Origin of the sequence: Shewanella sp. A32 (assembly GCF_029167175.1) — a bacterium.
Lineage (GTDB): Bacteria > Pseudomonadota > Gammaproteobacteria > Enterobacterales > Shewanellaceae > Shewanella > Shewanella yunxiaonensis.
Map to the genome: position 1 here is coordinate 1 of NZ_JARFTS010000010.1, position 57,671 is coordinate 57,671.

At 46.7% G+C, this 57,671-nt stretch carries 53 protein-coding genes (1 of these 53 running past the window's edge); 35 read left to right on the forward strand and 18 right to left on the reverse strand.

The window, feature by feature from the left end:
• Positions 1-132 precede the first annotated feature (132 nt).
• The gene (gene slyD, locus PY479_RS09235) at positions 133-759 is read right to left on the reverse strand and encodes a peptidylprolyl isomerase (RefSeq protein WP_275483576.1); all 627 of its coding nucleotides are present in this window, start codon (positions 757-759) and stop codon (positions 133-135) included.
• A 529-nt stretch (positions 760-1,288) separates the two neighbouring features.
• Here slyD and thrA point away from each other — a divergent pair.
• The 3 genes from thrA to thrC are packed head-to-tail and all read left to right on the forward strand — an operon-like array spanning position 1,289 to position 6,019.
• Positions 1,289-3,757 carry a bifunctional aspartate kinase/homoserine dehydrogenase I gene (gene thrA / locus PY479_RS09240; RefSeq protein ID WP_212593971.1) on the forward strand — a complete coding sequence of 823 codons (2,469 nt, stop codon included), beginning with the start codon at positions 1,289-1,291 and terminating at the stop codon, positions 3,755-3,757.
• Positions 3,754-4,701 (forward strand): homoserine kinase, encoded by a 948-nt coding sequence (gene thrB, locus PY479_RS09245; RefSeq protein WP_275483577.1) that lies wholly within the window; start codon positions 3,754-3,756, stop codon positions 4,699-4,701. Before thrA ends, thrB begins: the two co-directional genes overlap by 4 nt.
• Positions 4,702-4,735: 34 nt before the next feature.
• The gene (gene thrC / locus PY479_RS09250; protein WP_275483578.1) at positions 4,736-6,019 is read left to right on the forward strand and encodes a threonine synthase; all 1,284 of its coding nucleotides are present in this window, start codon (positions 4,736-4,738) and stop codon (positions 6,017-6,019) included.
• A 54-nt stretch (positions 6,020-6,073) separates the two neighbouring features.
• Here thrC and nfo read toward each other — a convergent pair whose 3' ends face one another.
• Positions 6,074-6,925: a deoxyribonuclease IV gene (gene nfo, locus PY479_RS09255; protein WP_275483579.1), complete on the reverse strand. Its 852-nt coding sequence runs from the start codon at positions 6,923-6,925 to the stop codon at positions 6,074-6,076.
• Positions 6,926-7,197: 272 nt separating this feature from the next.
• Between nfo and PY479_RS09260 the strand changes: the two genes are divergently transcribed.
• The 7 genes from PY479_RS09260 (at position 7,198) to PY479_RS09290 (ending at position 14,297) form a co-directional block, all read left to right on the forward strand.
• Complete coding sequence (locus PY479_RS09260; protein WP_212593967.1) at positions 7,198-7,761, forward strand: hemerythrin domain-containing protein; 564 nt, start codon at positions 7,198-7,200, stop codon at positions 7,759-7,761.
• 322 nt (positions 7,762-8,083) lie between these two features.
• Complete coding sequence (gene pilV, locus PY479_RS09265) at positions 8,084-8,626, forward strand: type IV pilus modification protein PilV (RefSeq protein WP_275483580.1); 543 nt, start codon at positions 8,084-8,086, stop codon at positions 8,624-8,626.
• Positions 8,627-8,633: 7 nt separating this feature from the next.
• On the forward strand, positions 8,634-9,611 hold the full coding sequence (locus PY479_RS09270) for a PilW family protein (RefSeq protein ID WP_275483581.1): 978 nt from the start codon (positions 8,634-8,636) through the stop codon (positions 9,609-9,611).
• 1 nt (position 9,612) lies between these two features.
• Complete coding sequence (locus PY479_RS09275; RefSeq protein ID WP_275483582.1) at positions 9,613-10,071, forward strand: pilus assembly PilX N-terminal domain-containing protein; 459 nt, start codon at positions 9,613-9,615, stop codon at positions 10,069-10,071.
• Positions 10,068-13,616, forward strand: coding sequence for a PilC/PilY family type IV pilus protein (locus tag PY479_RS09280; RefSeq protein ID WP_275483583.1), 3,549 nt, complete (start codon positions 10,068-10,070; stop codon positions 13,614-13,616). The genes PY479_RS09275 and PY479_RS09280 overlap by 4 nt, the downstream gene beginning before the upstream one ends.
• Positions 13,600-14,010 (forward strand): type IV pilin protein, encoded by a 411-nt coding sequence (locus PY479_RS09285; protein ID WP_275483584.1) that lies wholly within the window; start codon positions 13,600-13,602, stop codon positions 14,008-14,010. The genes PY479_RS09280 and PY479_RS09285 overlap by 17 nt, the downstream gene beginning before the upstream one ends.
• Positions 14,007-14,297, forward strand: a complete 291-nt coding sequence (locus tag PY479_RS09290; RefSeq protein ID WP_212593961.1) for a TapY2 family type IVa secretion system protein — start codon at positions 14,007-14,009, stop codon at positions 14,295-14,297. Before PY479_RS09285 ends, PY479_RS09290 begins: the two co-directional genes overlap by 4 nt.
• Before the next feature lie 76 nt (positions 14,298-14,373).
• Here PY479_RS09290 and PY479_RS09295 read toward each other — a convergent pair whose 3' ends face one another.
• Together PY479_RS09295 and PY479_RS09300 are read right to left on the reverse strand one after the other, a co-directional pair.
• Positions 14,374-16,077 carry a lysophospholipid acyltransferase family protein gene (locus tag PY479_RS09295; protein WP_275483585.1) on the reverse strand — a complete coding sequence of 568 codons (1,704 nt, stop codon included), beginning with the start codon at positions 16,075-16,077 and terminating at the stop codon, positions 14,374-14,376.
• 166 nt (positions 16,078-16,243) lie between these two features.
• Positions 16,244-17,614, reverse strand: coding sequence for a YjiH family protein (locus PY479_RS09300; RefSeq protein ID WP_275483586.1), 1,371 nt, complete (start codon positions 17,612-17,614; stop codon positions 16,244-16,246).
• A gap of 442 nt (positions 17,615-18,056) precedes the next feature.
• On the opposite strand from PY479_RS09300, the gene PY479_RS09305 reads away from it, so the two are divergent.
• Positions 18,057-18,761 carry a DUF998 domain-containing protein gene (locus PY479_RS09305; protein WP_275483587.1) on the forward strand — a complete coding sequence of 235 codons (705 nt, stop codon included), beginning with the start codon at positions 18,057-18,059 and terminating at the stop codon, positions 18,759-18,761.
• Here the strand turns inward: PY479_RS09305 and PY479_RS09310 are convergent.
• Complete coding sequence (locus PY479_RS09310) at positions 18,758-19,609, reverse strand: U32 family peptidase (RefSeq protein WP_275483588.1); 852 nt, start codon at positions 19,607-19,609, stop codon at positions 18,758-18,760. The two genes, PY479_RS09305 and PY479_RS09310, sit on opposite strands and share 4 nt — an antisense overlap.
• A gap of 10 nt (positions 19,610-19,619) precedes the next feature.
• Positions 19,620-20,621, reverse strand: coding sequence for a peptidase U32 family protein (locus PY479_RS09315; protein WP_275483589.1), 1,002 nt, complete (start codon positions 20,619-20,621; stop codon positions 19,620-19,622).
• Positions 20,622-20,759: 138 nt separating this feature from the next.
• Here PY479_RS09315 and PY479_RS09320 point away from each other — a divergent pair, with 138 nt between their 5' ends.
• Complete coding sequence (locus PY479_RS09320; protein WP_212596631.1) at positions 20,760-21,278, forward strand: SCP2 sterol-binding domain-containing protein; 519 nt, start codon at positions 20,760-20,762, stop codon at positions 21,276-21,278.
• A 1,194-nt stretch (positions 21,279-22,472) separates the two neighbouring features.
• Here PY479_RS09320 and PY479_RS09325 read toward each other — a convergent pair.
• Together PY479_RS09325 and PY479_RS09330 are read right to left on the reverse strand one after the other, a co-directional pair.
• Complete coding sequence (locus tag PY479_RS09325; RefSeq protein WP_275483590.1) at positions 22,473-22,961, reverse strand: glutathione peroxidase; 489 nt, start codon at positions 22,959-22,961, stop codon at positions 22,473-22,475.
• Positions 22,962-23,193: 232 nt separating this feature from the next.
• Positions 23,194-24,180: a DUF4382 domain-containing protein gene (locus PY479_RS09330; protein WP_275483591.1), complete on the reverse strand. Its 987-nt coding sequence runs from the start codon at positions 24,178-24,180 to the stop codon at positions 23,194-23,196.
• Between the two features lie 326 nt (positions 24,181-24,506).
• Between PY479_RS09330 and PY479_RS09335 the strand changes: the two genes are divergently transcribed.
• A complete protein-coding gene (locus tag PY479_RS09335) occupies positions 24,507-25,301 on the forward strand; it encodes a 4'-phosphopantetheinyl transferase superfamily protein (RefSeq protein ID WP_275483592.1) in 795 nt (264 codons plus the stop codon).
• Here the strand turns inward: PY479_RS09335 and queF are convergent.
• Positions 25,240-26,097, reverse strand: a complete 858-nt coding sequence (queF, locus tag PY479_RS09340; protein WP_212593952.1) for an NADPH-dependent 7-cyano-7-deazaguanine reductase QueF — start codon at positions 26,095-26,097, stop codon at positions 25,240-25,242. The two genes, PY479_RS09335 and queF, sit on opposite strands and share 62 nt — an antisense overlap.
• Before the next feature lie 59 nt (positions 26,098-26,156).
• On the opposite strand from queF, the gene syd reads away from it, so the two are divergent.
• On the forward strand, positions 26,157-26,804 hold the full coding sequence (gene syd, locus PY479_RS09345; RefSeq protein ID WP_275483593.1) for a SecY-interacting protein: 648 nt from the start codon (positions 26,157-26,159) through the stop codon (positions 26,802-26,804).
• An 8-nt stretch (positions 26,805-26,812) separates the two neighbouring features.
• On the opposite strand, the gene PY479_RS09350 is transcribed toward syd, so the two are convergent.
• The 5 genes from PY479_RS09350 to PY479_RS09370 all read right to left on the reverse strand — a co-directional run bounded on the left by PY479_RS09350 (position 26,813) and on the right by PY479_RS09370 (position 30,824).
• Positions 26,813-27,586 (reverse strand): Zn-ribbon-containing protein, encoded by a 774-nt coding sequence (locus PY479_RS09350; protein WP_212593950.1) that lies wholly within the window; start codon positions 27,584-27,586, stop codon positions 26,813-26,815.
• On the reverse strand, positions 27,586-27,927 hold the full coding sequence (locus PY479_RS09355; RefSeq protein WP_275483594.1) for a hypothetical protein: 342 nt from the start codon (positions 27,925-27,927) through the stop codon (positions 27,586-27,588). Before PY479_RS09355 ends, PY479_RS09350 begins: the two co-directional genes overlap by 1 nt.
• A 478-nt stretch (positions 27,928-28,405) precedes the next feature.
• Positions 28,406-28,636: a DUF2789 domain-containing protein gene (locus PY479_RS09360; protein WP_275483595.1), complete on the reverse strand. Its 231-nt coding sequence runs from the start codon at positions 28,634-28,636 to the stop codon at positions 28,406-28,408.
• Between the two features lie 797 nt (positions 28,637-29,433).
• On the reverse strand, positions 29,434-29,811 hold the full coding sequence (locus PY479_RS09365; RefSeq protein ID WP_212593947.1) for a DUF3301 domain-containing protein: 378 nt from the start codon (positions 29,809-29,811) through the stop codon (positions 29,434-29,436).
• Positions 29,808-30,824 (reverse strand): DUF3549 family protein, encoded by a 1,017-nt coding sequence (locus PY479_RS09370; RefSeq protein WP_275483596.1) that lies wholly within the window; start codon positions 30,822-30,824, stop codon positions 29,808-29,810. Before PY479_RS09370 ends, PY479_RS09365 begins: the two co-directional genes overlap by 4 nt.
• Positions 30,825-30,928: 104 nt before the next feature.
• Between PY479_RS09370 and PY479_RS09375 the strand changes: the two genes are divergently transcribed.
• Positions 30,929-31,246 carry a YqcC family protein gene (locus PY479_RS09375; RefSeq protein WP_212593945.1) on the forward strand — a complete coding sequence of 106 codons (318 nt, stop codon included), beginning with the start codon at positions 30,929-30,931 and terminating at the stop codon, positions 31,244-31,246.
• The gene (truC, locus tag PY479_RS09380; protein WP_275483597.1) at positions 31,224-32,030 is read left to right on the forward strand and encodes a tRNA pseudouridine(65) synthase TruC; all 807 of its coding nucleotides are present in this window, start codon (positions 31,224-31,226) and stop codon (positions 32,028-32,030) included. Before PY479_RS09375 ends, truC begins: the two co-directional genes overlap by 23 nt.
• A gap of 29 nt (positions 32,031-32,059) precedes the next feature.
• On the opposite strand, the gene PY479_RS09385 is transcribed toward truC, so the two are convergent.
• Positions 32,060-32,227, reverse strand: a complete 168-nt coding sequence (locus PY479_RS09385) for a hypothetical protein (protein WP_212593943.1) — start codon at positions 32,225-32,227, stop codon at positions 32,060-32,062.
• A 115-nt stretch (positions 32,228-32,342) separates the two neighbouring features.
• On the opposite strand from PY479_RS09385, the gene PY479_RS09390 reads away from it, so the two are divergent.
• From PY479_RS09390 to purU, 3 genes are all read left to right on the forward strand, one after another.
• Positions 32,343-32,813 carry a flavodoxin gene (locus PY479_RS09390; RefSeq protein ID WP_212593942.1) on the forward strand — a complete coding sequence of 157 codons (471 nt, stop codon included), beginning with the start codon at positions 32,343-32,345 and terminating at the stop codon, positions 32,811-32,813.
• The gene (locus tag PY479_RS09395; RefSeq protein ID WP_275483598.1) at positions 32,759-34,261 is read left to right on the forward strand and encodes a PTS transporter subunit EIIC; all 1,503 of its coding nucleotides are present in this window, start codon (positions 32,759-32,761) and stop codon (positions 34,259-34,261) included. Before PY479_RS09390 ends, PY479_RS09395 begins: the two co-directional genes overlap by 55 nt.
• Positions 34,262-34,359: 98 nt before the next feature.
• Positions 34,360-35,196 (forward strand): formyltetrahydrofolate deformylase, encoded by an 837-nt coding sequence (purU, locus tag PY479_RS09400; RefSeq protein ID WP_212593940.1) that lies wholly within the window; start codon positions 34,360-34,362, stop codon positions 35,194-35,196.
• A 70-nt stretch (positions 35,197-35,266) separates the two neighbouring features.
• Here the strand turns inward: purU and dapD are convergent, their stop codons facing one another.
• Genes dapD through map form a run of 3 tightly spaced genes read right to left on the reverse strand, consistent with a single transcriptional unit; the run spans position 35,267 to position 39,502 of the window.
• A complete protein-coding gene (gene dapD / locus PY479_RS09405; RefSeq protein ID WP_212593939.1) occupies positions 35,267-36,091 on the reverse strand; it encodes a 2,3,4,5-tetrahydropyridine-2,6-dicarboxylate N-succinyltransferase in 825 nt (274 codons plus the stop codon).
• A gap of 15 nt (positions 36,092-36,106) precedes the next feature.
• Positions 36,107-38,680 carry a bifunctional uridylyltransferase/uridylyl-removing protein GlnD gene (gene glnD / locus PY479_RS09410; protein WP_275483599.1) on the reverse strand — a complete coding sequence of 858 codons (2,574 nt, stop codon included), beginning with the start codon at positions 38,678-38,680 and terminating at the stop codon, positions 36,107-36,109.
• A 21-nt stretch (positions 38,681-38,701) separates the two neighbouring features.
• Positions 38,702-39,502, reverse strand: coding sequence for a type I methionyl aminopeptidase (gene map, locus PY479_RS09415; RefSeq protein ID WP_212593937.1), 801 nt, complete (start codon positions 39,500-39,502; stop codon positions 38,702-38,704).
• A 369-nt stretch (positions 39,503-39,871) separates the two neighbouring features.
• On the opposite strand from map, the gene rpsB reads away from it, so the two are divergent.
• From rpsB to dnaE, 16 genes are all read left to right on the forward strand, one after another.
• Positions 39,872-40,600, forward strand: a complete 729-nt coding sequence (gene rpsB, locus PY479_RS09420; protein WP_212593936.1) for a 30S ribosomal protein S2 — start codon at positions 39,872-39,874, stop codon at positions 40,598-40,600.
• Between the two features lie 128 nt (positions 40,601-40,728).
• Complete coding sequence (tsf, locus tag PY479_RS09425) at positions 40,729-41,604, forward strand: translation elongation factor Ts (protein WP_212593935.1); 876 nt, start codon at positions 40,729-40,731, stop codon at positions 41,602-41,604.
• A 69-nt stretch (positions 41,605-41,673) separates the two neighbouring features.
• On the forward strand, positions 41,674-42,402 hold the full coding sequence (pyrH, locus tag PY479_RS09430; RefSeq protein WP_275483600.1) for a UMP kinase: 729 nt from the start codon (positions 41,674-41,676) through the stop codon (positions 42,400-42,402).
• Positions 42,403-42,431: 29 nt separating this feature from the next.
• The gene (gene frr / locus PY479_RS09435) at positions 42,432-42,989 is read left to right on the forward strand and encodes a ribosome recycling factor (protein WP_212593933.1); all 558 of its coding nucleotides are present in this window, start codon (positions 42,432-42,434) and stop codon (positions 42,987-42,989) included.
• An 82-nt stretch (positions 42,990-43,071) separates the two neighbouring features.
• Positions 43,072-43,896, forward strand: a complete 825-nt coding sequence (uppS, locus tag PY479_RS09440) for a polyprenyl diphosphate synthase (protein ID WP_212593932.1) — start codon at positions 43,072-43,074, stop codon at positions 43,894-43,896.
• 23 nt (positions 43,897-43,919) lie between these two features.
• Positions 43,920-44,777, forward strand: coding sequence for a phosphatidate cytidylyltransferase (locus PY479_RS09445; protein ID WP_275483601.1), 858 nt, complete (start codon positions 43,920-43,922; stop codon positions 44,775-44,777).
• A 5-nt stretch (positions 44,778-44,782) separates the two neighbouring features.
• A complete protein-coding gene (ispC, locus tag PY479_RS09450) occupies positions 44,783-45,970 on the forward strand; it encodes a 1-deoxy-D-xylulose-5-phosphate reductoisomerase (RefSeq protein WP_212593930.1) in 1,188 nt (395 codons plus the stop codon).
• 16 nt (positions 45,971-45,986) lie between these two features.
• Positions 45,987-47,360 carry a sigma E protease regulator RseP gene (gene rseP, locus PY479_RS09455; protein ID WP_275483602.1) on the forward strand — a complete coding sequence of 458 codons (1,374 nt, stop codon included), beginning with the start codon at positions 45,987-45,989 and terminating at the stop codon, positions 47,358-47,360.
• A gap of 31 nt (positions 47,361-47,391) precedes the next feature.
• Positions 47,392-49,872 carry an outer membrane protein assembly factor BamA gene (gene bamA, locus PY479_RS09460; protein WP_212593928.1) on the forward strand — a complete coding sequence of 827 codons (2,481 nt, stop codon included), beginning with the start codon at positions 47,392-47,394 and terminating at the stop codon, positions 49,870-49,872.
• A gap of 76 nt (positions 49,873-49,948) precedes the next feature.
• Entirely contained in the window at positions 49,949-50,455 is a 507-nt protein-coding gene (locus PY479_RS09465) for an OmpH family outer membrane protein (protein ID WP_228730325.1), read from the forward strand.
• Between the two features lie 3 nt (positions 50,456-50,458).
• Positions 50,459-51,484 (forward strand): UDP-3-O-(3-hydroxymyristoyl)glucosamine N-acyltransferase, encoded by a 1,026-nt coding sequence (lpxD, locus tag PY479_RS09470; protein ID WP_212593927.1) that lies wholly within the window; start codon positions 50,459-50,461, stop codon positions 51,482-51,484.
• A gap of 32 nt (positions 51,485-51,516) precedes the next feature.
• Positions 51,517-51,978 carry a 3-hydroxyacyl-ACP dehydratase FabZ gene (gene fabZ / locus PY479_RS09475; RefSeq protein ID WP_212593926.1) on the forward strand — a complete coding sequence of 154 codons (462 nt, stop codon included), beginning with the start codon at positions 51,517-51,519 and terminating at the stop codon, positions 51,976-51,978.
• Complete coding sequence (gene lpxA / locus PY479_RS09480) at positions 51,975-52,745, forward strand: acyl-ACP--UDP-N-acetylglucosamine O-acyltransferase (RefSeq protein WP_212593925.1); 771 nt, start codon at positions 51,975-51,977, stop codon at positions 52,743-52,745. Before fabZ ends, lpxA begins: the two co-directional genes overlap by 4 nt.
• A gap of 13 nt (positions 52,746-52,758) precedes the next feature.
• Complete coding sequence (lpxB, locus tag PY479_RS09485; protein WP_212593924.1) at positions 52,759-53,910, forward strand: lipid-A-disaccharide synthase; 1,152 nt, start codon at positions 52,759-52,761, stop codon at positions 53,908-53,910.
• On the forward strand, positions 53,910-54,527 hold the full coding sequence (gene rnhB / locus PY479_RS09490; protein ID WP_212593923.1) for a ribonuclease HII: 618 nt from the start codon (positions 53,910-53,912) through the stop codon (positions 54,525-54,527). Before lpxB ends, rnhB begins: the two co-directional genes overlap by 1 nt.
• An 85-nt stretch (positions 54,528-54,612) precedes the next feature.
• Positions 54,613-57,671: the 5' portion of a DNA polymerase III subunit alpha gene (dnaE, locus tag PY479_RS09495; RefSeq protein ID WP_275483603.1), read on the forward strand. The gene runs 415 nt beyond the window's last position; the window shows 3,059 of its 3,474 coding nt (coding positions 1-3,059); its start codon is at positions 54,613-54,615; its stop codon lies off the right edge, out of view.

Consider the following 57,671-nt stretch of genomic DNA (forward strand, 5'->3'; position numbering starts at 1 on the left):
GTGCGCTTACGGCTTGAGTTAGTTGATGTCGCCATAAAGAAGTCCTCTTTATGTCAACGTATTTCAGGACGGGACACCTGGTAATAAAAAAGAGCCACTGGTGGGCTCTTTTTTAAAGAAAACGTGATGTGGCTAGCCGTGACAACCACAACCGCCTTTGCCACTGCCACCGCAGCAGCCTTCCTCTTCATGATGACCGCCGCCGCAGCAACCGTCTTCATGGTGGTGCTCACCACCACAACATCCGCCTTCGTGGTCGTGACCACCACAGCAGCCACCTTCATGGTCATGACCGCCACCATGAATATGACCATGAGCTAACTCTTCCGCAGTTGCTTCACGCACTTCCAGTACCTCAACAGCAAATGTCAGGGACTGGCCTGCCAATGGATGATTACCATCGACAACCACTGAGCTTTCCAGGACTTCAGTTACTTGTACTGGACGCTGCCCCATTTCTGTTTCAGCAATAAAGCGCATTCCGGGAACGATATCCTGAATATCACCAAACGCTTCCAAAGGTACTTCCTGACGCAGACCATCATGGTATGGACCGTAAGCATCTTCGCAATCAATTGTGACTTCAAGCTGTTCGCCCTGAGTCTTGCCTTCAAGTGCTTTTTCAAGACCTGGGATCAGGTTACCCATTCCATGAAGATAAACTAGTGGATCGGCGTCAAAGGAGCTTTCGATCAGTTGGCCTTTGGCGTCAGTCAAACGGTAATGAATCGTTACCGCGCTGTTTTGGGTGATTTGCATATCGCCTCCCGTTAATCGTGTCGGCGCATAATAGCGTGGAAATGCAAGACTGGCGACCATTGTTGTTGGCGAATGCTATCTGCTGCACATAGTTTAAGCTTTGCTGGGGTCATGACCGGCTTAACTAATGTCAAAGTAATATGAAAATCGATTTCCCAGGTCACAATACTGGCTGTAAACGACGGCATTTGGTTGGTATATATTTAGCAAAGGGCATTATTTGTTGAGATATATGCAGCCAATAAGCAGAATTGTTGGTATAGCTTCCAAAAAAGCGCTTGACAATACACTAAGAAAAAAGCAATTCTGTGCGACATACTTGTTTACACATTCAACAACTTTACACTACACCTAAAGGCTTAATTAAGATGATGTTCGCCAGCGTTGTGATTACCACCATTATTACAACCACCACCATTACCGGTGTGGAGGCGGGCTGACGCATCCTTTAGGAAGTGTAAAAACAAGCCCGCTCCCACCCAGGAGTGGGCTTTTTCGTTTCTGGGCAGTGGGTTACAGGAGAGACTCAATGAAGGTGATGAAGTTTGGCGGTACATCTTTAGCAAATTGGCAGCGATTTGATATGGCTGCATGCATTATTGCCGACGCTGCGAAAGAGGAAAGCGTGGCTACGGTGTTATCCGCTCCAGCAACTGTAACAAACGGCTTATTAGCGATGGTGGATACTGCCTTGGAAAAGGGAGATGTCGCCGCGGCACTGGGTAAGGTTGAAGCCGTATTTCGCACGTTATATGGCGCTGCATTTGATGTGTTAGCCAACCCTGAAACGCAACAAGCTTTGGAACAGCTGTTGGACGCTCAGCTACAACAATGGTCAAAAAAACTGCAAGGGATCATGTTGTTAGGCGAGTGTCCTGATAGCGTCAGAGCGGAGATTGTCGTCGCTGGTGAGAAAATGTCGGCAGCGCTGATGGTCAGAGTTATGGAAGCTAAAGGGTTAAGCGCGGGTTTACTTGATCCTCAGGCGCTCTTTCTGGCACATGGCACCCCAATGGAATCCACGGTCGATATCGGGGTAAGCAAACCACGTTTTCGTTTGTTGGGGTTGGACGAAAAGCGCGTCTGGGTGATGCCGGGGTTTACTGCCGCTGACGAGCAAGGGCGAGTGGTGACGTTGGGACGTAACGGCTCTGATTATTCAGCTGCGGTACTGGCAGCGTGTTTGGATGCCTCCAGTTGTGAGATCTGGACGGATGTAGACGGTATCTACAATACAGATCCACGAGTCGTACCTGATGCGAAGTTACTGTCTCAGCTCAGTTACCAAGAGGCCATGGAACTTTCCTATTTTGGCGCAAAAGTGCTGCATCCTCGCACGATCTCTCCTATCGCACAGTTCCAAATTCCTTGTTATATCAAAAACAGTTTCAATCCTTCTGCTCCAGGGACTTTAGTCTCCAGTCATCCTGATCAGACTGGCTTACAAGTGAAAGCGATTTCCAACCTTGATAATCAGACCATGGTGGATGTATCTGGTCCTGGGATGAAAGGCATGGTGGGCATGGCCTCCCGCATTCTGGCTTCTATCGCACGTAGTGGTGTGTCAGTCACACTAATTACTCAGAGTTCCAGTGAATACAGCATCAGTTTCTGTGTCCCGACCGTGGAAGCCAAACGTGTCAAAAAAGCACTGGAACAAGAATTTGAATTAGAGCTTAAAAGTGAGTTGCTTGAGCCGCTGGTGATGCGGCATCAGTTAGCCATTGTTTCCCTTATCGGTGATGGCATGCGCACCCATAAAGGGGTCGCAGCTAAATTCTTCCAGGCGTTAGCTCAGGCAAGTGTCAATATCATCGCTATCGCACAGGGCTCATCAGAACGGTCGATCTCGGCTGTTATCGAGCAGCGGAAAACGCCACATGCCATAAAGGCCTGTCATCAGGGATTTTTCGATGTACAGCAATATCTGGATGTGTTTTTAGTCGGTTCAGGCAATATCGGTGCAGGCTTGTTAGCGCAGATAGCCCATCAGGAACAGATGTTACGCAGTCAGAATATCAGCATCAGGGTCTGCGGCATTGCTAACTCCAACCAAATGCTGCTAAAAGCGGGCGGCATTGAATTAGCACAGTGGCAATCACAATTAAACGAACAGGGTGAGCCATTCGATTTGCCTAAAATGTTGTCATGGGCGAAAGAGCAGCAACTATTAACTCCGGTGTTGGTTGATTGCACCTCTTCCGATGAAATTGCTTCCCAATATCCCGAAGTGATGTCTTCCGGTTTCCATGTGGTAACTCCTAATAAAAAGGCAAATACCCGTGATATGGCGTTTTATAAGAAACTACGGCAGACCGCACTGGCTCAGCGTCGTCAGTTTTTATATGAAACCAACGTCGGTGCGGGATTGCCGGTCATCGATAATCTCAAAAAGTTGATGTTTGCCGGTGATAAGTTACTGCATTTCAAGGGGATTCTATCTGGTTCACTGTCTTATATTTTCGGTAAGCTCGAAGAAGGCATGACTTTGTCAGAAGCGACCACCCATGCCCGTGAAAAATGCTTTACTGAGCCAGATCCCCGTGATGATTTAAACGGCATGGATGTGGCGCGCAAGGTGTTAATTCTGGCGCGTGAAGCCGGAATGCCACTGGAAATGAAAGATATTGTGGTAGAGCCAGTGTTGCCACCGGAGTTCGACAGCAGTGGTAATGTACAGGATTTTATGCAAAGACTTTCCAGTGCTGATGCCTGGATGGCGGCTAAAGTTGCCAGCGCCAAAGCTGAATCGAAAGTGCTGCGTTATGTCGGCGAAATTACTGCAGAAGGTTGCCGGGTAGGCATCCAGGCGGTTGGCGAGCACGATCCATTATTTAGAGTAAAAGAGGGGGAAAACGCCTTGGCGTTTTACAGTCGTTATTATCAACCGATCCCGTTTGTGTTAAGAGGATACGGTGCAGGCACAGAAGTTACTGCTGCCGGGGTGTTTGCCGATTTGCTGCGCACCTTAAACTGGACTCGTGAGGTGGATTTATGAGTCAGTCTTTAACAGTTTACGCTCCAGCTTCAATGGGTAACGTGGGCGTTGGCTTTGATTTACTGGGGGCGGCATTAGCGCCGGTGGATGGCAGCCTGCTCGGAGATACCGTTACTATTGCTGCTGCTGATAGTGGTATTTCCTTAACGCAAATTGGCGAATGGGCTCATAAACTTCCTGACACGCCACAACAGAATATTGTGTATCAATGTGCCGAATTTTTTCTGCAAAAATTTGCTATTCAAGGGGGTGTTTCATTAACCCTAAGCAAAAATTTGCCGGTGGGAAGTGGCTTAGGTTCGAGCGCAAGTTCAGTTGTGGCCGCACTATTTGCGCTTAACGAATTCTTTGGTAAACCCTGCAATCAGCAGCAATTGCTGGCGCTGATGGGGGAATTTGAAGGCCGCATTAGCGGTGCTGTCCATTACGATAACGTAGCGCCATGTTACCTGGGCGGGATGCAACTGATGTTGGATCTGCCCCAGCGTATCTGTGAATCTATTCCCGCTTTTGACGATTGGTTCTGGGTTGTGGCGTATCCAGGGATCTCTTTGTCGACCGCAAAGATGAGAGCCTTGATGCCGAATGAGTACGCGCGTAGTGTTGTCATTGATTTTGGTCGTAATCTGAGTGCCTTTGTGCATGCCAGTTATCGGCAAGATGAGGCGCTAGCAATTGCCGTGCTCAAAGATGTTTTGGCTGAACCTTATCGTGCTCCGGCAATCCCCGGCTATTTGCAGGCGCGTGAGGCATTGGCCGAAGTTGGTATGTTGACTACCGGAATATCCGGTAGTGGTCCGACATTATTTTCCGTATGTCGGGACCTGGAGACTGCACAAAAGGCAAAAGCGTGGTTGGAACAGCACTACTTAACAGAAACCGGCGGCTTTAGTCATATCTGCCGATTGGATAATGTGGGTGCAAGGGTATTACCACAAGGTTAATACTGAGAATAAAGAGCAAGGGCAAAAGAGTAATATGGAACTGTATAACCTTAAACATCCTGAACAACGGGTGACGTTTACCGAGGCATTAAAACTAGGGTTGGGCATTGATAGGGGGCTTTTTTTCCCCACCCGTATCCCACAGCTGCAGAATGTCGATGCCTTGCTAGCACTGCCGTTTATTGAGCGCAGTAAGCTAGTGTTGGGGGCCTGGTTGGCGGATGAGTTGGGCCAATCTGTTGTAGATGAATTAGTCGACAAAGCCTTTAATTTCCAACTGCCGTTGGTTCAGGTCGATGAGCGCCGCAGTAGCCTTGAATTATTTCATGGACCAACCTTGGCCTTTAAAGATTTTGGTGCCCGGTTTATGGCACAGTGTTTGGGCGCGTTGGGGGGACAAGCTCCTCTTACAATTCTGACCGCTACTTCCGGTGATACTGGTGCCGCCGTGGCGGATGCGTTCTATGGTCTTGATAACGTCAGAGTGATGGTGTTGTATCCAAAAGGAAAAATTAGTGAACTACAGGAAAAAATGTTCACTACTCTTGGCGGAAATATTCATACCGTCGCGGTTGAATCAGATTTTGATGATTGCCAAACGTTGGTAAAACAAGCATTTGAAGATGCAGATATCCGCGATGGTTTGCGCCTGAACTCTGCAAACTCGATTAATATCAGCCGCTTGTTAGCTCAAATTTGTTACTACTTTGAAGCGGTCACTCGCTACCGTCAGCAGTATCATGATGCACCGGTCATTGCTGTTCCAAGTGGTAACTTTGGTAATCTCACCGCGGGTTTATTGGCGAAAGCGATGGGACTACCGGTTAAGCGCTTTATTGCAGCAACAAACAGCAACGACACCGTCCCACGTTATCTGACTTTTGGTGATTGGGCTCCTCGGCAAACGATGGCAACCATGTCTAACGCCATGGATGTGTCTGAACCGAGTAACTGGCCTCGCGTTGAAGCTATTTTCAGTGAAATGAAATGGCCGTTGAGTGAACTCACCGGGGTAGCAATATCTGAGCAGCAAACACATGACTCAATGGTGGCACTTAAAGATTTGGGGTATCAGGCAGAGCCCCATGCTGCAGTGGCTGCAGAAGCACTCAATTTGTGCATGAAAGAAGATGAGCGCGGTATTTTCCTGGCTACCGCTCATCCGGCGAAATTCAAAGATGTAGTCGACAGAGAACTTGGTACAGATTTAGCCTTGCCGCCAGAGCTGCAAAGGGTAAAAGTAAAACCAGTTTTGTCGGCAACTTTACCGGCAGATTTTGCTGCGTTAAAGACGCACATGTTATCGGTGCTCGGATAACATTGGTGGCTGGTTTTGAACCCCGCGTAAGCGGGGTTTTTTCTTAGAAACGGTTTAACGGCTTTGAGTCTGAAGCCAGCTTATCTCTTCTGGCCAGATTTCAGGGCGAATGGTCTCTAGGATCAGCGGTATTTTCGTCGTGGCAGGATGCGCCATGATGGCACTAAAAGCCGCCTTGCCTATAGTGCCATAACCGAGTGAGTCGTGCCGATCGACTCTGCTGCCAAAGCTACTTTTACAATCATTAAGGTGCATACCTTTTAAGTACTTTAGGCCAACAACGTCATCAAATTCTGCAAACATTTTGCTGACGGCATCCGTTGTGCGTAACTCATAACCCGCAGCGAAGAGATGACAGGTATCTAGGCAGACCCCTACTCGTGATTTATCTTCTATTTGCTCAATGATCTCTGCCAGCTGCTCGAATCGATGACCAAGGTTAGAGCCTTGCCCGGCAGTATTCTCTAATACTGCAGTAACACCTGTCGTTTGTTCCAACACCAGGTTAATGGAATCAGCAATATTGCGAAGACATAATGATTCGCTTATCTCGCGCAAATGACTCCCTGGATGAAAGTTGAGAAGTGTTAACCCTAACTGTTCACAACGCTGCATTTCGTCTAAAAATGCATCTCGGGATTTTTGCAGCATATTCGGGTCTGGATGACCAAGATTAATCAGGTAGCTGTCGTGAGGTAGTATCTGTGATGCGCTAAAATGATGTTCTGCGCAATGCTGTTTAAATTTTGCAATTTCTGGCTCATCTAAGGTCGCCGCAGTCCAGCGTCGTTGATTCTTTGTAAAAAGAGCAAACGCAGTGGCGCCTATGGCTGCGGCGTTCAGGGGGGCATTAGCTACCCCGCCTTGAGCACTGACATGCGCACCAACCCATCTCTGCTGTGTCATCTTTTCCTCAAGTCTTTTGCTTGTGTGTCTTTTTAGTCTACATCGTAGCGATGTTTTGACGTAATCCGTTACTTCTAGCCCTGTAGCAAACCGTATGAACGGGGCAGATACCTGTCAAATCTGTGAATTCGAACAGCTCTTTAAGCAATTTGTGACGGGTTTTCCTTGATCTTTGTCATGTATTAAATAAAGAACACTGGTTAACATTAAAATTCGCCGGGTTGTTTGCTGCTATTATTGAGTAAACGGCCCCTAAATGAAGGAGAGCCTCTATGCTGCAAAGATTAATGAATGATCATAAGCATATAGCTGTATTGCTCAATTTGCTTAAAGGAAAATACCAGAAGCTCGCTGAAGGTGAACAGGTGAATTTTTGCCTGGTACGTGATGTTGTTGAGTATATGCAGGAGTATGCCGACCACAGCCATCATCCAGTAGAAGACATAGTGTATGAGTACTACGTGGGAAAATTTGCCAAAGAGGAATCTACTAAGCGTTTGACGGAAGAACATGGCAAAGTGGTCGCTGCTTCTGCCGCACTGGCGTCAACGCTAAACCTCATCCTCAACGATATCGTCGTTGCCAAAGAAAAGCTGGTTCAGGAATTACGAGATTATGTCACGTTGCAGGAGCAACACATGATCTATGAAGAAGAATATATTTTTCCAAAATTGCAACGAAAACTGACTGAAAGTGATTGGGAACAGATCGAACGAAACTGTGCCTTGAAACTTATCGATGATCCCCTGTTCAGTAGTGATGATCAGATGTTTGATGAATTGCGACAGTATATTCAGACAGTTGAACCTACATCCGGCATGTCGCTCGGACATTAAATTTTCCTTCTGGTTTTTGGGTGCCGGGCTTGTACCGGCATGCCCATTAGTTTTCATTATAATGAAATTTAATTATTTAAATCATGTTGTTATATAAAATTCTAGATTGATAATGTTGAAGTAAACCGCGTTGACTATTTTTCATATTTCTAATTTTTCTAAACTGTCCCTCTAACCCCTTATCTTTATTACTAGCCAATCACAAATTCATTAACTATCATTAACTGGTATTTTTGCGCCATGACGATAACTGACAGAAAAATAAAGAATATTTAACAATTTTCTCGTCATTGGATTGGCAGTAGCCGGAGATTTGACGTTAATGAAAAGTAAGAGGGCGGGATTCTCTCTCATCGAAGTCATGGTGGCGTTGGTCATTTTGGTGATCGGCTTGATAGGGATTTTTAATCTTCATATCGTGGCAAAGCGCGCGAGCTTTGAATCTTTTGAGCAGACTCAAGCGGCTTATCTGGCAAACGATATTCTTAATCGCATGAAGCTGAATAAAACCGAGTTAACTAGTTATGCTAATAAGGATTATCCACAACTTGATACCGTTCCCACTTCATGCGATGAAGCAGGGGCGATCTGTTCTACTGCTGACATGGCAAAATGGGATATTTACCAGTGGAGTTGGCTAATATCCGGTGGTGCCGAAACTAATACATCCGGTGCCAACGTCGGCGGATTGGATTCAGCAACCGCCTGTATCACCGTTGACACCGACAATACTGTGACAATCGCAATCGCTTGGAAAGGCATTCAGGGAACAGCCGGAACGACAAACACTGCATCTGATTGTGGGAGTGCTTTGGGTAAAAAGCGCCGTCTGTACGTGTTAACTACTGTTATTGAACAGGGATAGTTACGAGATGAAAAAACAAAAATACATCTCTGGTTTTTCTCTAGTAGAACTGATGGTCGCGATGGTCATCAGTCTATTTCTTACCATGGGCGTATTTGCCATGTTTAGCATGTCTGCGACCAACGTGACAACGACTGGGCAATACAATCAGTTGCAGGAAAATGGCCGTATAGCATTGGCGATCATGGCGCCGGATATTGAGCAAGTGGCGTTCTTTGGTGATGTTACTGGAACGGATTTCATTAAGGGCATCAATACAACGGTGACGGACGACGTCACTCAGGATTGTATTGGTGGTGGACTCAATAATGCCACACTTCCCAATGATCAACCTTCACATTTTCGTCGAATATGGGGCTATGAGGCCGGAATCGGGTTGTCGGTCAGTTGTGTTAATGATGCGATAAGCGGAACTGATGTCATCCAGATTAAACGCTTAGTAGGGCCTGCTGGCGCAACTAGCGGTTTCAGAGTCGCAACTACTTCAAGTCAAATAGTATTTTTGGGTAAAAACACCGCCCCAGTATTGGTGAATGAGCGAATCTGGGAGTACCAGCACCACGTTTATTTTATTCAGTGTTTAGGTGGGGATGCGGATAGCGAATGCAATGAAAAAGGTGAAGTGCCCGTACTTAGTCGAAAAGCATTGTCTGAGAATGGAATGAACAACGAAGAGCAGTTAGTGGAGGGTATAGAAAATATGCGAATCCTCTATGGCTATGATGACGATGGGGATGACACTGCTGACAGTTTCCTTCCCGTTGAAGATGTGACAGATTTGATGTGGGATAACCAATCTTTTCAACGTATTGTAGCGGTCAAAATTTTTCTATTGGTGCGAACTATCGACCAAGATAACAGTTATACCAACGACATCACCTATGAGCTAGGTGATAAGCAACTTGGTCCATTTAACGATCATTACCGCCGTAAAGTGTTGTCTACCACTGTGGTATTGGAAAATCCGGTGTTGATTAGGAATTGATATGAAAGGCTTAAAGAGACAATCGGGTGTTGTACTTTTTTTTGCTTTAATACTGTTAATTGTCATGACAGTTATCGGCGTAGCGTTGGCATTAAACTCGGGGCAATCGCTACGTATGGCGGGGGCCGGTTCTGAACGTATTGAAGCTAAAGCTATTGCAGATGGTGGATTAGCGGCTGTAATTAGTAATACCAGTGCGGCAACATTTGCCACAATCTCTGGTAGTGAAGACCCAACGCATTATTTGGGAGGAAGTCAAACATTAACACCGTTACCTGTCAGTTCTGCAACATCGCAAAATGTCTCCTGTCAAAGAACTGCTGCAGCAAGTGGTACAAATTTAATTTCGTGTCGACGAATTGAAATTAGCAACAGTGTTCAGTATGGCCGGGATAATATGGGTACAATTGAAGTACGGCAAGGTATAGAACAGGAAGTACTTAATGGGAGTGGTTCATGAAACTCAAGCAAATGATTTGTACTTTTTTTATTGCCTTGGTAGTGATTTCCGGAGTTAGTTTGGCAGATGATACCGATTTATATTTGATCGCACCGATAAATAATGGCAAATCAAAGGTGTTAATTATCTTCGATAATTCTGCATCAATGGGAACATTAGAAACAGAGATCAAAGGAAGCTATAATCCAGATGAGACTTACCCTCCATTAGGTAGTTCCAATTCTTATCAAAGTAATATGATATATGCGACTGTTGGCACAGGAACTGACAATATGCCACTTCCTAATCCTGATAGTCCCTCCGATTCAACACGTTTTAATGCGCTACTAAACGGTTGTGCTGCCGCTAAGGATGCATTGGCAACTTATGGCCGTTTTACTGGATATATAAGAGAATACTATAGTAGTGGAAAATATAGAGGTACTTGGCAACCATTAGCTAATAATAGTGGTGCTAATACCAATAATCCCGTCGAATGTTTTGAAGATATTGAATCTGTAAATGCTAGCAATAATGAATCTGTTACAGGTTACGGTGATGGATTCCCGCAAAATAATGTCTCTACTGGTGGGAAAAATAGCACTTATTTGCCTTGGGGAAATCCATTAACTCAAGACTTAAGTGGCCTGTTTTCAAGCGGGCCGCTGGTAACATTATACACTGACAATTATTTACGCTGGTACCATGGAACAAACACCGGGGCGGTTAATGTGACACGGCTAAGCTTAGCTAAAGAAGCTATTTCCGGTGTTATTAACAGTATGTCAGCTGTGGATTTTGGCTTGGCTGTGTTCAATCTTGATTATCCCAATGAAGGTGATAGAGATGGTGGTCGTATTATTGCAGGGATCCGTTCTAGGAATACTTCAGAAAAACAAACCCTAATTGATACCATCGAAGGATTACCTGCAGAAACAAATACCCCATTGTGTGAAACATTATTCGAGGCTTACAGTTATTTTAGTGGTAATCCTGTGACATTCGCTCACAATGACAGTAATTACAGTGATCTTAATTATAAAGGTAATAAACCGCCATATGATACCAGCATAGAATCTAATGGCCGTTATGTATCGCCAATGAATAATTGTAGTGATATAGCATACATTATTTATATCACTGATGGTGAACCTACGCTTGACGCTTCTGCCGATCAGGAAATTATAAATTTGGTAGGTAGTCGAAGCTTAAATACAACACAGGATAAAAAGACCGATAATGGTGTTTATTCACCATATACATATGGTTATGATAAATATGATCATGCGTTAAAAAGCTATATGCCTGCCTTGGCGAGTTATATGTATTGGCATGATCAAGTCTTGTCCACAGATACATTTCAGCAAGTTAAAACATTCACAATAGGTTTTGCTTTAGATGAGGATTCTGTTGCAGAGCCGTTATTAATTGAAACAGCTAAAAGAGGTGGCGGTAAATATTACGCAGCGAATAACGTTACCTCTTTACAAAGTGCAATTAGTAATGCCCTGGATCAAATTACTTATGAAGGTCAGAGATTTTCTGCACCAGGTGTAGCCTATAGTAATGCCGATCCAACACGCACACTGGACTCTGCTTATTATGCGTTGTTTGAGCCTAATCATGGTCCGCGATGGGCAGGAAATTTGAAGAAATTTAAAGTCAATTCGACAGGTACATTGGTTGATGCAAACGGAAACAATGCAATTTCCATCACTGGCGGTATCAAGGAAACTGCATGTAGCTTTTGGAGCAGTTGCAGTCCTGACCCCGATGGTTTTTATGTCGAAGAGGGGGGAGCCGCTCGTCAGATAGATCCAGAACATAGGAATCTGCTAAGTAATATTGGGACATCAGGGGCATTGTCTTCGTTAAACAAATCAAGTGCGTCAAGTTATATCGGTGGCGATACAAATTTGTTCTCATTCATGAATATGGTTGAAGATACCTCAAGTACTGTGAGTGCCCAGCTAGATAAGGCCTTTGAATGGATTAAAGGGTTTAACGTTGATGTTGATAGCGATGGGTCTCCAATGTCTACCGACTATGACGGTATTCGCGGTGATATTATGGGCGACCCAATGCATTCCCAGCCACTGGCTATTGATTACGGTGATACTAAAGGCGTGTATATTTTTGTTGGCACTAATGAGGGAATGTTCCATGCCTTTAAAGATGCTGGCGATTCCGTGAGTGAGAGGTGGGCCTTTATGCCCTTTGATATGTTGGCGAATATCCAAACTCTCCGGGATAATAATTATTCAAATGGCCATGGCGTATATGGTATTGATGGATCTCCGGTCTCATATATAAAAAGAGCCAGTGATGGTTCCATAGAGAAAGCGTGGCTATTCGTTGGATTGCGTAGAGGTGGGAATTCCTATTACGCTTTGGATGTGACAGTGCCAGATACCCCTCGCTTAATGTGGCATATCGACAGTACTTCAACCGGTTTTTCAGAACTTGGGCAAACATGGTCAACTCCAGTTGTGACAAAAGTTCCCGGTATTGACAGTCCTGTCATTATCTTCGGCGGGGGATATAACATAGGTTATGACGCAGGGAGCGGCAGTAACTCTCTTGGTCGAGATGTCTATATAGTCGATGCAGAGACAGGGGAGTTGAAATACACCTTTGGTGTTGGCGGACAAACTGCGCTACCTGGCATTTCTGACAGCATAGCTGGTTCAATTGCGTTATTGGATAGCAATAGTGATGGTATTACCGATAGAATGTATGCCGCAGACTTAGGCGGAAATGTCTGGCGAATAGATATGCCATCAACTGACACCGCTTCATGGAGTGGATTTAAATTTGCTTCTTTAGGCGGCACACTTTCTAACAATAGGCGCTTCTTCTACGAGCCCGTCGTTGCTCAGACAGAGTTTACTAACGTTACAACAGTTACTTACACAGATTCATCTGGTAATACAACCTCAACAGTTGCTTCCCAAAATGTGCCATATGATGCAGTAACTTTGGGAAGTGGTGACAGAGCATCGCCGTTAGGTACTACTACCGAAGACATGTTCTTTGTTTTGCAAGATCGTAATGTGGTGACTAAAAGTTTCGGAACCGGAGGCGCAACAATTCCAGATGCGATTGAGTTGACAAACTTATATGATGTAACTTCTTCTGCACCTACAACAGATTCAGATAATTTGGCATTTGGTGCTAAATTGGGGTGGTACTTTAATTTCAGTGGTGTGGGAGAAAAGAGTTTGTCACCTTCGACAATTCTTAAAGGAAAAGTATATTTCACCTCTTTCACGCCATCACTGGACGATCCCCAGAATACTTGTCAGATATCTTCTGAAGGTCGTCTTTATATATTTGATCTAAATAATGGTGGACGCTCTTCTCAGGAGTACATAGATGTTTGTGAGGATTGCATTCCTCAGCCTCCTAAGTTGATAACGCCACCTCTTTCAGATGACTCTGACAACCCTCCATTGTCCCTTATTATAGGTAAAGGAAATTGCGTTGATGGTCAGTGTTCAGGCACGGTGAATTTGGATCTCGGATTAACTACAAACAAGATTTATTACCATGTTAACGAGCATTAATTATAGAAAACTGTTTGGCGGATTTACGCTTATTGAAGTAATGATTGTGGTGGTTATTGTTGGTATCCTAGCCTCGATAGCCTACCCTTCATATATTCAATACATTACACGCAGTAATCGCTCAGAAGGCCAGGCCGCTTTGTTGCGGGTTGCAAATTTGCAGGAGCAGTATTACCTGGATAATCGGACATATACTACTGATATGACTGAACTCGGTCTGGCAGATCCTTATGTAACTGAAAATGGACTCTATAGTGTCAGTTCTACTGGAACTAGCAGCTATACATTAACAGCCGCCCCGAAAGGTTCACAGGCAACTCGTGATACTCAATGTGGCAGTCTTACCTTGAAAGATACTGGCGAAAAAGGGCCCTCGGCGGAGTGTTGGAAATGAATAAATATCTGGTATGTGGTTTGTTTCTGACCTTTATGACTGCACCATCGATGGCAGCAAAAGTGAGTTATAAATGCTATTTGCTTACGACCAAAGGTCAGGAGATTGCTTTCTACCGGTGGAACGAAGATGACTTTGCAGCTAAACAGGCGACTATAGTGGCATCAAAACGTACCGATGCCAAAGGGAAGACTTATTACGTCAAAGCCGTTGAAGAATGCGTGAAAATGTCCGATGAATTCAGTTCTGAAGTAGCGAAGAAACTGGATAAACAAACTCTGCGATGAAGTATTAAAGCGCTGTTGTAGTAGAAAGGCATGGCAGTTACTTACCATGCCTTTTGGCTTTTCGGCATTACACTTACTACGAACCAATGTAACGTAAGCGTTTTTTCTCTTTTAATTTTTCTATATCGACCAGCACCAGCCCATTGATACAGTCTGCAAAATCAGCATCAATACCAAAAGCCAGGAATTTCACCCCCTGTGGCTGACACAGTTCACCGTATTGTTTGTAGAGTGTTGGTACTGCAGTGCCCATACTGGCAAGCGTCTGTTTGAGATGTTTAAACGCCTGTTCGTACCCCAGCCCTTGGTAACAAGCATCCAGTTCCTGTTGTCGTATGGTGGATATTGAGTAAGGATGGAGTGATTCTGCTAGTAGTGTTGATGGGAACTGGGACAGGTAAAAGTGGACCAGCATTTCTTTAGCCGGTGCCGGTAACTGATTACTGATAGTGACTGGGCCAAACAGATAACGATATTGCGGGTTCTTGGCCAGAAACGCGCCAATACCGTACCAGAGATAATCCAGGCTGCGTTTGCCCCAGTATTTCGGCTGGACAAAACTACGCCCTAATTCCAGACCGTGCTGGAAATACTGAGTGAACGCTGGTTGATAATGAAATAACGATTCACTATATAGTGTTTGACCTGCCTCATGTAATGTCTGTGCGCTGGCAAAACGATAAGCACCAACCACCTCCATCTCCGCTTGGTCCCATAACACCAAATGTAAGTAATGTGGGTCATATTGATCAGTGTCACGACGCTCGCCAGTGCCTTCTCCTACAGCTCTGAAAGCCATTTCTCTGAGCCGACCAATTTCTCGCATGATGGGATTACTGCTTTGGTGGCGGTAAAGATAGATCTGCTTATTATCTTGCGTTTCCCCTAGAAGTTCGCATTCCGCTAGCGCTTTATAAAGCGCTAAACGGTTTTCTGGGTGAGCAATCGCTCTCTGGGTTCTGAATAAACCAACACGATTTTTACCAATGCGGTATAAATGATTTTTCAGCAGGCTGACTTTAGTTTTAATCGGGAAATCATTTCCGTTTACCGCGTCAGCCGGGATGAGCTCGCCGATCCGTACCGGCAGATTGTTGTTGGCCTGTTTAAACATCTCTTTGACTAACAGTAAGGTAGCCAAAGGTTTGTACAACATCGACGCCCCATAAAAAGTTGGAGAGTTGCGCGCATCAACAAACATGGGTAACAACGGCGCATCACAACTAATAGCCATCCGTAAAAAGCCACTATGCCAGCGTGTATCTCTTACACCATTAGGCCGTAAACGAGAGACCTCACCTGAAGGAAAGATTAAAACTGCGCCATCATTGCGTAAATGCTCTTGGATCTTTTCCAGATATTGGCGCGGCGTGCCACCCGTCATATTTTTTACTGGTAACAACAGATTGTGTAAGGGTTCCAAGGTCATCAGCATTTCATTGGCAACCACTTTCAAATCGCTTCTGATTTCATTTAACAGTTTTATTAAAACCAGCGCATCCAACGAGCCAATAGGATGATTAGCAAAGATAACTACACGCCCTTGTGGTGGCACATTTTCGAGCTGATTATCTGGTACTGTGTAGCTGATATTAAAGGTTTGAAGGACCCGCTCAACAAAGTCTATCCCTTTTAAGTGACTAAACTGAGACGCTATTTCATTGCACTGTTGTTCATTTAACAGGTAGCGCAGCATTGCTTTGGTGGGTTTGACGAGCCATGGCTTATTGTTGAGTTGTGGCAGGTTATCTTCGATGACTTTGTCGACGGTAAAAATCATGATGGAGTCCTGAACTGTTAATTATGTCTCGCCAAAGCGATACAGATGTAGGGCAGATCCAGGCAGAAGATAAGTTAGAAAATTGACCGGTAGATGAAGGCTGGATGGCAGTCTTATGACAGTGACTAAGGGCGATGATAAAACATCACCCTTCGCGCACTAAAAATTAGAAGAACAAGTGAGACATTCCAGCAATAACCGGAAGGGTAACGAGTGTACGTAGTAAAAAGATAACGAATAACTCCCAGGCGTTAACAGGTATCTTGCTGCCGATAAGCAGTGCCCCGACTTCGCTCATATAGATAAGCTGAGTGACTGATAGTGCCGCAATGATAAAGCGGGTAATCTCCGCGTGAATTCCATTACTGGCAAGAATTGAAGGAATAAACATGTCGGCAAAACCCACAACAATGGTTTTAGACGCTTCAGCGGCTTCTGGAATGTGCAACAATTCGAGTAATGGAATAAATGGCATCCCAAGATAATCAAAAACGGGGGTGTATTCGGCAATCATCAGCGCAATCGTGCCAATGGCCATCACCACGGGGATAATGCCAAAAATCATGTCGATAACGTTTTTGCTGCCTTCTTCCAGGATCTTGCCTATGCCACCGGTGTGTGCCGCTTTATTTAACGCTAAATGAATCCCCCAAGACAATGCATGATGACCTTCTGGTACGGCTTCATCGTCTTTTTTGCGCGGAGTGCCATTGAGATAGTTATCTTTTTTCCAACATAGTGGTGGTAATCGAGGAACCACAATTGCTGCTACCACCCCAGCGAGGCATACCGTTAGATAAAAGGGAATAAACTTTGCTTCCAAGCCAACCTGCGTAATTACCACCAAGCTGAAGGTGATGGAGACCGCTGAGAAGGTTGTCCCAATAATGGCGGCTTCCCGTTGGGTATAAAAATTGTCTTCATACTGTTTGCTTGTCAGCAGAATGCCGACGCTGCCATCCCCCAACCATGATGCCATACAGTCGATGGCACTTCTTCCTGGCAGATTAAATACTGGCCGCATGACAGTGGTCAACAAGGTGCCAAACAACTCCAATAAGCCAAAGTTCAGTAGCAGCGGTAATAACAAACCTGCAAAGAAAAACACGCAGAACAATACGGGAAGTAAATCGTTCATGACTAAACCGCCCGTATCCGCAGAACGGATTGCCTCCGGACCGATCCCAAAATAAGTCAGGGTGACGAATGTTGCACCAGTTACCCTTACTAGAAGCCAGAATGGACTGATATTGAACAATGCATTGAGAAAGTGATGTGTCCTAACAGCCTTGGGGCGAAAAATTTTGACCAGCAATGTTGCCGATGCCATAAACAGGGCAACAACTAAAATGATGGTGGTGAGATAATCATTCAGTAAATGTTGTAAGCCTTTGGCGAGAATGGCAACGGGAATGGTGATGGCATCGTTAAAACTGACGGGTGTCATAAACAATAAAACACCGATCAGGGAAGGAATAATAAAAGTGAGGATGGTTTTTATATTATGGTTACGAGGTTCGGTCACGTTTAGGCCCATTGTTATTATTTGAGTGTTGGCCTATCGGCCGCGCATTACTATGCAAAAATCCTTGCATGAAAGTCACAAGATTACCGCCTCGGGCGAACCTTGTAAATTTGTCTGTACCGGGGCGAGTACTTATGTGGTCAACCGTGAGAATATATTCAAGTGGCTAAGCGTTTTTGCAAGAATTCCCACATGACACCATGATGCTTGGACATTAACGGTTACATTATTCCAGTGCGGAAGTAGCTATATGTAATTAAAAAAGTTTTCAACCATTTCTGTCGTAAATGCGGGGCGTCCATCATCTGCGCAACTATCGAGGCGAATTGTTACTTTGCCAAGTGGCGCATCAACTTGTAACAATGTACCTTTGTTAGATGCTATCCGGTAAAATTATGCGTGATTGGTGGTAAGTCACTGTAACATTTGTGGTGCACACCAGAGCGTCTTGGGGATGACAGTAATGATCGGAAAAAAGCAGCGATTGAATAGATTGGCGCTGGGGTTCGGGATTCTCGGACTCCTCGGATTATTGCTGGGCGTGATCCTGTCGGTTGCCGGGTACAGTGCACTGGCAGATGACAGTTTTAGACTTACCAACCACACCATGAGTGAATTGGGTAATTATGGCCATTCTCCGTTTGCTGTGGCGTTAAATGGTGGCCTGTTTTTTGGCAGCTTAAGCTTAGTGCTGTTTAGCCTCTATTCTTTGCAGTTATCACAAACCATCACTGGTGTATTGAGTTATTTGGGGTTAGCCGTTACCTGTATGGCCTTAGCGGGCATTGGGTTGTTTCCGGTCAATGTCTATCACCTTCATGTGTTCATGTTGAAGTGGTTTTTTATTTTTGGGTGTGCTACCACATTGATGTTTATGGTGAATCAGGCGGTTTCATTGGCTGGAAATCATCTGCGTTGGGGATGGGTAACGGCATTACTTAGCTGTATCAGTTTCGCCGTATTCCTATTTTTACCATTATTTGAATTGGATTTTACCGATGGCAATCGACCCTTCTATCAAGAAATGGTGTTAGAAATCACTCGCCCACATTTGTGGTGGCCAGCTGTTTTGCAATGGTTGAGTTTGGGTTGCTTTATATTATGGCTTGCTACGTTACTGCTTGAATGCTTCCACAATTTAAAGCAACCCTCTGATTAAATAACCCTTTCCATTCCCGCGTTGTTGTGCCAATACCCATTGCAAGCATTTGCAGCAATAGTATCTGGGAACTCGCCGCGGGTTAATTCTGTCGCCATGGTAATAGATTGCTGATTTACCGGTGACACTCGGAACCACGAAACGCCTATAGCCTCCATCACCGGTATTTGCTGACGTAAGTCACAACAGGCGGCAGACTGCGTCTGTATCCCGTTTAGTCGCAGTAACGGCTGATGTTCTTGGGTTTGCGCCAGCACACCTTGTGGGTATTGTTCACAGGCAATACCACATCCATCCTTTGCCAGTCCTTTCAGCCGCGCGGTGAAACAACGTGCAGAGTGCGCCAAAGGCAAATGACCATAGCCAATCACTTCCGCTTCAAAATTTGCTAAAGGTGTTAACACCGCCTTTAACCAGTCACAGGAAAGATCGACTGGCATGACAAATCGTTGCATCCCCCATTCAGCCATTTTATCTAGTGTTGCTCGGTTGTAGTTGTTGATGGTGGGTCCGCAGATAAAAGGTATTCCTAATTCATTGGCCATCGCGACCGCCGCCATATCGTTTGCTTCTATGGCGAAATCACCGTTTTCTAGTTGCTTCCTGAGTTCCGTTTGTTCAGATGCGGTTTCGATAAGTGCCAGTGTGGATAGCACAACTTGCTTACCGGTGGACTGGAGCATTTTTGCCAGTGCAACATAGTCAGCCCATTTGACCTGGCGCCGCCGACTGCACACTGTTTCACCAAGATAGACCAGTGGGATAGGGCTATTGGCCACATCATCGTAAAAAGTAAAAACATCAGATTTGGACCAGCAGTACATCAATGGTCCCAAAGATATATTCATCTGTTGATTCCTATTGCCAGCTTCGTTCGTATGCACCGAGCGTAGTGGTTTGTCCTTCAGACACCTTGGCCAGTGCGGACAACCATTCTTTTTTGCTTTGGAATTGTGCAGGTGCTGCCAAATAGCTATCGATAGCATCGCGCCATACCCGCGTCACTTGTTCGACATAGGCCGGACTGCGTTGCCGTCCTTCTATTTTTAACGACACTATTCCGGCAGCAGCTAATTCAGGGATCAATTCCAAAGTACTTAAGCTGGTGGGGGATTCCAGTAAAAATTGTGCGGTTCCAGCATCTTCTGCCAAATACCGACCTTTGCAGACCACTGGATAGCCCATCTGTTCATCAATGCCTGAACGGTCGATTAACACCTCATTAAGACGGGTCAAGCGATTATCACCTTGTTCCTGCCATCGGACATAGCGAGCTGGCGAACATGAACCGCCGCTATTGGGTGATTCGCCTGTGACATATGACGACAGTTGGCAGCGCCCTTCGGCCATGATACAGAGACTGCCGAAAGCAAACACTTCGAGATCAACCGGACTGACTTTGGCGAGGTCTTTGACTTGTTTAATAGATAACACTCTGGGTAACACGGCACGTTGGATATTGAATTGCTTTTGATAGAAATCCAACCCTGCCAGATTGGTAACACTGGCCTGCACAGACAGGTGCAAGGGTATTTCTGGGTAGTGGCTGTGGGCATAGTCTAATAACGAAATATCGGCCATGATCAGGCCATCAGCACCGCTATTCACAGCCAAGTCTACGGCTTGATGCCAACGTTGTTCTTGCCCCGGTTGCGGGAATGTATTTATGGTCAGATAAAACTTACGTTTGCTGCGTTTAACTAATGTTGCTGCTTCCTGCAGTCTTTGCGGCGTAAAGTTTAATCCAGCAAAGGAACGGGCGTTGGTGTCATCTTTCAATCCCAAGTACACCGCATCAGCGCCAGCATTCAGTGCCGCCTTCAGTGAGGCCAGGTTCCCAGCGGGACACAGAAGTTCCATGTCGAAAAGTGCTCCCTATGGATACAAAGGGGCAAGTTTATCGAGGTTTGATCTGTTAAGAATTGATGTAAAACAGGTTTGAGATCATAAATAGTGGCTAAAATGCCAAGCCGGTAGCCTTTAATGGAGAATAAAACAATGCCTAACGAGTTGATGTCTCGCATGGCCAAGGAGTTGTTGGTTGTAGTGCCTAAAATCGCCGCAAAACCACTGGTGATGATCCCTTTTGCTGCGAAAGCAAAAGTGATAGAACAATTGCTGCAACACCTGTTATCTGAGCAGATTGCCGCCGATGAACTGGAATTTTTACAGGGTCATTGGGTAGCCGTATCTGTTGCTGATCTTCAGTTATCTTTTGAAGTTAGCTTTGAGCACAGATTTACAGTAAGACCAGTTAGCTCGCCTGCTGTGACGTTTAGTGCGAACAGTGGCGATTTATTGCTTGTCGCTGCTGGTAAGGAAGATCCCGATACTCTATTTTTTCAACGAAGACTGTGTATTGAAGGTGATACAGAGTTAGGGCTCGAGGTCAAAAATATGTTGCTGGCGATTGACTTACAACAATTTCCGTCATCAGTGCGAACTCTTCTGGATAAGCTGGCAAAATCATTGCTGTGGCTACAGCAAACCTCTATCACACAGGTGCAACCGGCCTAAAAAAAAAAGAGCGACCCATGGGGGTCGCTTAGTATTTTCAGACACACATTCTGAAAAATCGCGCTATTTCAAAAGGGAGGATATGATGAAAATCAAAACCTATCGTCCTTTCAGACTACTGTTGTTCAAAACAGTTCCTTAAAATCTAATAAATTTTATCAAATAACATTTATTAGGATTTTCATCTGTAACATAAATGAACCGCTATTGTTAATTAGTCAACTTTATGTGCGTTCTGACAAAAAAAAATGGCAACCAAAGGTTGCCAGAGAATTATTTGAAAGCACACAGTGCGCTAGAACGATGTGCTCTCCAAGGGAGTTAATGATGAACACGAAAATCCGTTTCATAAGATATGACTGGGCGTCTTCGAAATAGTTCAAAAATGGTTTAATTTTTAGTTGAGAATTTTAAATCTGTTTAACGCCATTAAGAAATCATAAAGTTGTGTCGAAGTGATTTAATCGAAACGGCCGTTATTGAGCGCGTTAGCGTGACAAAAAAATGGCAACCCCAAGGTTGCCGGAATGAATCATGTAAAGTGACAAAATCACAGTGCGCTAGAGCCGTGTCTGTCAAAAAGGGAGATGATGAAACACAAGACCAAGTCTTACTTAATCAGACTAAGCTTGCAGTCTTTAGTTCCCATGAAGGACGAAATTTTTTAGGATTTATAAAAAAAGCGGCAACCCAAAGGTTGCCGGAATATTAATACTTTATAGCAGGACAAACATGCTGTGGACTAGCACAGTATTTGTCAAAAGGGAGATGATGAAACACAAGACCATGTCTTGCTTAATCAGACTAGACCTACATTCATTAGTTCCCAGGGAACGCAAAATATTTTTAAAAGCCCTAAATAAAAAAACGGCAACTATCCAGTTGCCGAAAAGAAGGAATTTACAAGGAGTAGAAACCGATAACGGGACGCTCAGTTAAAAGGGAAAACCGAGCTCATCGGCCCTAATACGTAAGACATATAATAAATCTGTCAGTTCCCTGATGATGAAAATAATCTCGACATGCCATAAAAAAAGGCAGTCACATGATGACTGCCTTCTGATCCATCCGGATCAATGGGGCTGCGCTAGAAGCCCCGCTAGGGAGAATGATGAACAAAAAATCTCTGCTCATTTCATTGGAGTATTCAGGGAATAAAAGGTTCCAACATTCCATAAAAATTTCAACAGAAAATTATAACTTCAATAATTCAGATAGTTGCTTTTTCAATGCATCTGGCTTGGTTGTCGGTGCAAACCGGTCAACTACATTTCCTTGGCGATTTACTAAAAATTTAGTGAAGTTCCATTTGATTGCTGAAGAACCGAAAACGCCAGGCGCCTGTTTTTTCAAAAATTGATACAAGGGATGAGCATTAGCACCATTGACGTCGATTTTTGCGAACAGCGGAAAACTGACGCCATAGTTGAGCTCACAGAATCTAGCAATCTCTTGTTCATTGCCCGGCTCCTGTGCGCCAAACTGATTACAAGGAAATCCTAAAACCACCAACCCGTTATCTTTAAACTCTTGGTATAGTTCCTCTAGGCCCTGATATTGAGGCGTAAAACCACATTTGCTAGCAGTGTTTACAATTAACATGACTTTATTTTTATATGAGGCGAGATTGCTTTTATTTCCTTGAGTATCAATAACATCAATATCATATATCGAGCTGCTCATATGCTTCTCCAATGGTTTTTCTGATGGCAGTATAGGTTGAAATAAAAATTGTACACAACTTAATTTTCTGCCATTTATTCTGTAAGGTCAGCTTGAATGATGTCGCTTTAGACCGGAAAACGATAAAGCGGAAATGGGGAAGCCCGGGGGGCGCGGGTACTCAGTTGCTGAATTTGCGTTAGGCAGATATCAAAAGCGGGACAAAGCGCTTAACCGCTTTGTCCCGGTAGTATTATTGTGCGGTTGTTGGTGCGACTACTGCATTGAAATCCTGCTGTACATCCTGACCGGCGACCACTGATATTTCATGCAATTGCTCAGTTGGATTAGGAATGACAATACCATCATATTGGGACGGCTCGTCATTTTCAGCGCTGCAGGTAAAGGCAACAGTATAGTCACCGGTAGGCAGGTATCCAAACGAGTAACTTCCGTAGTTTCCAGAATCCCAGGTCACACCAGCGGAGGCATATGGTTCAATAATCCCCTCTGGCAGCGTAGCGGTATTGGTATCCGGGTCGTAATTGTCAGCAAGTTTACTGCTGTCCAAGCTATGACCAGGGTAAACATATACAAAGTTGCCGGTATCGGCGTTACACCCGTTAGCACCGAAGAGGTTGATGTCAACATTGCCATATACGGCAGCAACAGCGGCATTGTTAAGGATTTTTACGCCGTGAGGCTTGAGGTTATATCGAGCCCCATTACTGTTTTCTACCAAGGATTGGCGTAAATCAAACTCAATGGTAAAGCTCTGGACACTGTCCTGGCCGACTGTGAACCCGCCAAGTTGTAATTTTTGGCTGGGTTGTTTAAGCGGGATCTGTCCGTTGTCATCTACAACATAGCTCAGATCTGAACCGGTAGATTCATCTAGGATATGCAGGATCAGGTTGTCGTAGGTCCCAGTTGGAATCGGCTGGTCCGTGATGATCATGGCACTGTCAGTGCCTTGATATTGCATTAAGTCGAGTTGACGGTAGCTTTCGCCGTTCGGGCCAGAAACGTCTAATACAATGTTGTCCTGACCGCTTTTCACCAATTCAATTTGATCAAAGGCAATGACGACCTTTTGGGCGCTATCCACTGGTGCATCAGAAACGGAAAAGGACACTTTCGCCATATTTTTAGTAGGGTCAGTGGTATCGCTGCCGCCACAAGCTACCAGCATCATAGAGGCAACTACTGGTGTGAGATAAAATAATTTGCTGTGTTTCATCGATTACTCCCTTTCAATCTTGTGAGTTCCAAACATTGGGTTACAAAAACTTTAATTTTGTTTACACAATATGCGGTGTTGGCTTAACAATCCCTGAATGACGATGAGACTGGAAAAAGCGCGTGCACCCGTTGGAGCAGATATCGGTGGATTAATAGATGAGTATAGTCAATCGCGAAACTGTCGTGCCTGCTTTCAACAATCAGCGTGGCAAAAGCGATCTGTTGCGATGTGATACACTATCCCAAAAGGTCGCTTGCCGACTGCCGTTTCACCTTCAAAAATGGTGTTACTTTTAAGGCGAAATTTTTATAAGACACCAGACTATGATTATCCGTCTCTATTGTCATCGTTATAAAAGTTCATACATACAGGCACCGTCTGAAGCGGCATCTCCAACGTCGCGTCGACGGCTAAATCAGCAACTGTTGCGCTATTGTCTGTCGCTTCATCAAGACTTTTCTCCGGATGATTGGCGATTCCAGACGGGAGCCCACGGAAAGCCCACACTGATTGATATTCAACAAGCGCATAGTCAATTGCAGTTTAATTTGAGTCATAGCCGCGATTGGTTGGTGATTGCGGTGTTGGAACAGGCGACAACATCTAGCTGTGTCGGTGTTGATGTTGAACAAATTAAGCGCAGTCGCAATATTCGTTCGATCGCTGAGCATTATTTTTCAGCGGCAGAACAAGCACAGTTAATGGCGCTATCAAAAGAGGATTATACCGCTGCGTTTTATCGTCTTTGGGTAATGAAGGAAGCTTATGTCAAAGCCACTGGCCAAGGGCTATCTCAAGGGTTAAATACCTTTAGTTTTGATCTGAATTCATCGCAGCCACTCGCTAATTTTTCTTTAAACTCAGTGTCTGGTGACGGATTTGCACAACACTTCAGCTGGTGTTTTTTACATGGCGCAGTGGGTGACACATCTTTGGCGTTAGCCGTCGGTAGCGAATCGCCATTTTCTTCGGCTAATGGCGACTCGCTCAACCTCTATCGGGTGTGTCAGGATTCACCCGATACTTGGTATCTACAAGCTGGGAACTTGTCCGATGTTATTGCCGTGCCAGGCGATTGCTTTCTGGCAGATGTTCAAAGTCGCTGCGAAAAGGGTTGATATCCAATCCACCTCGACGGGTATAACGTGCATATACCGTCAATTTACTGCACTGACAATAACGCTTGAGATCTGTAAATATGCGCTCGACACATTGTTCATGAAACTCATTATGTTGACGGAATGAGATCAAGTAATGCAGTAACTTTTCCCGATCGATCTTGGGCCCCTGATACCGGATCATCACGCTACCCCAGTCAGGTTGAGAGGTGATAAGACAGTTAGATTTTAACAAGTTAGAATTCAGGGTTTCAGCAACGATCTGTTTGCTGTCAGTGCTATTGCGCAACCAGTCAGGATTGAAACTGTACTCCACAACATCGATATCAATATCATCAATACAGATCCCTGGAAGTTCTGTAATACGTTGTCCCGAAAATTGTTTTGGCTCAATCACCTTTACCGCTACGTTTCCATCTGCACAGCGAGACAAGTCTTGTGTCAGCATCTGTTGCAGTTGTTCTACAGATTCAACTTTGGTCTGGTTAAAACTGTTGAGATAAAGTTTGAATGACTTTGACTCCACCAGATTCTTACTTTCAGCATCCAGATGGACTTCTGCCATGGCCACCATTGGCTTTCCTTTAGTGTTCAGCCAGGACAGCTCGTATGCGGTCCAGATATCGGCGCCGTGAAAGGGCATTGGGGCAGACAATGCAATGGCATCACGATTTAATTGCCTTGGCACTGCCTGTAACAATTCTGGTGCATAGGTATCGCGGTAACGAGTGGTTTTGCCTAGAGTCAACTTAGCCAGGGCTTCCGCGTTTTCGTATGGGGTTTGATTCTGTGTCATCAATGGTGAATTCGTGCCAAAATATGAAGTCATTATACTCGATTTGTGAGCGTTCATAAGTGTCTTGTGCCGAGGCTCTAGAGCAATTTTTTGCCCAATACCAACAATGTTACCAATCTGCATTAGGCGAATTCCCACGTTTTTATGCAGGCGGTGAACCATCAGAATGTGTGTTAGACTGGGAACATGACGATCCGGTTCAATGGCAAGCCATACACCGACAATCAACCGCTTCATTTGCCAATGTGGGGGAGGCGCTGTCGATTAACTTGCATCCTGATATCGAACAGTTTTATGGCCATTTTTTTGCGGGGCCACTGAAATTTGATTCACCTTTTGGCAGCGGTGAGTTACTGCAAGTATGGAATGATAAGGACTTCGGCTACTTGCAGGAGAATCTGATTGGGCACCTGATGATGAAAAAAAGGCTGCGTCAGTCGCCAACGTGGTTCATTGGAATACTTGAGCAACATGAAGAGATGCTGACAGTGGACAATAACGATGGTTCAGTTTGGGCTGAGCGACCAGGTGAGGCACCATACGAGCGACTGGCTGACAATCTTGCTGATTTTTTACGAATGTTATCACCACGAGTGACAGACGCCGTGCGTTATCAGGAACTTGATGACTCTACTAGCGCGTCAGTCCATCCAGGTATATTCGCCAGTCTTAAACGCATGTGGCTTAACTTGTTTCCCAAGCGCTAAATACCGGGTTATTGAAAGTCCCAAGAAAGATTGGAAACGATTCTGCAGTGGTCACATTTGAAGTGAAACAAGTCAAGAATGGGCTCTGCTTGACGCCAATCTTTGCTGCCGCATCGTGGGCAGCCGCGTTGCGTTTCTGCCTTTCGGCTCTCTCCACCAACACGATAGAGATAGTAATAAGTAGGAATTTTTGTCAGGTACTCTATTCTGCCGCGCAAATCCCAACCTCGGCGAAAGAGGTCACTTGAGGTGTCACTGAGTTCATGTAATGCGGCAAATTCTGCCGCTGTGGCAGACGCCATCTGTAATTCATCACATGCTTGCCACTCCGTTTGCCAGCGGATCAGCTGTTTATGATCGCCATTAAAGGTTGCCGGAATGCGATACAGCGGAATTGGCAGAAGTGAGTCTCCACTTCGCAGTGGCGAGCACATATGAACATAACTGGTATATAAAAGTTGCCAGGAGGGGCTTTCCTCACAACTTATTTCAGAATTGATATCCTGTCCCAATAATTTTTCGCGCGGAGCCAATAATTTTGCATCAGCGAGCGCATGTAACGCTTGCTTGGCCCAAGGACTATTAAAGCGGTTAGCAAGACTTTGTGTTTCGGGCAACAAGAGCCGAACCCTAAAGGAACCCTCATGCAATGCGACCGCAAATTCTCTCCCCATGACTTGGCCATTTGCCCGCCAGGCTTCTAACAGATTGTTAATCGCTTTTTCTGCCAAAGATACTGTTGTGTCAGCGTAGCAGTCAAACCGAAGCTCTGTGACAAACATTAATCTTGCTCCAACTGATGATTTTCTAGTTGTGTTATACGTTGTTCTAAGCGGTGACAGTAATCGGTAAGCTGAGCTATTTGTAATTGTATGTCATTTAGTTGTGTTTCTGCGGGGGCGGTTTCCGTTCCCTCAGCCGTGATCGATGTTGGTGTAATGCTAGTTGCCACTCGGTCAATTTCCTCGTCTGTCATCGCTTTAAATCGCTGCAATCCCGCGACCAATAAAGGCATCGGGACCTTCCCACCAACTTTAGCTTTTAACAGCGCGAGTGTCGGGGTTTGACCTTTGCGGCTGAGGGTTACTGCGGCGGCAATTATCTGTGATAACTCAAGTGACATAGTGGCGAAAACCTCATTGATTGGCTGTACCTCAAGAACAGTGCTGATTAGCTTTAACGCATCTGAAAATCAATATGTTGAAGTATGTGAAATTTGCTCATCTTCCCGACTTTTATGGTGCAATATTTTCCTGAGTTCAGAAAGTTAATGGATTACCCATCGTTACCCGTCATGGGAACTGCAAGCTTAGGGCTTAGGAATCGCGTGGTCAATGTCAGTAATGATGAAGACTGGAATAGTCACCGTTTGAAGAAAATCTTACTGTTAAATCCATTATGATTCATGCGCTTCAAACCGAGGATCGCTAGCAGTAAATGCAACCTGGCATGGGAAGTTGTTGTTAGTGAGATTTATCAGTCGGATTGACGACCTGTTGAGCCTCCGTCAATCAATAGCAATTACGATACATGGGCGCCTGTGGTGGTTAATCAACAGGCGTCATTACGCTGATGAGAGTGGTGCTGACCAACAGTTGTTATTAGCGTCGAAGAGATGTATCGAGATGATCAATCACTTCAACCCATTGGGCATCGGCATCAAGCGATTCTTTCAGAAAGGCCTTTTGCGCTGGCGTCCAGAAAGGCGCATCCACGAGGTTCACTTCCTTGGGAAGATAGTGGCGCTGAAAGAAATCTTGGATGGCGCTGTTACTGCTTTCAAGACCTAGCTGTTGAAATAGCGCGGCCATATTATTGTGGCTAGTGTCCATAACTGTTCTCCGCTATTGCTGATATTCAAAGTATATCAGCAATAGCACGATGCCACTTTTTGCCAGAAAGAATCTGCTATTTCAGCTGATATAGCGGGTGCTTGATACCATCGATATGGTGCTTATTATATATAGCTTTCCACTTCTGCTCATAAGCTTGTGAGATATGTCTTACAAACATGTGAGACATTTAAGAAATTTTCTCGCTGAAATATCCACTCATTTAAAATAATATTAATTAAATTCAGTATATTAGTGTTTTTTTGCGGACTAGATAATTGTGGGGGGGACGAATAAAAAAATATGCCTACGCCGTTTTTATACCTCTTTAGAGTAATATTTATCTCGTCCACGGAACGGTACTTAATGGATACTATCAGGATGATAGTAAGCTGGAGGGAAGCGGTTCAGGGATGATACAAGGAAAGTATGCTGACATGAAGTCGGATCAACATGGATGTAGAAAGTGATTTCGGGATGAAATCATCATCAGGACAAAGCACAGGACGTTACTGCTGGATGCTCAAGGATGATGTTGGACACGCTTAAGGACTGGGCATAGACCGATAAACGGAACTATCGGTGTTAAGGGACTGGTACGAGGATACAGGGACTCACCAGGAAGGTTACGGAGCAAAGGACGCATCTCATTCGCAGGGATGGAGCAGGGAAGCAATTGCATAGCGGGACGGCTTAGCAATGTAACAGAAAGGCGCGGCTCAATGAGTCGCGCCTTTTCTTTTTTAATCGCACTAATCGATAGCGTTGCTGCTTGGTCAGATCGATTGATTAATTAATTAATGGCATCCGCCGGAGCGACATCCACCACCACAGCCACCACTGACTTTGCCCCGACTGGTAGGTGCTTGTTCCCATTCTGGTTCTGGAAAAATCGGCCATTCAATTTTCTGGATACGCTTGCCGATCATCAGAATGTGACCTTTATATTGGTTAATCCCATCGGTGCTGAATTCAAATTGGAAATTAGCTTTCCAGCCCAATCCCGCGCCTAGGCAGGGACGTGCAGAGTTCATGGCTACTGAGAGTAGTTGTACTCGTTGACGCTTAACCTCGCGTTCCGCAAATTGGCGGCAAATTTCTGCCATTTGCCGCAGTTGCCAAAAGAAAGCGGCGATCACTACCAGGCCTGCCATCATTAAAAAATCAGTCATCATCTTTGCGTGTTCCTGAAGAGTCCGCCAATTGCGGTACTGAGTTGCACACTACGCTCCGGATTTCGCAATTCACCTAATAACACCGTGCGTATCGCGGGAATCGCCACAATATCAGCAAAGATTGTAATAAAGAAGTCCAGCGGTTGCCTTGCCAATGACTCCAGAAAGATTTTGCGGCATTGCTCTTGTTTTAAGACCATCCAGCAACGGGCAGCAATGGCTAACAACATATCCCGGCTCAACCATGCTTCCTCCTTGACTGATGTTTCAATCGCAGTCGCACAACTATCAGGCTGAGATGCCAAAGCCCTCAAATAATAGGACTGCACTGTCGCTTCTTGGTTGGGAAGATAAGCACTAATTTTTGCGGCCAATTCTTTAGATATTGTAACGTGTTCCAACAGTTGGCAGAGTGCAATACGGACTTCAACTGCCGATGATCCTAGGGCTTCTGCCAATAATTTCGGATGTTCGAGTTGCTCTGCGCGAGCGCAGACATCCGCGAGTCCCTGTAAGCCAACGGCTTGCCAATGTTGCGCTGCATCATTGCCAGAAAGATACTGACAGGCATATTCATATTGTGCGGATGCTGGTTGACCAAGTTGACGCCGCACCAGTGCATTGAATAACGCTAATTTTTCCTGCGATGGCCGAAAGCTGAAAGGGTGACTTGCAAGTTGTTGTTGCTGCGCTTCTGTCAGTTCCTTTTTAAGGTCTGTTCCCATAGCTTCAAGCAACATTTCAATAAACTGACTGCGTCCAGCGGGATTTAACAGTCCCTGCTCATCCAATGGCAACTTCAAAAACCAAATAAAGGGGGCGGTCGGTCGTTCCCAAAACACTAATGCAAAACACGCATGCCCCTGAATAGGGTAGGGATATGGTGCAGTTAATGCCTCAATCTGTCGAAAAGCCATAACATCTATAGACTGCACCCTGCGGCCCATGTCATAAATCAGATACTGGCTGGTGGCGGCATTTAGTAATTCACCAAAGGTAGAGATTGTGTGCATAGCGGTTTCAGTCTGCGGTTAAGATTGCCGCGCATTATAGGGATAACTACTGCAGGATGGTATGATAAGCACCAATTAATTGCAGACTATCTAATGAGCGCAATATGCTTTATCAGCAGACACTATTACATTTGCACGCTATCGAAAATGAGCTTAAGCGACTGGCAATGTGGAGTGCGACCAAACCTGCTGCTATTGCGCTCGCTAGCACGGCCCCTTTTGCTTGTGACACCTTGCCGCTGGAACATTGGCTACAGTTTATTTTTTTGCCCAAAATGCATCAATTAATCAGTAGTCAGCAGCCGTTACCTTCCAAAATCGCTATTGCCCCAATGGCGCAATATGTCTGGGCACAAAAGCAGGAAACCCGTGATTTAATCGTTGTACTGGAGAGGCTGGATGAGTTGCTCGGTGGAAAATGAAGAAACAGCGTTGAGTGAAGCGCCGCAAATTAACATCCTTTACGAGGATGAGTATTTAGTCGCCATCCACAAACCTGCCGGATTGCTGGTACATAAAACCTATCTGGCTCGGCGCGAGCGTTATTTTGCGATGCAGATGACGCGTGATTTAGTGGGATGTCATGTTTTCCCGGTGCATCGGCTGGACCGCCCCACCTCCGGCGTATTATTGTTCGCTAAAAGTAGCCAGATTGCGCATCAGATTTGTATGCAATTCGAGGCGCGCCAAGTCAGCAAATACTATCTGGCGTTAGTGCGCGGGAATGTGTTCGACGGTGGCTTATTGGACTATCCGCTCAAAGAGGAACTGGATGAGGTTGCTGATAAAATGGCCAATCAGGAACGGGAAGCCCAATCCGCCATTACCCGCTTCGAGCCACTGTTGAATGCGGAAATTCCGGTGCCTTCAGGACGTTATCAAACCTCGCGGTTTGCGTTATTACGGCTACAGCCTCTGACTGGACGCAAACACCAGTTGCGGCGCCACATGGATCATCTGCGTCATCCGATTATCGGTGACACCGCTCATGGCGATGGTAAACAAAATCGCTTTTTTCGCGAATATACCGGCATCAATCGTTTATGGTTGCTGGCGCAAAAGCTCTCAGTGACACATCCAGTATCTGGTGAGCCACTCACCATTGTGACTGAACCGGAGCCAGAATGGGAACAGGTTTTCACTGCTCTAGGATGGGGGGCGAGTGAGTTGTCGACCTCAGACGCCCTATTAGTTACAGGTGCTTGAAAAACTATTAGTTACAGGTGCTTGAAAAACTATTTGTTACGTTGCTGCATCATGTCCAATAAGGGCATATAAGCATCCAATGTGAAGTGGTGGTGGTGCTGATCTTGTTGGCGAATCGCCTGGAAATAACAAATTTTGCGTGTGTGGGTAATACGCTGATGTTGTTTAATCAGTTTCTGGCGGCTGCTCTGTCGCATTACTGCGTTCCTTTCTGACCTAGATATGTGAAGTCGACTGCTTTGGTCTAGTTGCAGGCGGGGCAGTCGATAAAGTATTTTGGGACAAGAAATATTCCCGGTCGCGAAGTATAGCATGAAAAAAATCAACATAGTGTTCGGATCAGTTTATGGAAGTGCACAATATGTTGCGGAAACATTGGACACTGCGCTTAACGATGCGGGTTGCCAAGTGCAATTATGGCAGCCTGAGCATTTGTCGGATTTTGTGCCGCCCGAAGATGAGCTGCTATTAGTGGTGACGTCAACAACCGGTGATGGTGATCTCCCGGACAATATCGCACCCTGGTTCATTATGATGAAGGATCGTGCACCCTATCTACCGGAGTTGCATTACGCTGTCATTGGGCTGGGTGATTCCAGTTACGACACCTTTTGTGGTGGTGGCAAACAGATAGATGCGTTGTTAAGTGAACTTGGGGCTAAACGTGTTGGTGAGCGCTTAGATATTGATGCGTGTGAAACGATGGAACCCGAAACTGAGGCACTTCAATGGCTGAAAAAGTGGCTACCACTGGCAGACTCAGTCAGTCAGCAAATTGGCTGAATAAACATTGGTTTAAGTTCGCCCAGAATCTCAGTCAGGCATTGCTGACACCTATTGCTATTCTCCCCGCCGCAGGATTGATGATTGGATTGGCGGGATCATTGTCCACAGCAATGCCGCCGTTACTCTTCGAGCTATTATCAAACGTCGGTAATTTCATCTTTGCAATGATGCCGCTGCTGTTCGCCGTGGCGATTGCGGTGGGTTTTTGTCGGGAACAAGGTGCCGCCGCTATTAGCGCTGTATTTGGTTACGGAGTATTTACTGCGGGACTTGGCGTGCTTGTTTCAGATAAACATCTCCCGGGAAACATGATCTTAGGTATTAATACGCTGGATACTGGTATTGCTGGTGGCATGGTACTGGGCGGATTAACTTGCTTGGCGGTATACCTTAGCCGCTTTGTTAAACTGCCGTCAGTTCTCTCTTTTTTTGAAGGTCGCCGCAGTGGCCCGCTATTAATGTTACCGCTGGCGTTACTCATGGCTTGGGTATTTTCGTATCTGTGGCCGCCATTAGCGCATTATATTCAGCTTTTTTCTGACTGGGCGGTGTATCAGAAACCACAATGGGCATTTGCACTCTATGGCACGGTAGAACGCCTGTTGTTGCCGCTGGGATTGCATCATATTTGGAACGCGCCGTTTTTTCTGGAATTTGGACAATATTCTGCCAATGGGGAAATCGTCCGCGGGGAGATTGCGCGTTACCTGGCTGGGGATCCGCAGGCCGGTAATCTCGCCGGGGGATATCTGATCAAAATGTGGGGATTGCCCGCTGCTGCTTTTGCCATGTGGCGCTGTGCTGACAAAACCGAACGTAACCGGGTCGCAGGGATTATGCTTTCAGCGGCGGCAACAAGCTGGTTTACTGGAGTAACCGAACCGATAGAGTTTGCTTTTTTGTTTGTCGCACCGGTGTTATATCTGCTGCACGCTTTGCTCTGTGGCTTGGCTTATCTGATATGTGTGTTATTGAACATTCACTATGGCGTCAGCTTTTCTCAGGGGGCTCTGGATTTAGTGCTGATGTGGCATAATGCCTCCAATGCGGGATGGTTTCTTATTCTCGGCCCGCTAACCGCAGTGCTTTATTACACGATCTTCAGTACCGCGATTGTGATTTTTAATCTGAAAACGCCGGGTAGAATGGAGCCTGATGAGCTGCATAAAAGCATGTTCACTCCCGGTAGTGGTGAGTCAGCTGATACCGCTTGCTTGATAATCCATGCCCTTGGTGGCGCTGCCAATATCCATACTCTTGGGGCTTGTATGACGCGGTTACGCCTTAATGTCGTTGACCCTTTGCGAGTGGATAAATCGCAATTGTTGGCGCTGGGAGCCAAGGGGGTGATTGTGATGGGGCAGGGCGTACAAGTCGTGTTTGGTACAAAAGCCGAAGCCATGCGCCGAATAATGCAACAACACCTTGATAGTGGTATTAGTTAAATTTTTTATAGTTATATCTAAATTTTATTAGGATTTATTGGGTATTTTTACGTTTGCTATGGCATATTCTGCAGTCCAGATGTTATTTGGGGAAGGAAATGCAGCGTAAAATTCTAATGACGGACTGCGCCGATGAGCGTGGCCTCATTGCCAAGATCACCAGTGTATGTTTTAAGCATCAATTAAATATCATAAAAAACAGTGAGTTTGTTGATAATCTGCAACAACGTTTTTTTATGCGCACCGAGTTAGAAGGTGAATTCCATGAGGAGCAGTTGTTAGCCGATCTTCAGGAAGTTTTACCGCAGAAAAATCAGATGCGGTTAATTGATGCCGGTCGTAAACGTGTAGTTGTGTTAGTGACTAAAGAGGCGCACTGCCTGGGTGACTTACTCATGAAGGCTTATTACGGTGCGCTCGATGTCGAGATAGCCGCGGTGATTGGCAATTATGAAACGCTGGCATCGTTAGCAGGTAAGTTTGATGTACCTTTTCATTTTGTATCTCACGAGGGCTTAACCCGTGAAGAACACGAACAGGCGTTATTGCATCAGATCTCGCCATATCAGCCCGATTACGTAGTATTGGCGAAATTTATGCGCGTCCTGACCCCGGGATTTGTCAAACAATACCCGAATCGGATCATTAATATCCATCATTCATTCCTGCCTGCATTCATTGGGGCTAACCCCTATCGTCAGGCATGGGAACGCGGAGTAAAAATCATCGGTGCCACGGCACATTTTGTGAATGACAGTCTTGATGAGGGGCCGATTATTAAACAGGACGTGATTCCGGTTGATCACAACTATAGTGCAGAAGATATGGCAAAGGCCGGACGCGATGTGGAAAAGAGTGTGCTGAGCCGTGCGTTAGCGTTGGTGGTGAATAATCAGGTTGTCGTTAATGGCAACAAAACGCTAGTGTTTAAATAATGCTGAGTTGTTGGTTCGCCAGATAATACAAACCCGCCTGATGGCGGGTTTGTTAATTAAGGGCTGAGGCTTAGTCCACAATGCGTAAAAGTTCGTTGATGCCCACTTTGCCGCGGGTTTTAGCATCGACCTTTTTCACAATAATGGCCGCATACAAACTGTACTTGCCACATTTTGAAGGCAGACTCCCAGAAACAACCACAGAGCCGGCAGGCACTCGACCATAATGGATTTCACCGGTTTCACGGTCATAAATCTTGGTGCTTTGGCCAATAAAGACGCCCATGGAAATGACCGAGCCTTCTTCAACCACGACGCCTTCCACAATTTCAGAGCGGGCGCCGATAAAGCAGTTGTCTTCAATGATGGTTGGGCCAGCTTGCAGTGGTTCTAATACCCCACCGATGCCGACGCCACCGGAAAGATGCACATTTTTACCAATCTGTGCACAAGAACCAACTGTCGCCCAAGTATCAACCATAGTGCCTTCGTCAACATAGGCTCCAAGGTTAACGTAGGATGGCATCAACACGGTATTTTTTGCAATGAATGAGCCTTTACGGGCGGCGGCTGGTGGCACTACGCGAATGCCTTCAGCGCGGAAACGGGCATCATCGTAGCCAGCAAACTTCATTGGCACCTTATCAAAATATTTGGTTTCATTTCCGTCGATTACGCCATTGTCAAAAATGCGGAATGACAGTAATACAGCCTTTTTAAGCCATTGATGCACATGCCATTCACCATCGATTTTCTCGGCAACTCGGACTTCACCGCGATCCAGCATATCGATCACTTTTTCGACATCGGCACGCAGACTCGCGTCTACGGTTGCCGGGCTGATCTGTGCGCGGGCTTCAAAAGCCACCTCAATACGTTGGCGTAACGCCTCCATAATTTACTCCGTCTTTTACTGTGTCTGTTGATTGGAAAGGGTACTGATTAATACATCCCTGAGCTGCATCTGGCGGGTATTATCCAGCGCCTCACCATCCGTAGTTTGCAGAATAAAAAAATCTTCAGCGCGTTCACCGATAGTGGTGATTTTGGCTGACTGCAACGTAATGCCGCAGCGGTAAAATATATCGCCAATTTTCGCGAGGAGTCCCGGCGCGTCCAGTGCAATCAACTCCATCATGCTGGTGCTGTGGCGCTGACTCGGTAGAAATGTCACTTGGGTTGGCACGCTAAATGGCTTCATGATCCGCGCCATTTTGCGGAATTTCGGCATCTTAGTTGTATCACCGGATAAGGCTTTTTCTAACGCCTTACGGATACTCTGGATCCGCGATAGCGCTTGTACCGGCGTACCGTCTTGTTCCAGGATCACAAAGCTATCAACGGCGAAATTGTCTTTGGTGGTCATGATGCCTGCATCATGTACGTTGATATTTTTATTGTCGAGCACCGCCATCACCGTGGCAAACAATCTGGGGCGGTCTTTACAATAGATAAACAGTTCGGTACCGCCACGGGTCATGTGTTTTGAGACCAGCACCAGCGGTTCATCTTGTCGATGTTTCAGAATCGCTTCAGCATGCCAGGCAATCTGGTTCGGCTGATAACGCAGGAAATAATCAGCCTTAAAGCGTTGCCAAAGGGTTTCTAATGCTTTCTCTTTTATGCCCCGGCGCAGCAGTTCCTTCCTGGCTTTGGCCTGATGTTCACGAACCCGAGCGCGGATGTCCACGGGTTTTTCTTTGCCGCGTGCCAAGACTCGTTGTGAGGAGAAATAGAGGTCTCGCAGCAGCGAACCTTTCCAGCTATTCCAGGTGTGTTCGTTGGTGGCGCAGATATCCGCCACAGTCAGACAGTAGAGATAACTTAGATGAGAGGCATCACGCACTTTATCTGCAAACTCCGCAACCACTTCTGGGTCGGAAATATCGCGGCGCTGCGCCGTAATGGACATTACCAGATGATTTTCCACCAACCAGCTAACCATTCTGCCATCATGACTGTTAAGCCCGTGTAGCTTGCAAAACTCCAGCGCGTCTACCGCGCCCAATTTACTATGATCGCCACCCCGTCCTTTCGCAATATCGTGGAAAATCGCGGCGAGTACTAACAAGCCTTTTTTGGGCAATTGGTTGATGAGAATTGAGCCTAACGGAAATTCGTCACGTTGCTCCTGCTGTGAAAAATGTTCGATATTCAGCAACAAGCGATGGGTGTGTTCGTCAACGGTGTAGGCATGAAACAGGTCAAACTGCATCTGTCCTTCAATATTGCGCCAGGCGGGTAGATAGGCCGATAAGATACCGTGCTTATGCATTAACGATAATGCTTTGATGCCACGAGGATGCTTGAGGATTTCCATAAAAGCTTCGCGGCATTCTTCATGTTCCATCAAGGGTTGCACTAAATCACGCCTTGCGTTACGCAGTGCCCGTAATGTCGGGGCATAGATCCCGAGAATATTGGAATTGCGGGCAACATACAGAAACAGCTTAACAATCTCTTCTGGATGTTGGAATGGCACATTGTCGAGCGCTTCAATGAATGGGCCGCAGCGCTGATAATGTTCATCAATCGGCTGAATTTCCAGTGCCCGACCATCCCCCAAAGTGGCGCGTTTGAAAAGTTGTAGCAGCATTTCGTTTAGCTCCATTACCCGACGTACTGTCCGGTAATAGCGCTTCATCATCTGCTCCACTGCCAGTTGTGTGGCATCTTCATACCCCATCAGTCCGGCAACTTGTCTTTGCACGTCAAACAACAAGCGGTTTTCATCACGTCCCATGGCGATATGCAGCGCAAATCTGAGTTCCCACAGGAAGTTTTGACACTCAAGCAGCTCTTCCAGCTCATTGGGCTCTAAAAACTGGTGGTCGACCAGTTCTCGTAAATTCGCCGCATTAAAATGCCGAATGGCGACCCAGGCGATAGTTTGAATATCCCTGAGGCCTCCTGGGCAGGTTTTGATATTGGGCTCAAGGTCAAAGGCGTTAGCCTTGGCATGACGCAAACGCTGCTCGTCTCTTTTGGCGCGAAAAAATTCGCTGGAAGGCCAGAAATCTTGCTCCCGAATTTTGTCATACAAGAGATCGAAGCTGGCTTCTGGTCCTGCTAGTAGACGTGCTTCCAGCAGATTGGTGGCAATCGTGATATCGCCACGACCTTGTTCAAGTGTCTGCTGCAGTGAGCGGACACTGTGGCCGATTTCCAGGCCGGTGTCCCATAGAAATGCAATAAACTCGCTGAGACGGGCCTCGGCTTCAGCACCTGCGTGGTCAGGCATTAGAAAAAGCAGGTCGACGTCAGAATGGGGAAGCAGTTCCGCTCGTCCATAGCCACCTACGGCAATGAGCGCGATGCCAGAGTCATTGAGCCCCACCTGATGCCATTGTTCAATTAATAGTTGGTCAACAAAGCGACTGCGTTCAGCCACCAGTTCAGTAATTTTATCGCGGTTGGCAAACCTATGTTGCAGATGCTGTAAATGCTCGCCAATAGCGGCTTTGACGGCTTGCGCAGTGGCCATTGTTGTCCTTAATTAATACGATCACACATGATTAATAATACGCGGGAAATCTTCATTACTGCGCAGTGTCAGTACTTCCACACCAGTTTCAGTGATCAGTAAGGTGTGTTCCCATTGGGCTGATTTTTTACCATCCACGGTAGTAACAGTCCAGCCGTCTTCTTCGTTTAGGACGGTTTGGTAACGACCAGCATTGATCATCGGTTCGATGGTAAAGCACATGCCAGGCTTAAGAATAGTGCGATCGTTATTGCGATAATGAACAACTTGAGGCTCTTCATGGAAGCCTTTACCAATTCCATGGCCGCAATAATCGCGTACGATGGAGAATTTATCGACACCGCTCTTAGTGGATTTGATCAACTTTTCAATAATGGTACCGATCTCTCCCAACTGCATCCCCGGGCGAACCTTACGGATTGCGGCGTAGAGACATTCTTGGGCAATTCGGCATAAGCGGCGATCCTTGGGATTGACTTCTCCTACCAAAAACATCTGCGAGGTATCACCATGATAGCCATCTTTAATCACAGTAATATCAAGGTTGATGATGTCGCCGTCTTTCAATGGTTCATCATCGGGGATCCCATGACAAATCACTTCATTAATAGAAGTACAAATCGATTTGGGAAAGCCGTGATAGTCCAACGGTGCAGAAATGGCACCATTATCTTCGGTGAATTTTGCGCATAACCGATCAAGTTCATTGGTAGTGACGCCGGGTTTTACATGAGGTGCAATCATTTCCAGCACTTCGGCGGCTAGCTTGCCAGCGGCACGCATTTTTTCAATTTCTTCAGCAGTTTTGATCGTGATACTCATTGTGATATCTCGGCGCTATTACCCGTAACTCAGGTAATAGCATAAATCAGGTTAAAACTTAGGGAGTTGAACGATGATACGCTCGTTTGACCCACCAAAAAAGACCGCCTTTGTAGGGTCTTTCGCATTTGTGTTTTTCGGGCATTTATGGTATAAAGCGCGCCGTTATGTTTTGTCTCTTGAGCCAGGTTTTTATCGCATTACGATGTCATAAGACTGCAGTGTTCAAGATCCGAGCTGACGGCCATTATACATGGCATTTATGTTAAATACTAAATCACACACGAATCGACACATTTTCCGGGGTGCCCTCAGGGTCGGAAATATGGGATTCGTGGAGGTATAACCCCCTATTTTAAGGTAGATAAAATGACTACAGTTTCTATGCGCGATATGCTCCAGGCCGGTGTACATTTCGGTCACCAGACTCGTTACTGGAACCCAAAAATGAAGCCATTCATTTTTGGTGCACGTAATGGTGTACACATCATCAACCTTGAGCACACTGTGCCAATGTTTAACGAAGCGCTGGCTTTCGTAAGCAACGTTGCTTCTAAAAAAGGTAAAATCCTGTTCGTGGGCACTAAGCGTGCTGCTAGCGATTCCATCAAAGAAGCTGCAATTTCTTGTGATCAGTTTTATGTCGACAAGCGTTGGTTGGGCGGTATGCTGACTAACTGGAAAACTGTTCGTCAGTCAATCAAGCGTCTGAAAGATCTGGAAACTCAGTCTGTAGACGGTACTTTTGACAAGCTGACCAAGAAAGAAGCGCTGATGCGCAGCCGTGAACTGGAAAAGCTTGAAAAATCTCTGGGCGGTATTAAGAACATGGGCGGCCTGCCAGACGCAATTTTCGTCATCGGTGCTGATCATGAACACATCGCTATCAAAGAAGCTAACAATCTGGGTATCCCAGTTGTAGCTGTAGTAGATACCAACTCTACTCCTGATGGCGTGAACTATGTTATCCCAGGTAACGATGACGCGATGCGTGCTATTCGCCTGTACGCTGATTCTGTTGCTGCTGCGGTAAAGAGTGGCCGTGGTCAGGATCTGGCTGTTCAAGCTGAAGAAGAAGGTTTCATCGAAGCTGAGTAATTAATAAGGTGCGATGACAACATCTCCCTTATTAACCGAGGTATCTGATGGTTAACAGGGGCCACATGGCCCCTGTTTTATAAGATAACCTGGTAACTTTTGTCGAATTATCAATTGAGGATTTAACAATGGCTGTTACTGCTGCCCAAGTTAAAGAACTGCGTGAGCGCACTGGCGCCGGCATGATGGATTGCAAAAAAGCGCTGACCGAAACTGACGGTGATATCGAGCTGGCAATCGAAAATATGCGTAAAAACGGTGCGGTTAAAGCAGCTAAAAAAGCTGGCCGTATCGCTGCTGAAGGCGTGATCCTGACCAAGAGCGAAGGTAACGTCGCTGTTCTGCTCGAAGTTAACTGCGAAACTGACTTCGTTGCTCGTGATACCAGCTTCCTGGCTTTCGGTAATAAAGTAATTGCGTTGGCGCTGGCTAACAACATCACTGATATTGAAACTCTGATGGCTGCTGATTTAGACGGTGAAACCGTTGAAAACACTCGCGCTGCTCTGGTTGCTAAAATCGGCGAAAACATCAACGTACGTCGCATTTTCCGCTTCGAAGGTGAGAACCTCGGCGTGTACATCCACAGCGGTCGTATCGGTGTTGTAACTGAGCTGACTGGTTCTGACAATGAGCTGGCCAAAGATCTGGCTATGCATGTTGCGGCTTCTAACCCTCAGTACGTTAAACCACAAGACGTACCTGCTGAGGTTGTTGAGAAAGAAAAAGAAATCCAGATCGAGATCGCGATGCAGAGCGGCAAGCCAAAAGAGATTGCCGAGAAGATGGTTGCAGGCCGTATGGCCAAGTTTACCGGTGAAGTTAGCTTGACTGGTCAACCATTTGTGAAAGACCCATCTGTTCATGTCGCTGATCTGCTGAAGCAGAAAGGCGCAGATGTTATCAACTTCACCCGCATCGAAGTTGGTGAAGGCATTGAAAAGAAAGAAGAAGATTTCGCTGCTGAAGTGGCTGCCCAGATTGCAGCTTCTAAAAAGGCTTAATCAGCCGTCACAGTGACCTTGAAGACCGCAGCAATCGCTGCGGTCTTATTATGACCAGGATATATGAACATGAGCACCAATCCCAAACCTGCATTTCGACGAATTTTACTGAAACTCAGTGGTGAAGCCCTGATGGGTGATGAAGGTTTCGGTATCGACCCTAAAGTCCTGGACCGCATGGCTCAGGAAATTAAAGAACTGGTGGAACTCGGTATTCAGGTCGGCGTGGTCATTGGCGGGGGTAACCTGTTTCGTGGCGAAGGTCTGGCAAAGGCTGGCATGAATCGGGTTGTGGGTGATCACATGGGAATGCTGGCGACCGTGATGAACGGTTTGGCTATGCGCGATGCATTACATCGTGCTTATGTGAATGCCCGTCTGATGTCTGCTATTCCATTGAATGGCGTATGCGATGGCTATAACTGGGCTGAGGCGATCAGCCTGCTCAAATCTGGCCGGGTAGTGATTCTGTCTGCCGGTACTGGTAACCCGTTTTTTACAACTGACACGGCAGCCTGTTTGCGCGGCATTGAAATTGAAGCAGAAGTCGTGCTAAAAGGCACTAAAGTCGACGGGATCTTTACTGACGATCCAATGAAGAACCCTGATGCCACCAAATACGATACACTGAGCTATACTGAAGTACTTGATAAAGAACTGAAAGTTATGGACTTGGCAGCATTTACCATGGCACGTGATTACAACATGCCAATTATGGTGTTCAATATGAACAAACCGGGTGCTTTGCGGCGGGTCGTGATGGGAGAGCCGACTGAAGGTACCTTGGTAAAGGCTTGATCTGAATTTGAATTAAAAGGAACTCTAACGTGATTGATACTATTCAAAAAGATGCACAGACCCGCATGGAAAAATGTGTGGAAGCGACCAAGGCACAGATGACTAAGGTTCGTACCGGTCGTGCGCATCCAGCGTTGCTGGATTCAATCCAGGTTTCATATTACGGTACTATGACTCCTTTAAAGCAGGTCGGTAACATCTCTATAGAAGACAGCCGGACGCTGGCTGTCAGTGTTTTCGATCGTAGCATGATCCAAGCGGTTGAAAAGGCAATCATGTCGTCTGACCTCGGCCTGAACCCTATGTCTGCAGGTGCGGTTATCCGCATTCCATTGCCAGCACTGACAGAAGAACGTCGACGCGATTTAGTGAAAGTGGTGCGTGCTGAAGCTGAAAATGGCCGTGTAGCTGTGCGTAACGTGCGCCGCGACGCCAACTCTGAAGTGAAAAAGCTAGAAAAAGACAAGGCTTGTACTGAGGATGATGTGCGTCGTAGTGAAGACGAAGTTCAGAAGATGACCGATCAGTACATCAAAAAAATTGACGAACTTTTGACTGCCAAAGAAGCGGAATTGATGGAAGTCTGATATTGGCTTGTTAAACTAGAGTTGAAGCGCCGTGTAGCGTTATACTACACGGCGTTTTTCTATATTAAAGGGTTGTAATTAGATGTCATCCAACATGGACGCCGCTTCTACTCCTGACTTAACAAAGGAATGTCAGACATCAGAGCGCTTGCCGGAGCAGTTGTCCGATTTGGTGAAGCAGGCAATTCCCAACCACGTTGCCATCATTATGGACGGCAATGGCCGTTGGGCCCAGGCTAAGGGAAAACCACGGGTTGTCGGGCATCGTGCAGGTGTTAAGGCGGTTCGCCGCGCTGTCAGTACAGCGAGGAAACTCGGGGTGCGCTCGTTAACACTATTTGCCTTTTCCAGTGAAAATTGGCGTCGCCCTGATCAGGAAGTCAGCTTGCTGATGGAGCTTTTTTTCACGGTACTTAAACGTGAAATCAAAATACTGCATGCTAATGGTGTGCGGCTGAATATCATTGGCGATACCCACCGGTTTTCGGAACGTTTACAGAAGCAAATCCGCGCTGCGGAAGCATTCACCGCTGATAATAACGAGTTAATTCTCAATGTCGCAGCCAACTATGGTGGCCGCTGGGATATTGTCCAGGCAGCCAGGACCCTGGCGGAAAAAGTCGCAACTGGTGAAATGAACAGCAGTCAGGTGACGGAAACTGCGCTTGCAGAGCATTTAAGCATGCAAAATCAGGGTGAAGTTGATTTAATGATCCGCACCGGCGGTGACTATCGCATTAGTAATTTTATATTGTGGCAAGCGGCTTATGCCGAATTAGTATTTATGGATACTTTATGGCCCGACTTTGATGAACAGACATTTTGTCAGGCTGTCGAAACTTTTAGTAGCCGGCAGCGGCGTTTCGGATTGACCGGTAACCAGATAGACAAGATACGCAATATTTAGCGTCTCTGGACGAGGAAAGTTTTTTGCTAATACAACGAATAATAACTGCAATTTGGCTAATTCCACTGGTGCTTGGTGCGATATTTTTGTTGCCATCCAACTATTTTTCTTGGGTATTGGTACCTGTATTTTTGATTGCCGCTAAGGAGTGGGGACGGATAATTGATAAAGACTGCCATGTCACCCAATGGAGTTTTACGATAACGCTGGGCATCGTGCTGATAGCGCTAAATCTGTTGGTGCCTGCGGATGCGGTATGGCTGCGAGGCCATCTGCACCCGATTATGCTGGCAGTCATCTTAGTGGGTGCATTGTGGTGGCTTTTCTCTCTGTTATTAGTTGTGCTTTTTCCTCGAAGCGCTGGCTGGTGGAAAAATAGCCCAATGTTGAAATCGATGTTTGGGCAACTCACATTATTACCAGGATTCGTTTCTTTTATTGCCTTGAAATCACTTAGCACTCCAACGGATCCGTACTGGGGTGGTATTTTGGTATTGCTGGTAATGCTGGTGGTGTGGGCGGCAGACTCCGGAGCCTATTTCGCTGGTAAGGCCATTGGCAAAATAAAATTGGCACCACATGTCAGCCCAGGCAAAACCTTGGAAGGCTTTATCGGCGGCTTACTTACCACCTTAATCGTTGTTGCTATTGTGATGTATTTTTCACCGGAGCAGGAATTAGGCCTAGTCGTCGGCGTAGTACTGTTCACGGCGTTGGCGTCGGCATTAGGCGATCTGTCGGAAAGTATGTTTAAACGTGTGGCCCAGATTAAGGATTCCGGCACTATTCTTCCTGGTCATGGCGGTGTGCTTGACCGCATTGACAGTCTTACCGCAGCATTGCCGATATTCACCCTCCTTTACATAGTTTTCTGGATGTAACTGAAATGCAGAATATGGTTATTTTAGGCGCGACCGGCTCAATCGGAACCAGCACGCTAAGTGTGATATCAGAAAATTCTGATGCTTTTCGCGTGTTCGCCCTGGTAGCCAACACTAACGTAAAACGGATGGCTGAGTTGTGTCGGCTGCATCGACCCACCGTAGCTCATATGGTTGATGCAACCGCAGCGCAGCAGCTAAAAGTGGCAATCGCTGAGTTGGATGTAGAAGTCACCAGCGGCGAGTCAGAGTTATTGGATTTAGTGTCACGTCCAGAAGTGGATAGCGTCATGGCGGCGATTGTCGGGGCCGCTGGGATGGCACCCACACTTGCGGCGGTAAAGGCTGGGAAACGTGTGCTGTTGGCCAATAAAGAAGCCTTGGTGATGTCTGGTAGATTATTCATCGAAGCTGTTGCTGAATATGGTGCCACACTGTTGCCTGTCGACAGTGAGCACAACGCCATTTTTCAATGTTTACCAAGAGAAACTCAGCAACAGTTGGGACGTTGCGATCTTAAAGCTGCAGGGATATCCAAAATATTGCTTACAGGCTCCGGCGGACCATTCCTTCGCGCAGAGCTTGCGACTTTGCCAACCGTTACGCCTGCGCAGGCCATTAAACACCCTAATTGGTCTATGGGACCGAAAATTTCAGTCGATTCAGCCACTATGATGAATAAAGGGCTGGAATATGTTGAGGCGCGTTGGTTGTTTAATGCGGGAGTGGAACAATTACAGGTGGTGATTCACCCGCAAAGCGTGATCCATTCTATGGTGCAATATCAAGATGGTAGCGTGATGGCACAATTGGGAAATCCCGATATGCGCACACCAATTGCTCATTGTATGGCCTATCCCGCGAGAATTGTCTCTGGTGTGGAACCTTTAGACTTTTTTAAAGTCGGACAATTAAGCTTTTGTGAACCTGACTTTTCAAGGTTCCCTTGCCTGAAATTGGCGATGGACGCCTGCCGAGCCGGTCAGGAAGCAACAACGGTATTAAACGCCGCCAACGAAGTGGCGGTAGCGCATTTTCTGAAAGGGGAGATCCGCTTTACCGATATTGCAAAAATTAATGAATTTTGTCTGGAGCAGGTTGTGCAATCGCCACTTGACTCGATTGCTGATATTCTTGCGCTAGACGGTGAAGCCCGCGTCTGTGCCCGTAAAGGACTGGCGCTTTGTCATTGAGGATTATTAACGGCTGATGCTAGCTTTTTTGTGGAATCTCGGCGCGTTCATTGTAGCGTTAGGGATTTTAATCACTGCCCACGAATTCGGACATTTTTACATCGCTCGCCGTTGTGGTGTGCGGGTGCTGCGTTTTTCCATTGGTTTTGGTAAGGCGATTTGGCGCCATGTCGGCAAGGATGGCACCGAATATGTTGTAGCGATGATCCCGCTCGGTGGCTACGTTAAGATGCTGGATGAGCGTGTGGAAGACGTTCCACCGGAGCTGCAGGACGAGTCCTTTAATCGAAAAAGCGTCTGGGCGCGTATGGCGATCGTGGCGGCTGGACCAATTGCCAACTTCATCTTTGCCATTATTGCGTTGTACTTAATGTACCTGATTGGCGTCCCAGCGGTTAAGCCGGTCATCGACAGCACCACGGCCAATAGCCCGGCCGCGGTGATAAGCCTGCAGCAGCCTCAGCAGATTGTAGCGGTTTCCGGTCAGCAAGTGAGAACCTGGGAAGACGTAAATTTAGCGTTGGTAAGCCATATTGGTGAGCAGCAGTTATCACTGACATTATCTCCTGTCAGTGACCTTCAGGAACCGTCAGATACCAACGGAAAAACATATGCGTTGGATATTCGTCAATGGCATTTCGATCCCGATAAGGAATCGCCGATTTCTGCACTGGGTTTACATATTTATCGACCTGAAATCATTCCGACCTTGGCAGAAGTGGTTAGCGGTGGTGCTGCCGATAAAGCTGGCCTGAAAGTGGGCGATACCTTGGTCGCGATAGATGGTGAGCTGATCAGCAGTTGGGACGCGTTTGTTCAACAGGTAAAGGCGTCGGCCGGTAAGACACTTAACTTGACCATAAAACGTAACGGTGAACAACAGATCCTGCCAGTGACACCAGATAGCCATCTGGACACTGATGGACACACCGTCGGCTATGTGGGCATTTCTCCTGTAGTCCCCCAGTGGCCAGAGAATATGCAAATAGAGTTGCATTATGGTCCGTTAGAGTCACTGTCCATGGCGGCTCAAAAGACCTGGCAGCTAACCGCTATCAGCGCCAAAATGCTGGGTAAATTATTTACTGGGGATGTGTCTCTTAAAAGTTTGAGTGGCCCGATTTCTATTGCTCAAGGGGCTGGGAATACAGCGTCATTTGGATTGGTATATTTTCTAGGGTTCCTCGCCCTGATTAGCGTCAACTTGGGGATCATTAACTTGATGCCTTTGCCGGTGCTGGATGGGGGACACTTGATGTATTGCGTAATTGAAGCAATTACGCGTAAGCCTGTTTCCGATAGGATTCAGGAAATTGGATTCAGATTTGGGGCGGCCTTGCTGCTGGTATTGATGAGCATTGCCCTTTTCAATGATTTTGCCCGACTCTGAGCAAGGACTGACAAATAATTAGAAGTGCTCTATGCGAATAAATAAACTTTTTGCCTCTATGTTACTGGTCGGCGCCGCTTTTTCAGGGAATAGTTGGGCCGAGACGTTCAAACCCTTCAAGGTTACTGACATTCAAGTCGAAGGTTTACAACGGGTAGCCCTCGGGGCCGCACTGTTAAATTTGCCGGTCAAAGTCGGGGATACCCTGGACGAACTGAAGCTGCAACAGGCGATTAAAAGCCTTTATGCTTCCGGCAACTTCGAAAATATTCAGGTTTCCCGCGACGGCGATGTGCTCGTCGTTCAGGTGCGTGAAAGACCAACCATCAGCTCTATCACTTTTGATGGTAACAAAGACATCAAAGAAGAGCAGCTAAAACAGAGTCTGAATGATAGCGGCGTAAAAGTCGGTGAGGCGCTGGACCGCACTATGCTGTCCGACATCGAAAAGGCGCTGCAAGATTTCTATTACGGTGTCGGTAAATACGGTGCCAAGGTTCACGCCCAGGTGATTAACCTGCCGCGTAACCGCGTCGAACTAAAGTTTAAATTCACTGAAGGATTAGCAGCAGAAATTCGTCAGATTAACTTTGTCGGCAATAAGCATTTTAGCGATGAAGAACTGGCAAATTTGCTGGAACTTAAAGATTTCGTCGCCTGGTGGAATCTGTTTGGCGAGCGCCGTTATCAGAAGCAGAAGCTTGAGGCAGACTTAGAGACGCTTAAGACGTTCTACCACAACCACGGTTATATCCGCTTTGAGGTCACCTCGACCCAAGTGTCAATGACCCCAGACCGTAAAGGGCTGTATATCACCATCAATGTCAATGAAGGTGAGCAGTATAAAGTGAAAGCGGTTAACTTGACCGGTGATCTGATGGGCCGTGAGGCGGTTCTGAAAACAATTCTGCCGTTGAAGGCTGGCGAACAGTACAACGGTGCTGACGTAACCTTTACCGAAGAGATGTATAGCAAGTTCCTTGGCCGTTTTGGTTATGCCTATCCCGAAGTGAAAACGGTACCGGAAATTGATGATGCAAATAAGGAAGTCACCCTTAACATCAACATCAATCCAGGTAAGCGTGTGTATGTGCGCTCGATTAACTTCACCGGTAATGCTGTTACCGCAGATGAAGTAATGCGCCGTGAATTACGTCAGATGGAAGGTGCTTGGCTTAACTCAGCCTTGGTAGAGCAGTCCAAAACCCGTCTGAACCGTTTGGGTTATTTTGAAACCGTTGACACCGAGACCGAAAAAGTTGCCGGTACTGATGACCTGGTTGACGTGCTGTTCAAAGTAAAAGAGCAGCCATCCGGTTCATTTAACGCCGGGGTGGGGTTTGGTACCTCCTCTGGTTTGAGTCTGCAATTTGGCGTGACTCAGTCAAACTTCCTGGGGTCTGGTAACCAAGCGGGGATTACCTTAAACACCAACAAATACTCTAAGAGTATTAACTTGTCTTATACCGATCCATATTTTACCAAAGATGGTATCAGTCTCGGTGGCAGCGTGTTCTGGAGTGCGTTCGACGCGAACTCCGCCTACCTTGAGCGCTATAAGAATAACTCTTATGGTGTCATGACCAGTTTAGGTTTCCCCATCAACGAAACCAACCGTATCAATGCGGGTATTGGTTATCGTCATAACTCTATTTCTGATGCTTCTGACTATGAACAGGCGTTGCGTTTTTACGATATCTATCGTAACTCCTATACCAATTCAGACCTGAGTTTTGACAACTTTGAGATCAGTTTGGGTTGGTCTCGTAGTACTTTGGACCGTGGTTCATTCCCAACGGATGGTTCTACTCAGCGATTGTCTGGCCGCATGACCGTGCCTGGTTCAGATCTGAAGTTCTTCAAGACTGATTTTGAAACCAGTTTCTATTTCCCACTGACTCGCTCGCATAACTTTGTATTCCTTACCCGAGCCCGTTTGGCTTATGGCAATGGCTACGGTAAGTACAATGGGAATGACCAGATCCTGCCATTCTGGGAAAACTATTACACTGGCGGCAGCACCTATCTGCGTGGTTTTAAATCTAACACCGTTGGTCCTCGTGCCTTCTACATGTATCGCGACAGTGCTAACTGCGCGCCTGATCCGACTGGGGACGGCTGTACGTTATCCGGTGACATCAACTCAGTTTACATTAGTAGTAGCCGCTCCGTCGGCGGTAACGCCTTGGCGACAGCCAGTATGGAGTTAATTGTTCCTACGCCGTTCCTGGATGAGGCTTACACCAACTCGGTACGTACCAGCTTCTTCGTGGATGCCGGTAACGTATGGGATACTGAGTTCAATTACGATTCTTACCGGGGACTGCCGGCTGATGAATTTGCTAAATTGGCCGATTATTCCGATCCGAACCGGATAAGGGCGTCTTGGGGGGTTAACTTGCAGTGGATTTCACCGATGGGCCCCATGGTATTTGCTCTTGCCTGGCCAATTAAGAAGTACGATGACGACGACACTGAGATATTCTCGTTCAATATTGGCAAAACATTCTAAAACACATAAACTCGGCAAGCATTGCTGAAACTACATAATCGGCAAGCATTGCTTAAACCACACAAGGAGTTGAATTTTGAAAAAGTTAATCAACGGCGCACTGGTGTCGCTAATGTTAGTAGGCGCACCAATGGCAGCTTATGCAGAGAAGTTGGCTGTCGTCGATATGGGTGCCGTGTTCGAGCAGATGCCACAGCGTGAGCAGGTGACCAAACAGCTGAAAAGTGAGTTTGGTGATCGTATGGCTGAAGTACAAAAGCTGCAGGATGAGCTGAAAGGTCTGCTGGAAAAACAACAGCGTGACGCACAACTGATGACCGATGCCCAGAAAACTGATCTGGTACGTAAAATGGAATCTTTAAAAGCGGATTACCAATTGAAAGGTAAGGCTTTAGATGAAGACTTGCGTCGTCGCCAGGGCGAAGAACAGAACAAACTGCTGGTTAAAGTGCAGAAAGTTATCAATGAGATCGCCAAGAAAGAAAATTATGACATGGTGTTACAGCGTGGCGCAGTTATCTATGTAAAACCTGAGCAGGATATCAGCAGCAAAGTTGTCGATGCGCTGAGCAAAGGCCAGTAATTGATGAATGGTGTGTCACTCAAGCAGCTTGCCGAGCATTTAGGTGCTGAACTTCGTGGAAACGCCGATGAGCTTGTGTCATCGGTGGCACCGCTCGACAAAGCTGTTCCAGGACAAGTGTCATTTCTGTCCAATTCAAAATTGCGCCATCAGCTGGATGAAACTCAAGCGACTGCAGTGATCCTGAGTCAGGATATGCAAGAGGGCTTTTCCGGCAATGCGTTAATTGTCAAAGATCCTTATGTCGGTTTTGCCCGAACAGCGCAGCTTCTGGATACCACGCCAAAGGCCGCTGAAGGCATTCACCCTTCTGCGCAGATAGACCCTTCTGCCAAGCTGGGGGCGGACGTTGCCATTGGGGCTAACGTTGTCATCGGTGCCAATGTTGTCATCGGTGAAAACGCTCAAATCGGTGCTGGTAGTGTTATCGGCCCGGATGTGGTTATCGGTTCAGGATGTCGTTTGTGGGCAAACGTGACTGTCTACCATAATGTGCACATGGGGATGAATTGTATTATTCATTCCGGTGCCGTGCTGGGGTCAGACGGTTTTGGCTATGCCAATGAACGTGGCAACTGGATTAAGATCCCCCAGACTGGTGGCGTACGCATTGGCGATAATGTCGAAATTGGTGCGGGCACAACGGTTGATCGTGGGGCGCTGGAACATACCGAAATTCACGATGGTGTGATCATCGATAATCAGGTACAGATTGCCCACAATGATATTATTGGTGCGCATACCGCGATTGCCGGGTGTACCGTACTTGCGGGCAGTGTAACTATCGGCAAATACTGTATTATTGGTGGTAGCTGTGCGATTTCTGGACATCTAAGCATTGTCGATGGTGTTCATCTCTCCGGTGGAACTAACATCACTAACGATGTTAAGGAACCTGGGTTATACTCTTCCGCCACTGTGGCCATGGATAACCGTCTATGGCGAAAAAATACAGTCCGTTTCCGGCAGTTGGATGAGCTGTTCCAACGTGTGCGAAAGCTGGAAAAACGGCTGGATACAGAAGAATAACCGCCGCTGTGCCGGCGCGAGGAAAAGAGCCCGTGTCTAATGAAATGAACACCATGGATATCCAGGAAATTATGGCGTTTCTGCCACATCGATATCCATTTTTATTGGTCGACAGAGTGCTGGACTTCACTCCTGGTGAAACTCTGACAGCCATTAAAAACGTCACTATCAACGAACCCTTTTTCCAGGGACATTTCCCAATTCAGCCGGTAATGCCGGGAGTGTTAATTCTGGAAGCTATGGCGCAGGCCACTGGTTTGCTGGCGTTCAAAACCATGAGCGAAAAGCCGTCTCCAAACGTGCTGTATTATTTTGCAGGGATTGATAACGCTCGCTTTAAGCGCGTGGTCGGCCCTGGTGATCAGATACGTTTTGATGTCAAAATGATCAAGGAACGCCGCGGGATTGGCGTATTTTACGGAGAAGCTACCGTGGATGGTGAATTGGCTTGCTCCGCTGATATCATGTGTGCCCGTAGAGAGATTCGTTCGTGATCGATAAATTAGCGTTTGTTCACCCAGAAGCCAAAATTGGTAACAATGTCACCATTGGTCCTTGGACCTATATTGGGCCCAATGTAGAAATCGGTGATGATTGCTGGATCAGTTCACATGTCGTGATCAAGGGCCCGAGCGTGATTGGCAAGGGTAACAAGATCTATCAATTTGCCTCGGTAGGTGAAGATTGCCAGGATAAGAAATATGCGGGTGAACCAACACGCTTGGAGATCGGTGACAATAACGTGATCCGTGAGTCCGTGACTATTCACCGTGGCACGATTCAGGATCAGGGCATTACCCGTATCGGTTCCAACAATCTGCTGATGGCATACGTGCATATTGCGCATGATTGCGTGCTCGGCGATAACATTATTATGGCTAATAATGCTTCGATTGCCGGTCATTGCCATGTTGATGATTGGGCGATATTGGGTGGTATGACTGGTGTGCACCAGTTTGTACATATAGGGGCGCATGCGTTTACTGCAGGTTATTCTCTGGTATTGCAGGATGTGCCGCCTTTTGTCATGGCCTCTGGCCAGGCAGCGATACCGCGTGGGTTAAATGCCGAGGGCTTAAAGCGCCGTGGTTTTACCAAAGATGAACAGCTGGCACTGCGCAGAGCCTATAAAACCCTTTATCGTAGCAGTATGACTATCGCTGAGGCAGTTGACGCGTTAGCAGAAGACGCTGCTGCTCAGCCAAAAGTAAAACAGTTCCTCGATTTTGTGACTGCTTCAGAGCGGGGCATTATCCGCTGAGACATTTGAGCCTATGACGCAACACTCGCAACGGATTTTTGCAATGGTCGCCGGAGAAGTCTCCGGCGATATTTTAGGTGCAGCTTTAGTCGCAGCACTTAAGCAGCGATACCCCGATGCCCGTTTTATTGGTATCGGTGGCCCTCGCATGGAGGCATTGGGGTTCGAATCCTTATTCGCTATGGAAGAGCTGGCGGTCATGGGGCTGGTCGAAGTGCTTGCCCATCTGCCGCGACTATTGAAATTGCGCAAAGCTTTAGTCCAGCAGCTATGCGCTCTCCAACCCGACTGTTTTATCGGCATTGACGCACCAGATTTTAACTTGGGCGTTGAACTACAGCTTAAACAACATGGGATAACAACTGTTCACTACGTCAGTCCATCAGTGTGGGCCTGGCGTCCTAAACGGATCTTCAAAATTGCCAAAGCGACCAATATGGTGCTGTCGTTATTGCCATTTGAAAAAGCGTTTTATGATCGCTATCAGGTGCCCTGTACCTTTGTCGGGCATACGCTGGCAGACACGATTCCGTTGCATAGTGACAAGCAACAGGCGCGCATTGAATTGGGTTTGGATGCGGAGGCTGAATATCTGGCGATCCTCCCCGGTTCTCGTGGTGGCGAGTTAAAGATGCTGGCGCAACCTTTTATTGAGGCTGCGATGCTGATCAAACAGCGGTTCCCTGATATTCGGTTTGTAACACCGTTAGTCAACGCCCATCGTCGCGAACAGTTTACCGCGGCGTTAAAGCAATATGCGCCAGATCTGGAGATTCATCTGGTTGATGGTCATTCCCGAGAGGTGATGGCGGCGGCGGATTGCATTTTGTTAGCTTCTGGTACTGCTACGTTGGAAGCTATGCTGGTAAAAAGGCCGATGGTCGTTGCATATCGGGTGAGTCCGGTTACTTATCAATTAGCCAAATGGTTGGTAAACATCCGCACCTTCTCATTGCCCAATTTGCTGGCGGGCAAAAATTTGGTTCCCGAACTGATCCAGCAAGACTGCACACCAGAAAAGATTGCCGATGCGATTGCGGTGCAGCTAAATCAGGATCCCCGACCGCTGATGGCAGCGTTTTCTCGCTTACATGAACAACTCCGGCAAAATGCTAGTGAGCGTGCGGCGGATGCCGTGGTGGCACTATTACCGGAGCATAACTGATGACCATCTACCGGAATTTATCTGACGCCGCAGCGATGGCATTAGGGCAGGGCTTAGTTGCGGGTGTTGATGAGGTGGGGCGTGGCCCGCTGATAGGTAATGTGGTAACTGCGGCCGTGATCCTGGATCCATCGCGCCCAATTACCGGCCTTAACGATTCCAAGAAACTCAGCGAAAAAAAACGTGATGCATTGTTTGATGTGATCATGGAAAACGCCCTCTGTGTCGCCTTGGGGGCCGCGACCCCGGTCGAGATCGATGAACTGAATATTCTACACGCTACCATGTTAGCCATGCAGCGTGCGGTGGCTGGTCTTCCTCTGCGGCCAGAAAGAGTGTTAGTAGACGGTAACCGTACGCCTGACTTTGGCATCCCTGCCGATGCGGTCATTAAAGGTGATGGCTTAATCGCGGCCATCAGCGCCGCCTCGATCATTGCCAAAGTGACTCGTGATCGCGAGATGGCACAATTGGACCAACGTTTTCCGCAATATGGTTTTGCCGCGCATAAAGGCTATCCGACAAAGGCGCATTTTGAGGCGATTGCCCGTTATGGTGTACTGCCCGAGCATCGTCGTAGTTTCCGGCCAGTGCGACAAGCGTTGGGTCTCGAATAAAACAAACTTGTTGTCCTTGTCGTGAGGTTTTAGCATAACGACAAGACCTTCATTCTTCACACGATTCTAAACAGATAACTGACTTATGGCCGACCCTCGTTTTGTACATCTGCGTGTTCATACCGATTTTTCCATGAGCGATGGCTTGGCTAAGGTCAAACCCATCGTTGCGAAAACGGTAAGTGAGAACATGGCCTCGGTTGCCATTACTGACCAAGGCAATATGTGTGGTTTGGTGAAGTTCTATAGCGCTGCCAACGACAATGGTATCAAGCCGATAATCGGCGCTGATGTGTGGATGTGTGTCCCGGGATTTGAGGGGGAGTTCTGCCACTTAACTATCCTGGCGATGAACAACGAAGGTTATCAGAACCTCACACAACTGCTGAGTAAATCCTATCTGCGCGGTTATATCCGCGATCGGCCCGCCATCGAACAAGACTGGTTACTGGAACATAACGCCGGTATTTTACTGATATCGGGGGCTCGCGAAGGGGATCTGGGTAAGGCACTGCTGAAAGGTAATCAGCAACAGATTGACGAGCTGACCCGGTTTTATCAGCAGCATTTTGCTGATCGTTACTATGTGGAACTCATCCGCACTGGTCGCACTGATGAAGAGCGTTATCTGCACTTAGCGGTTGCTCACGCGGCAGCCACCGGATTGCCGGTAGTGGCCACTAACCAAGTCGTGTTCATGAATAAGGCGGATTTTGAAGCCCATGAAATTCGCGTCGCTATCCACGATGGTTTTACTTTGGCCGATCCGCGCCGTCCTAAACAATACAGTGAACAGCAGTACTTCAAATCCGAAGATGAGATGTGCGAGCTGTTTGCTGATATTCCCGAGGCATTGATTAATACTGTCGAAATCGCCAAGCGCTGCAATGTAACCGTGCGCTTGCACGAGTATTTTCTGCCTAATTTCCCCACCGGTGATATGTCTACCGCTGACTTTTTGGTGCACAAAGCCAAAACGGGTCTGGAGGAAAGGTTAGCTTTTTTATATCCAGACGAACAGGTTCGCGCTGAAAAGCGTCCACCCTATGACCAACGTCTAGAATATGAACTCGGCATTATCAATCAGATGGGGTTTCCTGGTTACTTTCTTATCGTGATGGAATTTATCCAGTGGGCCAAAGATAACGGTATTCCCATCGGCCCAGGTCGAGGTTCTGGTGCTGGTTCTTTAGTGGCATATTCCATCAGAATTACCGACTTGGATCCGTTAGAGTTTGACCTGCTGTTCGAACGTTTCCTTAACCCGGAACGTGTGTCCATGCCTGATTTTGACGTCGATATTTGTATGGATCGTCGGGATGAAGTGATTGAGCACGTTGCGCAGATGTATGGTCGCGATGCGGTATCGCAGATCATTACCTTTGGGACCATGGCGGCCAAAGCAGTCATCCGCGATGTGGGCCGAGTGTTGGGGCATCCTTACGGTTTTGTCGACCGAATCTCGAAGATGGTGCCCGCAGAACCGGGCATGACGCTGGAGAAAGCCTTTGCTGCAGAACCGGCGTTGCAGGAAGCCTACGATAGTGATGAGGAAGTCAAAGAGCTTATCGACATGTGCCGAAAGCTTGAGGGGGTCACCCGCAACTCGGGTAAACATGCCGGTGGCGTCGTGATATCCCCAACCACCATTACCGATTTTTCGCCATTGCTGTGTGATGCCGAAGGGAAAAACCCGGTTACCCAGTTCGATAAGGGCGATGTGGAATACGCCGGACTGGTAAAATTTGACTTTCTGGGTTTGCGAACACTTACCATCATTCAGTGGGCGCTGGAGATGATCAACCCGCGCATGTTGCGTGAGGGTAAAGCACCGATCGATACTGCCAGCATTCCTCTGGACGACCCAGAATCTTTCCGGGTACTGAAGCGCTACGAAACTACCGCCGTTTTCCAGTTGGAATCCCGCGGTATGAAAGATCTGATCAAACGCCTGCAACCCGACAACATTGAAGACATGATCGCGTTAGTGGCGTTATTCCGCCCGGGGCCGTTGGAATCCGGCATGGTAGATGACTTTATCGCCCGTAAACATGGTCAGGCAAAACTGGCGTATCCACATCCAGACTTCGAACATGAATGTCTGAAGGAGATCCTTGAACCTACCTATGGCGTTATTGTTTACCAAGAACAGGTAATGCAGATTGCGCAGGCGCTGGCGGGCTATACTCTTGGTGGCGCCGACATGTTGCGTCGTGCCATGGGTAAGAAAAAGCCGGAAGAGATGGCCAAACAGCGCGATGTGTTCCGTAAAGGCGCTATTGGCCAGGGGGTTGACCCGGATCTGGCGATGAAGATCTTTGACCTGGTGGAGAAATTCGCCGGTTACGGTTTTAACAAATCCCACTCAGCCGCCTATGCAATTGTGTCGTATCACACGCTATGGCTGAAGGCGCATTTCCCGTCAGAATTTATGGCGGCGGTAATGTCCGCGGATATGGATAACACCGATAAGATTGTCACGCTGGTCGATGAGTGTGAGCGCATTGGCTGTAAGATCCTGCCGCCCGACGTCAATAAAGGTCTGTTTAAATTCACCGTTGATGAGCAGCAGAACATTGTTTACGGCATTGGCGCCATTAAAGGTGTGGGGGAAGGCCCCGTCGAGGCGATTATTGAGGCGCGAAAATCTGGCCCCTTTAAAGACTTATTCGATTTCTGTGCGCGCGTTGATCTGAAGAAGCTTAACCGTCGGGTGATGGAAAAACTCATTACCGCAGGAGCGCTGGACACGCTTGGGCCACATCGAGCCTCAATGATGGCAACCTTGCCTGAAGCCATGCTGGCTGCCGAGCAACATGCTAAAGACGCCGCAATTGGTCAGAACGACATGTTCGGCCTGCTGAATGACGATCCACAGGATTGCCGTCAGCAGTTTGTTGAATGTGCTCCGTGGCCCGATAAAATCTGGCTCGAAGGTGAGCGGGAAACCTTGGGCCTGTATCTCACTGGTCATCCGATCAATCAGTATCTGCCGGAGCTGAAACATTATACCTCCGGGCGGTTGAATGATATCCATCCCACGGAACGCGGCAAAACGGTCAAAGTTGCTGGTCTGGTTGTTGCCTGTCGGGTAATGACCACTAAACGTGGTTCCAAGATGGGGCTGGTGACGCTGGATGATAA

Coding starts and splice junctions, on each gene's coding strand:
- queF (WP_212593952.1), bottom strand. CDS start 26,097: ATGACACAGAATCAAACCCCATACGAAAACGCGGAAGCCCTGGCTAAG.
- PY479_RS09395 (WP_275483598.1), top strand. CDS start 32,759: ATGGCTGAAAAAGTGGCTACCACTGGCAGACTCAGTCAGTCAGCAAAT.
- PY479_RS09360 (WP_275483595.1), bottom strand. CDS start 28,636: ATGGACACTAGCCACAATAATATGGCCGCGCTATTTCAACAGCTAGGT.
- thrC (WP_275483578.1), top strand. CDS start 4,736: ATGGAACTGTATAACCTTAAACATCCTGAACAACGGGTGACGTTTACC.
- lpxB (WP_212593924.1), top strand. CDS start 52,759: ATGACGCAACACTCGCAACGGATTTTTGCAATGGTCGCCGGAGAAGTC.
- PY479_RS09320 (WP_212596631.1), top strand. CDS start 20,760: ATGCCTAACGAGTTGATGTCTCGCATGGCCAAGGAGTTGTTGGTTGTA.
- PY479_RS09325 (WP_275483590.1), bottom strand. CDS start 22,961: ATGAGCAGCTCGATATATGATATTGATGTTATTGATACTCAAGGAAAT.
- PY479_RS09355 (WP_275483594.1), bottom strand. CDS start 27,927: ATGTCACTTGAGTTATCACAGATAATTGCCGCCGCAGTAACCCTCAGC.
- PY479_RS09305 (WP_275483587.1), top strand. CDS start 18,057: ATGACAGTAATGATCGGAAAAAAGCAGCGATTGAATAGATTGGCGCTG.
- PY479_RS09285 (WP_275483584.1), top strand. CDS start 13,600: ATGTTAACGAGCATTAATTATAGAAAACTGTTTGGCGGATTTACGCTT.
- PY479_RS09280 (WP_275483583.1), top strand. CDS start 10,068: ATGAAACTCAAGCAAATGATTTGTACTTTTTTTATTGCCTTGGTAGTG.
- PY479_RS09350 (WP_212593950.1), bottom strand. CDS start 27,586: ATGTTTGTCACAGAGCTTCGGTTTGACTGCTACGCTGACACAACAGTA.
- PY479_RS09310 (WP_275483588.1), bottom strand. CDS start 19,609: ATGAATATATCTTTGGGACCATTGATGTACTGCTGGTCCAAATCTGAT.
- PY479_RS09390 (WP_212593942.1), top strand. CDS start 32,343: ATGAAAAAAATCAACATAGTGTTCGGATCAGTTTATGGAAGTGCACAA.
- PY479_RS09295 (WP_275483585.1), bottom strand. CDS start 16,077: ATGATTTTTACCGTCGACAAAGTCATCGAAGATAACCTGCCACAACTC.
- ispC (WP_212593930.1), top strand. CDS start 44,783: ATGCAGAATATGGTTATTTTAGGCGCGACCGGCTCAATCGGAACCAGC.
- lpxD (WP_212593927.1), top strand. CDS start 50,459: ATGAATGGTGTGTCACTCAAGCAGCTTGCCGAGCATTTAGGTGCTGAA.
- nfo (WP_275483579.1), bottom strand. CDS start 6,925: ATGACACAGCAGAGATGGGTTGGTGCGCATGTCAGTGCTCAAGGCGGG.
- truC (WP_275483597.1), top strand. CDS start 31,224: ATGAGTTGCTCGGTGGAAAATGAAGAAACAGCGTTGAGTGAAGCGCCG.
- glnD (WP_275483599.1), bottom strand. CDS start 38,680: ATGGCCACTGCGCAAGCCGTCAAAGCCGCTATTGGCGAGCATTTACAG.
- rnhB (WP_212593923.1), top strand. CDS start 53,910: ATGACCATCTACCGGAATTTATCTGACGCCGCAGCGATGGCATTAGGG.
- PY479_RS09290 (WP_212593961.1), top strand. CDS start 14,007: ATGAATAAATATCTGGTATGTGGTTTGTTTCTGACCTTTATGACTGCA.
- map (WP_212593937.1), bottom strand. CDS start 39,502: ATGAGTATCACGATCAAAACTGCTGAAGAAATTGAAAAAATGCGTGCC.
- rpsB (WP_212593936.1), top strand. CDS start 39,872: ATGACTACAGTTTCTATGCGCGATATGCTCCAGGCCGGTGTACATTTC.
- bamA (WP_212593928.1), top strand. CDS start 47,392: ATGCGAATAAATAAACTTTTTGCCTCTATGTTACTGGTCGGCGCCGCT.
- tsf (WP_212593935.1), top strand. CDS start 40,729: ATGGCTGTTACTGCTGCCCAAGTTAAAGAACTGCGTGAGCGCACTGGC.
- slyD (WP_275483576.1), bottom strand. CDS start 759: ATGCAAATCACCCAAAACAGCGCGGTAACGATTCATTACCGTTTGACT.
- dapD (WP_212593939.1), bottom strand. CDS start 36,091: ATGGAGGCGTTACGCCAACGTATTGAGGTGGCTTTTGAAGCCCGCGCA.
- PY479_RS09270 (WP_275483581.1), top strand. CDS start 8,634: ATGAAAAAACAAAAATACATCTCTGGTTTTTCTCTAGTAGAACTGATG.
- PY479_RS09335 (WP_275483592.1), top strand. CDS start 24,507: ATGATTATCCGTCTCTATTGTCATCGTTATAAAAGTTCATACATACAG.
- PY479_RS09370 (WP_275483596.1), bottom strand. CDS start 30,824: ATGCACACAATCTCTACCTTTGGTGAATTACTAAATGCCGCCACCAGC.
- PY479_RS09365 (WP_212593947.1), bottom strand. CDS start 29,811: ATGATGACTGATTTTTTAATGATGGCAGGCCTGGTAGTGATCGCCGCT.
- PY479_RS09330 (WP_275483591.1), bottom strand. CDS start 24,180: ATGAAACACAGCAAATTATTTTATCTCACACCAGTAGTTGCCTCTATG.
- PY479_RS09385 (WP_212593943.1), bottom strand. CDS start 32,227: ATGCGACAGAGCAGCCGCCAGAAACTGATTAAACAACATCAGCGTATT.
- PY479_RS09260 (WP_212593967.1), top strand. CDS start 7,198: ATGCTGCAAAGATTAATGAATGATCATAAGCATATAGCTGTATTGCTC.
- thrA (WP_212593971.1), top strand. CDS start 1,289: ATGAAGGTGATGAAGTTTGGCGGTACATCTTTAGCAAATTGGCAGCGA.
- pilV (WP_275483580.1), top strand. CDS start 8,084: ATGAAAAGTAAGAGGGCGGGATTCTCTCTCATCGAAGTCATGGTGGCG.
- PY479_RS09300 (WP_275483586.1), bottom strand. CDS start 17,614: ATGGGCCTAAACGTGACCGAACCTCGTAACCATAATATAAAAACCATC.
- PY479_RS09375 (WP_212593945.1), top strand. CDS start 30,929: ATGCTTTATCAGCAGACACTATTACATTTGCACGCTATCGAAAATGAG.
- PY479_RS09315 (WP_275483589.1), bottom strand. CDS start 20,621: ATGGAACTTCTGTGTCCCGCTGGGAACCTGGCCTCACTGAAGGCGGCA.
- purU (WP_212593940.1), top strand. CDS start 34,360: ATGCAGCGTAAAATTCTAATGACGGACTGCGCCGATGAGCGTGGCCTC.
- pyrH (WP_275483600.1), top strand. CDS start 41,674: ATGAGCACCAATCCCAAACCTGCATTTCGACGAATTTTACTGAAACTC.
- PY479_RS09275 (WP_275483582.1), top strand. CDS start 9,613: ATGAAAGGCTTAAAGAGACAATCGGGTGTTGTACTTTTTTTTGCTTTA.
- uppS (WP_212593932.1), top strand. CDS start 43,072: ATGTCATCCAACATGGACGCCGCTTCTACTCCTGACTTAACAAAGGAA.
- thrB (WP_275483577.1), top strand. CDS start 3,754: ATGAGTCAGTCTTTAACAGTTTACGCTCCAGCTTCAATGGGTAACGTG.
- rseP (WP_275483602.1), top strand. CDS start 45,987: ATGCTAGCTTTTTTGTGGAATCTCGGCGCGTTCATTGTAGCGTTAGGG.